Origin of the sequence: Coprococcus sp. OM06-34AC, assembly GCF_003462545.1 — a bacterium.
GTDB classification, from domain to species: domain Bacteria; phylum Bacillota; class Clostridia; order Lachnospirales; family Lachnospiraceae; genus Coprococcus; species Coprococcus aceti.
The window spans coordinates 1-57,671 of sequence record NZ_QTZF01000007.1; the positions used below are offsets into that span (position 1 = coordinate 1).

Annotated in this window: 55 protein-coding genes, 2 tRNA genes and 1 pseudogene (1 of these 58 running past the window's edge); 1 reads left to right on the top strand and 57 read right to left on the bottom strand. The window is 39.5% G+C overall.

From position 1 onward, the window contains the following. Positions 1-392: 392 nt before the first annotated feature. The 36 genes and pseudogenes from DXB91_RS11490 to DXB91_RS11660 all read right to left on the bottom strand — a co-directional run bounded on the left by DXB91_RS11490 (position 393) and on the right by DXB91_RS11660 (position 31,114). The gene (locus tag DXB91_RS11490) at positions 393-1,343 is read right to left on the bottom strand and encodes a DUF3137 domain-containing protein (RefSeq protein WP_055146829.1); all 951 of its coding nucleotides are present in this window, start codon (positions 1,341-1,343) and stop codon (positions 393-395) included. 58 nt (positions 1,344-1,401) lie between these two features. After that, positions 1,402-2,523, bottom strand: a complete 1,122-nt coding sequence (locus DXB91_RS11495) for a hypothetical protein (RefSeq protein WP_118018070.1) — start codon at positions 2,521-2,523, stop codon at positions 1,402-1,404. Between the two features lie 108 nt (positions 2,524-2,631). Beyond that, positions 2,632-2,766: pseudogene (locus DXB91_RS14770) on the bottom strand (AAA family ATPase); the annotation flags it as partial. A gap of 23 nt (positions 2,767-2,789) precedes the next feature. Next, positions 2,790-3,317, bottom strand: a complete 528-nt coding sequence (locus DXB91_RS11505) for a CinA family protein (RefSeq protein WP_243003563.1) — start codon at positions 3,315-3,317, stop codon at positions 2,790-2,792. A gap of 86 nt (positions 3,318-3,403) precedes the next feature. Then, on the bottom strand, positions 3,404-3,526 hold the full coding sequence (locus DXB91_RS14575) for a hypothetical protein (RefSeq protein WP_278321131.1): 123 nt from the start codon (positions 3,524-3,526) through the stop codon (positions 3,404-3,406). A gap of 39 nt (positions 3,527-3,565) precedes the next feature. Next, entirely contained in the window at positions 3,566-5,200 is a 1,635-nt protein-coding gene (locus tag DXB91_RS11510; RefSeq protein WP_118018072.1) for a hypothetical protein, read from the bottom strand. 326 nt (positions 5,201-5,526) lie between these two features. Further along, positions 5,527-6,888 (bottom strand): class I adenylate-forming enzyme family protein, encoded by a 1,362-nt coding sequence (locus tag DXB91_RS11515; protein ID WP_118018074.1) that lies wholly within the window; start codon positions 6,886-6,888, stop codon positions 5,527-5,529. Further along, the gene (locus DXB91_RS11520) at positions 6,885-7,355 is read right to left on the bottom strand and encodes a hypothetical protein (protein WP_118018076.1); all 471 of its coding nucleotides are present in this window, start codon (positions 7,353-7,355) and stop codon (positions 6,885-6,887) included. The genes DXB91_RS11515 and DXB91_RS11520 overlap by 4 nt, the downstream gene beginning before the upstream one ends. A gap of 15 nt (positions 7,356-7,370) precedes the next feature. After that, complete coding sequence (locus tag DXB91_RS11525; RefSeq protein WP_118018078.1) at positions 7,371-8,330, bottom strand: peptidase U32 family protein; 960 nt, start codon at positions 8,328-8,330, stop codon at positions 7,371-7,373. Continuing rightward, positions 8,305-9,144 (bottom strand): hypothetical protein, encoded by an 840-nt coding sequence (locus DXB91_RS11530; protein WP_118018080.1) that lies wholly within the window; start codon positions 9,142-9,144, stop codon positions 8,305-8,307. The genes DXB91_RS11525 and DXB91_RS11530 overlap by 26 nt, the downstream gene beginning before the upstream one ends. Beyond that, positions 9,144-9,671 carry a GNAT family N-acetyltransferase gene (locus DXB91_RS11535; RefSeq protein WP_118018082.1) on the bottom strand — a complete coding sequence of 176 codons (528 nt, stop codon included), beginning with the start codon at positions 9,669-9,671 and terminating at the stop codon, positions 9,144-9,146. The genes DXB91_RS11530 and DXB91_RS11535 overlap by 1 nt, the downstream gene beginning before the upstream one ends. 3 nt (positions 9,672-9,674) lie before the next feature. Beyond that, positions 9,675-10,715 carry a radical SAM protein gene (locus DXB91_RS11540; protein WP_118018084.1) on the bottom strand — a complete coding sequence of 347 codons (1,041 nt, stop codon included), beginning with the start codon at positions 10,713-10,715 and terminating at the stop codon, positions 9,675-9,677. 16 nt (positions 10,716-10,731) lie between these two features. Beyond that, positions 10,732-10,950 carry an acyl carrier protein gene (locus DXB91_RS11545; protein ID WP_118018087.1) on the bottom strand — a complete coding sequence of 73 codons (219 nt, stop codon included), beginning with the start codon at positions 10,948-10,950 and terminating at the stop codon, positions 10,732-10,734. A 66-nt stretch (positions 10,951-11,016) separates the two neighbouring features. Next, entirely contained in the window at positions 11,017-11,223 is a 207-nt protein-coding gene (locus tag DXB91_RS11550; RefSeq protein WP_118018089.1) for a hypothetical protein, read from the bottom strand. A 197-nt stretch (positions 11,224-11,420) separates the two neighbouring features. Further along, positions 11,421-12,728, bottom strand: coding sequence for a hypothetical protein (locus tag DXB91_RS11555; protein WP_118018091.1), 1,308 nt, complete (start codon positions 12,726-12,728; stop codon positions 11,421-11,423). Positions 12,729-12,734: 6 nt separating this feature from the next. After that, a complete protein-coding gene (locus tag DXB91_RS11560; protein ID WP_118018093.1) occupies positions 12,735-13,283 on the bottom strand; it encodes a SecY-interacting protein Syd in 549 nt (182 codons plus the stop codon). 15 nt (positions 13,284-13,298) lie between these two features. After that, on the bottom strand, positions 13,299-14,585 hold the full coding sequence (locus tag DXB91_RS11565) for a hypothetical protein (protein WP_118018096.1): 1,287 nt from the start codon (positions 14,583-14,585) through the stop codon (positions 13,299-13,301). 21 nt (positions 14,586-14,606) lie between these two features. Continuing rightward, positions 14,607-15,917, bottom strand: a complete 1,311-nt coding sequence (locus DXB91_RS11570) for a type IV secretory system conjugative DNA transfer family protein (protein ID WP_158564607.1) — start codon at positions 15,915-15,917, stop codon at positions 14,607-14,609. Further along, a complete protein-coding gene (locus tag DXB91_RS11575) occupies positions 15,904-16,269 on the bottom strand; it encodes a hypothetical protein (protein WP_118018100.1) in 366 nt (121 codons plus the stop codon). Before DXB91_RS11575 ends, DXB91_RS11570 begins: the two co-directional genes overlap by 14 nt. Then, positions 16,269-17,228, bottom strand: coding sequence for a transglutaminase domain-containing protein (locus DXB91_RS11580; protein WP_118018102.1), 960 nt, complete (start codon positions 17,226-17,228; stop codon positions 16,269-16,271). The genes DXB91_RS11575 and DXB91_RS11580 overlap by 1 nt, the downstream gene beginning before the upstream one ends. Beyond that, positions 17,221-17,628, bottom strand: a complete 408-nt coding sequence (locus tag DXB91_RS11585; protein ID WP_118018104.1) for a hypothetical protein — start codon at positions 17,626-17,628, stop codon at positions 17,221-17,223. Before DXB91_RS11585 ends, DXB91_RS11580 begins: the two co-directional genes overlap by 8 nt. Positions 17,629-17,640: 12 nt before the next feature. Next, entirely contained in the window at positions 17,641-19,287 is a 1,647-nt protein-coding gene (locus DXB91_RS11590) for a hypothetical protein (RefSeq protein WP_118018106.1), read from the bottom strand. Between the two features lie 103 nt (positions 19,288-19,390). Beyond that, the gene (locus tag DXB91_RS11595; RefSeq protein ID WP_118018108.1) at positions 19,391-20,536 is read right to left on the bottom strand and encodes a hypothetical protein; all 1,146 of its coding nucleotides are present in this window, start codon (positions 20,534-20,536) and stop codon (positions 19,391-19,393) included. A gap of 10 nt (positions 20,537-20,546) precedes the next feature. Continuing rightward, entirely contained in the window at positions 20,547-21,074 is a 528-nt protein-coding gene (locus DXB91_RS11600) for a hypothetical protein (RefSeq protein WP_118018110.1), read from the bottom strand. Continuing rightward, the gene (locus tag DXB91_RS11605) at positions 21,061-21,942 is read right to left on the bottom strand and encodes a protein phosphatase 2C domain-containing protein (RefSeq protein ID WP_158564608.1); all 882 of its coding nucleotides are present in this window, start codon (positions 21,940-21,942) and stop codon (positions 21,061-21,063) included. The genes DXB91_RS11600 and DXB91_RS11605 overlap by 14 nt, the downstream gene beginning before the upstream one ends. 16 nt (positions 21,943-21,958) lie before the next feature. Next, positions 21,959-22,639, bottom strand: a complete 681-nt coding sequence (locus DXB91_RS11610; RefSeq protein WP_118018114.1) for a vWA domain-containing protein — start codon at positions 22,637-22,639, stop codon at positions 21,959-21,961. A 210-nt stretch (positions 22,640-22,849) separates the two neighbouring features. Continuing rightward, complete coding sequence (locus DXB91_RS11615; RefSeq protein ID WP_118018116.1) at positions 22,850-24,307, bottom strand: tetratricopeptide repeat protein; 1,458 nt, start codon at positions 24,305-24,307, stop codon at positions 22,850-22,852. A 225-nt stretch (positions 24,308-24,532) separates the two neighbouring features. Continuing rightward, positions 24,533-24,853: a DUF4177 domain-containing protein gene (locus DXB91_RS11620; protein WP_118018118.1), complete on the bottom strand. Its 321-nt coding sequence runs from the start codon at positions 24,851-24,853 to the stop codon at positions 24,533-24,535. Between the two features lie 98 nt (positions 24,854-24,951). After that, positions 24,952-25,545, bottom strand: coding sequence for a membrane protein insertion efficiency factor YidD (gene yidD, locus DXB91_RS14675; protein ID WP_330416384.1), 594 nt, complete (start codon positions 25,543-25,545; stop codon positions 24,952-24,954). Positions 25,546-25,819: 274 nt separating this feature from the next. Beyond that, complete coding sequence (locus DXB91_RS11630; RefSeq protein WP_118018120.1) at positions 25,820-26,602, bottom strand: hypothetical protein; 783 nt, start codon at positions 26,600-26,602, stop codon at positions 25,820-25,822. A 72-nt stretch (positions 26,603-26,674) separates the two neighbouring features. Next, a complete protein-coding gene (locus DXB91_RS11635) occupies positions 26,675-27,499 on the bottom strand; it encodes a sel1 repeat family protein (RefSeq protein WP_118018122.1) in 825 nt (274 codons plus the stop codon). A 288-nt stretch (positions 27,500-27,787) separates the two neighbouring features. Further along, a complete protein-coding gene (locus DXB91_RS11640; RefSeq protein WP_118018124.1) occupies positions 27,788-28,018 on the bottom strand; it encodes a hypothetical protein in 231 nt (76 codons plus the stop codon). Positions 28,019-28,360: 342 nt separating this feature from the next. Further along, positions 28,361-29,395 carry a hypothetical protein gene (locus DXB91_RS11645; RefSeq protein ID WP_118018126.1) on the bottom strand — a complete coding sequence of 345 codons (1,035 nt, stop codon included), beginning with the start codon at positions 29,393-29,395 and terminating at the stop codon, positions 28,361-28,363. Positions 29,396-29,561: 166 nt separating this feature from the next. Further along, positions 29,562-29,750, bottom strand: coding sequence for a hypothetical protein (locus DXB91_RS11650; protein WP_015533868.1), 189 nt, complete (start codon positions 29,748-29,750; stop codon positions 29,562-29,564). A gap of 102 nt (positions 29,751-29,852) precedes the next feature. After that, positions 29,853-30,317, bottom strand: a complete 465-nt coding sequence (locus DXB91_RS11655) for a hypothetical protein (protein WP_118018128.1) — start codon at positions 30,315-30,317, stop codon at positions 29,853-29,855. Beyond that, positions 30,314-31,114, bottom strand: a complete 801-nt coding sequence (locus tag DXB91_RS11660) for a LytR/AlgR family response regulator transcription factor (protein WP_118018130.1) — start codon at positions 31,112-31,114, stop codon at positions 30,314-30,316. Before DXB91_RS11660 ends, DXB91_RS11655 begins: the two co-directional genes overlap by 4 nt. 357 nt (positions 31,115-31,471) lie before the next feature. On the opposite strand from DXB91_RS11660, the gene DXB91_RS11665 reads away from it, so the two are divergent. Beyond that, complete coding sequence (locus tag DXB91_RS11665; RefSeq protein WP_118018132.1) at positions 31,472-33,472, top strand: hypothetical protein; 2,001 nt, start codon at positions 31,472-31,474, stop codon at positions 33,470-33,472. A 44-nt stretch (positions 33,473-33,516) separates the two neighbouring features. On the opposite strand, the gene DXB91_RS11670 is transcribed toward DXB91_RS11665, so the two are convergent. From DXB91_RS11670 to DXB91_RS11765, 21 genes are all read right to left on the bottom strand, one after another. Further along, complete coding sequence (locus DXB91_RS11670; RefSeq protein WP_158564609.1) at positions 33,517-34,863, bottom strand: MFS transporter; 1,347 nt, start codon at positions 34,861-34,863, stop codon at positions 33,517-33,519. Between the two features lie 4 nt (positions 34,864-34,867). Beyond that, positions 34,868-35,065 carry a hypothetical protein gene (locus DXB91_RS14040; RefSeq protein WP_147343991.1) on the bottom strand — a complete coding sequence of 66 codons (198 nt, stop codon included), beginning with the start codon at positions 35,063-35,065 and terminating at the stop codon, positions 34,868-34,870. A 14-nt stretch (positions 35,066-35,079) separates the two neighbouring features. Beyond that, positions 35,080-36,300 (bottom strand): tyrosine--tRNA ligase, encoded by a 1,221-nt coding sequence (gene tyrS / locus DXB91_RS11675; RefSeq protein WP_118018136.1) that lies wholly within the window; start codon positions 36,298-36,300, stop codon positions 35,080-35,082. 146 nt (positions 36,301-36,446) lie between these two features. Next, on the bottom strand, positions 36,447-38,222 hold the full coding sequence (locus DXB91_RS11680) for an O-antigen ligase family protein (protein WP_118018138.1): 1,776 nt from the start codon (positions 38,220-38,222) through the stop codon (positions 36,447-36,449). Between the two features lie 15 nt (positions 38,223-38,237). Beyond that, positions 38,238-39,770: a cardiolipin synthase gene (gene cls, locus DXB91_RS11685; RefSeq protein WP_015533874.1), complete on the bottom strand. Its 1,533-nt coding sequence runs from the start codon at positions 39,768-39,770 to the stop codon at positions 38,238-38,240. Between the two features lie 13 nt (positions 39,771-39,783). Beyond that, positions 39,784-42,324: a heavy metal translocating P-type ATPase gene (locus tag DXB91_RS11690; RefSeq protein WP_118018140.1), complete on the bottom strand. Its 2,541-nt coding sequence runs from the start codon at positions 42,322-42,324 to the stop codon at positions 39,784-39,786. Positions 42,325-42,389: 65 nt separating this feature from the next. Continuing rightward, positions 42,390-42,725 (bottom strand): metal-sensing transcriptional repressor, encoded by a 336-nt coding sequence (locus DXB91_RS11695; RefSeq protein ID WP_022216248.1) that lies wholly within the window; start codon positions 42,723-42,725, stop codon positions 42,390-42,392. 233 nt (positions 42,726-42,958) lie between these two features. Beyond that, the gene (locus tag DXB91_RS11700) at positions 42,959-44,533 is read right to left on the bottom strand and encodes a hypothetical protein (protein ID WP_118018142.1); all 1,575 of its coding nucleotides are present in this window, start codon (positions 44,531-44,533) and stop codon (positions 42,959-42,961) included. Between the two features lie 76 nt (positions 44,534-44,609). Then, a complete protein-coding gene (locus tag DXB91_RS11705; RefSeq protein WP_330416385.1) occupies positions 44,610-45,728 on the bottom strand; it encodes an ABC transporter ATP-binding protein in 1,119 nt (372 codons plus the stop codon). After that, on the bottom strand, positions 45,718-46,398 hold the full coding sequence (locus DXB91_RS11710; protein WP_015533878.1) for an ABC transporter ATP-binding protein: 681 nt from the start codon (positions 46,396-46,398) through the stop codon (positions 45,718-45,720). The genes DXB91_RS11705 and DXB91_RS11710 overlap by 11 nt, the downstream gene beginning before the upstream one ends. A 3-nt stretch (positions 46,399-46,401) precedes the next feature. Continuing rightward, the gene (locus DXB91_RS11715; protein ID WP_118018144.1) at positions 46,402-49,233 is read right to left on the bottom strand and encodes an ABC transporter permease; all 2,832 of its coding nucleotides are present in this window, start codon (positions 49,231-49,233) and stop codon (positions 46,402-46,404) included. Positions 49,234-49,248: 15 nt separating this feature from the next. Beyond that, entirely contained in the window at positions 49,249-51,699 is a 2,451-nt protein-coding gene (locus DXB91_RS11720) for a biotin/lipoyl-binding protein (RefSeq protein ID WP_055146890.1), read from the bottom strand. After that, positions 51,699-52,730 carry an efflux RND transporter periplasmic adaptor subunit gene (locus tag DXB91_RS11725; protein ID WP_022216253.1) on the bottom strand — a complete coding sequence of 344 codons (1,032 nt, stop codon included), beginning with the start codon at positions 52,728-52,730 and terminating at the stop codon, positions 51,699-51,701. Before DXB91_RS11725 ends, DXB91_RS11720 begins: the two co-directional genes overlap by 1 nt. 138 nt (positions 52,731-52,868) lie before the next feature. After that, positions 52,869-52,952: transfer RNA gene (locus tag DXB91_RS11730), tRNA-Leu, on the bottom strand. A 71-nt stretch (positions 52,953-53,023) separates the two neighbouring features. Beyond that, a tRNA-Leu gene (locus DXB91_RS11735) sits at positions 53,024-53,107 on the bottom strand. Positions 53,108-53,190: 83 nt separating this feature from the next. After that, positions 53,191-53,496, bottom strand: a complete 306-nt coding sequence (locus DXB91_RS11740) for a hypothetical protein (protein WP_015533881.1) — start codon at positions 53,494-53,496, stop codon at positions 53,191-53,193. Positions 53,497-53,668: 172 nt separating this feature from the next. Continuing rightward, positions 53,669-54,025: a 50S ribosomal protein L20 gene (gene rplT, locus DXB91_RS11745; RefSeq protein ID WP_004849136.1), complete on the bottom strand. Its 357-nt coding sequence runs from the start codon at positions 54,023-54,025 to the stop codon at positions 53,669-53,671. A gap of 22 nt (positions 54,026-54,047) precedes the next feature. Then, positions 54,048-54,245 (bottom strand): 50S ribosomal protein L35, encoded by a 198-nt coding sequence (rpmI, locus tag DXB91_RS11750; RefSeq protein ID WP_004849138.1) that lies wholly within the window; start codon positions 54,243-54,245, stop codon positions 54,048-54,050. Between the two features lie 39 nt (positions 54,246-54,284). Continuing rightward, positions 54,285-54,779: a translation initiation factor IF-3 gene (gene infC, locus DXB91_RS11755; protein WP_015533882.1), complete on the bottom strand. Its 495-nt coding sequence runs from the start codon at positions 54,777-54,779 to the stop codon at positions 54,285-54,287. Between the two features lie 296 nt (positions 54,780-55,075). Then, positions 55,076-57,196, bottom strand: a complete 2,121-nt coding sequence (locus DXB91_RS11760; protein WP_015533883.1) for an RNA degradosome polyphosphate kinase — start codon at positions 57,194-57,196, stop codon at positions 55,076-55,078. Between the two features lie 3 nt (positions 57,197-57,199). Further along, positions 57,200-57,671: the final stretch of a Ppx/GppA phosphatase family protein gene (locus DXB91_RS11765; RefSeq protein WP_118018146.1), read on the bottom strand. Its footprint extends 1,061 nt past the window's final position; 472 of the gene's 1,533 nt are visible here — the last part of the coding sequence; the start codon falls outside the window, past its right edge; it ends in the stop codon at positions 57,200-57,202.

Consider the following 57,671-nt stretch of genomic DNA (forward strand, 5'->3'; position numbering starts at 1 on the left):
TCCGTGTCTGTGATGAGGGATGCAATCTGCCCCGAGGTGGCGGATTCCATGGTGGTGATGGTGAGGTGACGGGAGATAAGAAGTTGTGTGAGATGCCGGTAATTCATTCTGATCTTATTCTCTATATTGCATTCATTCTCCATAAAGCGTCTATTCCCCTTCTTTTCCTTTTCACTTTTAGAATAGTAACTTTCCTCAAATTCGTCAAGCGAGATGATATACTATTCCTGAAGCATATCCAACCCCAATCCGGTATTGCATTTTGTTTTCCCAATATGGACATATGTATTAAAAAATTGCTTCTCCTTCAACTCTCTCGGACTGTTTTCAAATATAAGTGTAACAGATTCTTTTACTAGTTTTCTATAATACATTAAATTCCGAATCATCCCTTAGCAACAATCAATCATTATATCAAGGATTGCTAAAATATCTGATAATTCTTTTCTAAACTTTTTCCTGTATAATTCGATATCGCTATTATCTTTAATTTCTCCAATTAATTCAAATGAATTTTTCTCGTTGTAGCAGGCAATCACGCCCATATTTCCAGAAAGTTGAACTCTTGTACGTTTTCCCATTTTCTTCAAGCCTGAAATAAACTGAGGGGTCAAAATAGAATACGCAAGGTCATCCCCCGATGCATTAACCTCAAACCGGTCATCAAATACGCGATCTCCCGTTTTCAAGTAGCTTGATATATTGTTTTTTTCATCTATGTATACGGCCTTTCTATTTTGCCTCATTTTCCCAGAATTACTCTTGCCCATTATCTGTACAAATCCATTCACGCTTTTACTCAACGCCATTGTCATAAACTGTCCTGAAAACTCTGTAATAGTAGTTTTCAGGTTGTTTTCATTTGCAGTATAATCCTGACTTTCTGTTTTCAATTCAAGATCACTGTATGTAAATTCTACATTTCTGTATATTCCATGAATATAATCTGAACCTGTTGCTCTATTATAAGTTGGAAGAATACTGCATTTTTTTAAAAAAGATTCATCCACATAACCACTTGGCGAATAATCAATAACCTGAATTCTCTCCTCGAGAACCCCGAGCACAATATTCTGTCCTATAAACACCCTGAGGTCTTTCATTTTTTTATTACACAGTATAGCAAGTAAGAAGCCAATAAATATGCATACTACAGGCACCACTCTAAAAACAGTATCAATAATTGGACCATATATATCAAATATTACCCCCACAAACGGAAGGAGTATTCCCACTAACGACAAATACATGGGGATTTGTATTATTTTGATATTTCTTTGTTTTGCTTTTATTATACTCTGCATTTCTTCATCATTTTTATAATTAACTATCTGCTTATTCATATATACTCCTTGTTCCGTAATAATCAATGATGCAACTGGTAAACTTTTTCATTGACATTTACACATTGAAGCAGGATTTTTCATTGTGGCTGCCATCTTCTATGAAAAACATTCTAAATCCCAATATCATAACCGGAACCACCTCGTTCATATGCAGCAAAAGTGTCACTGCCGGCTTGATAAATCCCAGTTCCGCCAATATAGCATATATGATCAGAAATGCTTCTATCATATATATTCCAAGCACAAACGTTCCACGTCTGGCAGATACCTTCATAAGCCTTGCTGCAGACAGAATGACAGCGATTGACAAAATCACAAGCAATATGAACCACAATATACACAAACCTATTCCAGCCTGATGTTCAATTATCGTAATATTATATCTTGCTCCAAAAATCCTGTCTGGCATACTTCCAGCCTGATCCAGTTCATCCATAATCGAAGAACCTGAAATCTTATTCTTACTGGTAAATACATCATCACATCCGGCAAATATAAGTATAGCTCCACAAAGCAGTGATAACAGACAAGTCACAATATTCAACCTGTGCTGAACAGCCATGTATACAATAAACATAATCGTTTCTGCGCATACGATAGCAAATGTGAGATCATCTTTGGCCGTCACAAGTTTTACACTCACAACATTTGCAAGTTCGATAAGAAACCAGAACAAAACTCCACTCCAACTTTTCTTTACAAGGTCAACGCCCTTTACCATAACCACAAAAGCTAGTATCGTTATCACCACAGCATATATTTCGTCACTTCCCGAACCGAATAATCCCCAATGTCCTCCATCATCGAGTCCACTGTCGGTATGTATTGAAAACGTCACACTTGCCCAGCAGATAACGGCATACAGAAGCGTAAGCACAAACAATGCCGCCGCATCTCTAAATTTCTTTTTATCTGTAAAAAGCGATCCACAATAACGCACTGCGCCATATGTCTTATCACATATCTTCTCAAGTGGCAAAACAAAAAGTATCGCCCCTACAAGAATACATATAAGAATGTTCCTTATCTGGCTGACTGCACCTCCGCCGCCTATGTATCCAGCCAAAAATATATTCTCCGTTCTCGTCATTATTCCCCACATGGCCGCATAACATAAAGCTGATATCACAAATGCCGGTATTGCCGTTTTTAGAATCTTCTGATCGTATTTTTTCATCTTTCTCCGCCTCCATATATCAGTTTTTCTACTTGTAAATCATCCTTTTTTTTAAGGTTTAAAAAGGCTTAATAAGGTTAAATAAGGTCACCGTATACACTGCGACATTATAAGTTCCTGCCTTATCTCCTCATTTGGCACAAATGCAGAATTACTCTTTCTCTGATAAGCCAGATATCCAGGATGGATCAGGCAAGTGAGAACATCATCCTTATTCGCAAAACTTACTATGTCATTCTGAAATAATACCTTCAAATAATTCAGTATTATACCAATCTTTTCACAAGCTCCTCATAAATCTCCTCCGCCACAGCCAGCTTGTACGCAAGCCTTGTCGGCTGAGGTGGAAGCTCCACATAATATGCTTCCACATCGCCATCTATGTCTATGGCAAAGTATACCTGCCCCGGAACTGAAGCGTTCGGATTCGCCGGATCAACATTGCCCATTGTTCCAGTCACGCCGATCCCTATATTCGCATTATATGCCTTCCTACACGCCTTCGCCATGGCACCTGCAGTTTCCTTTGAGTAGACTGTGTACTTGTCTATGATCTCCGCCGGAACTCCCTGCATGATCTTTGCCTCATTGCAGTAGGTGACAAATGCCCCCTTAAGCACAGCAGATGAACCTTCCGTGTCTGTGATGAGGGATGCAATCTGCCCCGAGGTGGCGGATTCCATGGTAGTTATGGTAAGTCCTTTGAAAATAAGTAACCTGGTAAGTTTTCTATAGTTCTCTCTTATATTGTTTTCTCTATACTGTTTGTAATCATTCACTTTATTATCAATCATAGATTAACGCCACCTTATTAGTTGAATATTTACAGTCTATCTAACATATCAGTGACAGTAATCTCCGCCACAAGTCTTTAGGCCTTTTATCCCGCCAAAATAAGCACTTTCTTGCCCTCAAATGCAAATCCGTAATGTACAATATGGTCTTTGTCTATCCCCTCATCCACAAGCTCTGTATCATATTCTTTCTCATTTATCTGAGTCAAAGCTGCAAGTGCTGTATCCTGAAGTGTATGTTCGTCTTCCTAGTTTTCATCCTCATCACTATCATCATCTGTATGGTCCAAATCATCAAGATCATCAAGATCCATACATTCATCATTATATTTCGCTTCCATAATCTTAAAGATCTGCTCACGTTCCTCGTTTCTGATCTTCATAAGTCTACTATATAGCTCACTATAGTTTACCGGTTCTCCATTTTTCTTTTTCTCATCCATAAGCTTATCAGCTTTTTCTACAAAATCAAGAAAGTCGTGAAGTTCCTCTTCACCCTCATCTTTATCGTCAGGAATCACCAGTGCTTTGTGTGCCATGTCTACTTTTATATCTGTCAGCCTTGTCATTTTCACTAGAGCATTAAGCTGTTCCTGAAGGCTGAGTATCTGAATCTCCAATACTTTTCTATCATACCCGCTATCGATTATCTCCTGATCAGTATTTATGAACCTGCACTTCAGATCCGGCTGTGGCTTAATGGGAATGATCAATAGTCTGACAGCTATAAACACTGCTATCATACTACCCATGTCAAATAATGAATTACTGCTGAAACTGTTGTCCACAATTCCTGCCTTTGCACATATTCCAAATATCAGAAGTCCCAAAACACTTACATCTATCCATATCAGCATCCACATTCTTTTATGTGAATAACGTTCAACTATCTTCGAAGCACATGCCAGCAGAACGATAATAAATGCCAGCAATGCAATCATCCATATAACAACTGGCGAATTCAACGGTTCGCCCACAAACGAATAATCACCTGATACATTTCTGCGCAATCCGTTCTCGAATCTAACCAATACAGGAAGTACAACATAGCCATAAGCTATCCCCAGCATCACACTAATGATTATATAAATCAGCCATTCTACTATCGAATCGCTATTATATAATGCATATATCATAAGCACTTCCACAGCTGCACTGAACAGCACCATTAGAACCCATATGGCATATCCAGTCATCTGCCAGGCAGAAGATAATGAAGTTTCAAATAACATATCTGCCTTTGCACAAATCCGGTTTGCATATATGTATGTAATAACGACAAGATAAATTACCGATAAGATAAACCATACAATACCACTCTCAAAGAATTGCCTGCATATATAACATACTGCAAAACTCAACGCAATCACGCAAAATATGTACAAGCCTGCCCGACTAATCTTCGTATAAGGGATATAACAAAAAATGGCAATCAGCGAGGCAACCACAAGTATGGTAACTAAAAACACTCTTGATTGCCTAAGATTCGGATTTCTCTCTTTACAAATATAAAGATAAAATTTATACATGAGTTCCCACGGGATCAAAATAAATACCATGCCGGTGACTAGCATCTGCCATTGATCCCTAATCCACCACAGCAGGAACTGCACATGTCCGGTTGCTTCAGTGTTAAAACTGAATACTCTCTTGAATATAATAAAGTCTTTTACCACAAATGCAACCAAAAGCAGTACTATGATAACTGCTGCTTTTATCTTGTAACTTCTGGATGTTATTGGCTGCTTCTTTTCTTTGTCATCTGTCTCTTCAAAAAGCCTAGTTGAGGCTTCGTCGTCCGGATCAACTTTTGTTTCATCTTTTGTCATTGAACTTGGAGTCCTGTTTAAAGTTTCGTTGTTTTTTTCTTTGGTGTTGTCCATTCTCCCTCTCCTCGTTATTGAAATATTAGGCGTTTGCAAAACGCCACAAGCCGCATAAATACAACATTTTTTGTTACTAAAATCAAAAATCTCCTCACAGTTTGTGATACGATGAGGTATCTGCCAATTCCATCATGAAGAGAACTACAAAACACTACACGATTTAGATTAACTCACGATAAGTGGTAGTCTTCTAACTAAAAAATGGGCGGTCGTTGACTTAGGAAAATGACCGTTCTAAAACAGAATGGTAACCACTAGACGCCGTAAACCGCAAAACTACCGAAGCCCTACGGCTTCTTTCCCACCTATGAACATAATATTCATTACAATTTTTTCCTACGTATTATTTTTCCAAGTTCATTCTTCTCCAACTCTTTCTCCATGCAAATTTCTTTTACATAACTTACTATGCCTTCTGATACAAGCAATTCACTTAATTTATTTATATCAAATGCCTGATCATTCACTAACTTTATTAAAATTCTAACTTTACTTCCTATAAAAACCGATTCAACAAGAGATTCCTTCACACCTTCTATATTGTTAATTTTATCTTCCAATAATTCTGGGACAACCTTGTTCCCATCCTCAAATACAATCAAATTACTTTTTCTTCCCGTTAGGAACAAAAAACCGTCTTCATCAATATATCCCATGTCCCCTGTATACAGTTTTCCATCTATCAAGACACGCTTTGTAGCCTCTTCATCATTATAGTATCCAATCATTATAGTAGATCCAGAAACCACAACCTCTCCATCTACTATTTCAACATTACAACAAGGGAGAACCAATCCAACACTACCATTTTTATAATATTCATCTCTACTCATCGTTACACAAGGAGAACATTCTGTTAAACCGTATGCAGAATAGGCTCTACATCCATAGTTAACTAACACTTCATTATAACTTTCATCTAACCTGGCTCCTGCACACATTATTTTCTTTAATCTGCCGCCCGTTGCTTTTTCAAAATTATTAGTACGTTTTAGCATAATACACATTGTTTTTACCAATACAGGAGGTAAGTTTAAATTAGTTGGTTTATATAATGTTAAATCTTCAAAAAAATGCAACTTGTCTCGTACAACACAAATAGTTCCACCTGAATATAAAGGTCCCATCAGGTCAGCAACTATTCCAAACAAATGACTATACGGTAAAAAGTTGACATATACCGCACCTCTTTCATATTTGTACAGCTCCATTCCTGCTATAGTGTCATGCACCAAATTCTTTTGCGAAAGCATTACCCCTTTTTTATATGAAGTTGTTCCTGAGCTACAGGCAATAGTGCACACATCTAGCTCAGATGTTTTAGGTATAGGTACTTTCCCACTTTTTAACATATCTCCAATACAATTATCGTCAATGCATAAAAAGTCTATATCCTCTAGATTCATTAGATCTCTCCCTGACAAAACCGCTATATTTCCTGAAAGTACAACAGCAAAATATGCTATAGCAAACAACCTAGAGTTTTTTAAACATAGTAGGATATATTTCCTATTGTATTTTAGGAGATACGACGCAACCGCCTTAACATCATCACAAAAAGAAATATAACTCCATTCACACTCTCTTTCTTTGAACGCAACTATATCCCCATATTTTTCAATTTGATTTATAAACTGTAAAAAATCATCTATATGTTTCACATCGTATAACGGATAATTTCTCATTCTTCTCTCTCCCTTGATAATATATAATTAGTAACATAATCCCCCGAATAATATATGTATTCAGGCAATATCACTTCAACTGCAAAACCGGCATTTTCAAATATCATAACATCTTCATTTTGTATACATTCATAGATTATTTTTTTTAATGGATATTCCACAAACATATATTTCACAAAACAATTAATTGCTTCTATCTTTTTTGTTTCGTCTAACTGATGAACAAAAGAAACATTCATTCTAGTATTTAAATCATTCACTCTGAAATCATAGCTGTAAACAATACCTATGGCGTTTTCTTCTTCATCAAATAATATAAAGAAATCATGAAAAAAGCCTTTTAGCCTATGTTGAAAACTTTCTTCCATTATTTCTGTATAGTTATATCTAGGCATATTCGTACTCTCTTTCAGGAGTTCTAGAGCTAGAACATAATCAACTTCTTGTATTTTTCTAATAAATATCATAAACTTTTTCCTTATCTAAAATCTAATCTCTGGATAATAACACGACAGACCCATGTTGCATTTCTCCAGCGAATCAAATGGATAAATCATTCTTTCTAAATATTCCGTTTCGTTTTTTGCATTCTCAGCTATCTTGATATTTTTTTTCGTTGTTATAATATCTTGACAAACAGACAACGGATTGTCTGCTCTTCCTACTATTTTCAACGAATAAATTCCCATTTTTTGCATTCGATATAATGCACACATTGCACAAGCTTCATTATGAAATAATCGATCATATATTTTATTATTTACTGCAATATCATGTTTGCTTTTAAAATCACTTTTATTAGTGATTATGTTTCTACTATGGTTTCTTATCATACCACAAGTTGCTCCACACTCAGGTCTATGCATACCCAAACAATATCCATCTGAAAAAACGCAACCATTTCTCATAAAAAAGACTTCTATTTTCGAATTGTAAATATTTTGTGATATAGACTCTATTTCAGCCAAGGATATATCTCTTGGTAAAATAATACGCTGCACCCCGTTAGCCACATAATAATTTCCAATATCAGAATTATAGATAGAACACATAGTGCTAGCAACAGGATTTACGCCCAAATTCAACATTTTCTTTGCAAGAGTCAGGTCAGATACAATTACACCATCTACATTTGTCTCCAAAAATCCAGGAACATATTCCCTCAATATATAGTCAATCTGCTCCTCGCTATAGGTGTTTGCATTCAAAGTTATAAAAACAGATTTATTATTTATTTTTATTCTTTTAGCTATTCTGAGAATTTCTTCAAAGCTATATCTATTAGCATTCATTCCAAATCCTGACATCCTATTAATATCAGCGTATTTACCAAATTTCTCGCTCCACTGCAAATCATGAAAACCTATATAGAATTCATCTGCCCCAGCATCAATATATTTTTGTAACAATTCCGCATTATTTAACGGCACTAAAATTTTCATTTTGATCTCCTGTGCTATTTACAATTTCAATAAATGGGAAATAAATTTCTCTCTTTTTATTTTCCACCTCACTACGCTCTGTCATATATGAATAGACCGTACGACCTAGCCTGTATAAATCAATATGTCTTCCATTATACTCCTCAGAATAGTGCTCATAGATACATGAACATTCTTGTCTACATTTATCGTTAGGTCTAAACTTAAACTCTATCCCTTTATTGATAGATGCATACTTGCAAATATTTCCTGTAGTCATAAAACAAAATGGAGTATGAACTGCAACCCTAAAACAATCATCAACCCCCAACGACATATTCGTTTCGTCTAATTCAACATAATTAATTTTTGAAACATCAATTACTTCTTTAAGAGCAGACAATATATTAACATTTCCTTTTTGTGAATAATATTCATTAACCCTTACATCTCTTGGGTCCTTAAAGAATAATCGTCCCAAATTTACTTTCTTGTCAAATTTACTCTGTATATAAGTTAACATTCCAAAATCATTTACTGTTACTTCATCAATAACAGAATTAGAATTCTGAAGTATTTTTATTATTTTCTCCTTTGCCAAATTTAGGTCTTTTTCAGAAAATATAGGTAACACTAATGTTAATTTCAAATTCCAATTCTTTGCAAATTTTATAAGATTGTCGATTTGAAAAGCCAAAAAAAACTGGCTACAAAAATATGATCCAACATATATCCTACTTTTTTCCTCAAGCAATCCATACAATTTATTCATAACACCACAATGATCACACAACTTACTCCAATTAATTTCGCACAAATTCAAACATCTATGCATTATATTCGTCCTCCAAGTTCTTTTTCAAAGGTTTTTCTATCCATTGATAAAATATGCAAATCATAAAATTTTCCATTATGATATCTATAATTTTTTATACAGCCTTCTTCTGTAAATCCCGCTTTCAAATTACTACCAAGACTTTCTTTATTATAATCATATATATCCAAATATATCTTTCTAAGAGGATAATCATCAAATAACTTCTTCATAAATAAAATAGCGGCAATTGCACCAATTCCAAATTCGCGATATTTTTCTTCTATACACACAACAAGCTTACATCTTCCATCCTTCAGCGAAAAATCATAATTATGTACATATCCTATTCTCTGATCCATATATTCCACAATGTAAAAGTCATTAAACTCTAGATTAAGTTGATTTAATAACCAATTTTTAAACGAATGTATTGTGTTGCATGTTATTTTAGTAGAAAACAAATATTGATCTGAAGACATAATATTCTTATATAAGAAATCCATGTCCCGTTCCACGCTTAACGTTCGCAATTTAATAGTTTTCATACTCTATATTCCTTCCATTTGTTTTGCAACAAAATTCTGTGCCGTAAGTATTTCCTTAATTTTAAAAGCTAAACATCCCCCACTGCATTGTAGCGTTTTTCTTGAATAACAATCCTTACACTTAGGTGAATACACCGTATTATATGCATAGGCATCTATCATCCCTATGTAATATTTTTCCAGATCCTTAATTCCATAAAAATCTGAAATACTTACTTTGGTGCATTTAGATAACCCAAAGCATCTTACTGCTGTTAAATCTTGTCTTATATCTATTACTGGTGAACAAAATACTTTCTTATTGCTTATATTACTTTTGCCAATATTTTCTTTTATAAAGCTATTTGATAAAAATTTATCAAATTTACATATTTCTTCATTTTCTAGAAGGCAAGATGGAATTTTATTACAATCAAAATTTGGTATTATCTCACACTGCATTAACTCATTAAAAAATTCCAGCATTCTTGGTTTCATCTTCAAGAAATACTTATGAGCATCCACATTTCTACCAGCATCCATATTTGGCACTGTTATTGAAACTCTCACATGATGGAAATTATATTTTCTCAATAACTCTAACATGTATGCATATTCAAAATTTGCACCATACATATTAATTCCTAACGTAACATAATTCTTAAATTCTTTATCTATTAACAATCTATCAAGATTTTCACACAACTTTTTATAATTATGATCGCCTATATCAGACGGTGAATTACAATTTATTAAAAGCCTTATTTTATTGTGGGTAATTATATCCCAATATTTATCTATCGCAATTCCATTTGTATACACAACAATTGTTTTAACCCTATCATCATTAATTAGTTTTCTCACAAAATATTCAAATCTAGAGTGTATTGTTGGCTCCCCACCTATCAATCCTATCGAAGATCGGCTTCCATCTCCTACAATAAAATCTACTGCTTTATCAAAATTCTCTTCCGTTATTTCATTTCTATCTTTGTTTACAAACTCATTAGCAAAACAATATGGGCAACTCAAATTACAAACATCAGTCATCATTATATTCGCCATTTTTTATTTCTCCTTATCATCTGATTGCATTTATTAATCCCTTAATCGTCATATCTTTTGATAATTCAATTAGATCAACACTTTTATCATACTCATCTTCAATTATTCCAATAATAACCATCATATCAAAGGAGCAAAGACCTATTTCATCATACAACTTACTTTCTAATCCAAATTCTACATCATCCGTTTCAAGGACTTCTTTAAGAATCCCTGTCAACACTTTCATATCCATAATTTTTCTCCAAAAAAAATACCCATGATGTTTTATTCACCATGGGCTCCATCCTACCATTATCTGTCACTTTCCAGAATAACTACTTGTATACGTTTCCGTAGATGATCCATCATGATAATAAGTAGATACATACTGTTTTCCACCATCCGGAGTATATCTTGTTCCTTCGAATCCGCCTGATCCATCAGAGAATGTAGTATTCTTTCCTGAAACATATCCTCCGTGACCGTCATCACCATCAACATAAGATGAATTTCCACTATATCCCATATCACAACCTCCTCTCTTCAACTTTTATATTTTTAACCACTACAACCAAACGATAACACCATTGACTTTTCATGTCAATAGATATAAAATTAATTATTTATACTTCTATAGCTTGTATTATTACCTGTAATTCGAAAATTAATTGTCCAATATGTTATTTGTATATTCACTCTTTATGCCATGCTACTACGGCTATATTATAGTGTTTGCTCTACATTTTCTGAAACATCAGAACTTTCTGTTATTCCCTGTGCAGGTTCAAAATCTTCTCCAATATTCCCAATTGTATTTTCCTCACCTTCACCTGATTCATTCTCATAACTGCCATCCACAAATGCATTTTCCTCTTGTGTTGCACCTATTCCTTCTGCAACCTCAAAATCTTCTTCCGTACCACCAAACGCATTTTCCTCATCTATATCTGCGTAATCTGCTTCATAATCTTCATCAGCAAACGCATTTTCCTCTTCTGTTACATCTATTCCTTCCGCAGCCTCAAAATCCTCCTCCGTATCTCTAAACGCATTATCTTCATCTAAATTTACAGAATCCACTTCATAATCTTCATCAGCAAACACATTATCTTCATCTATGTTTGTAGAATCTTGTTCAATTTCATAATTGTCATCTACAAACGCATTCTCTTCATCCTCAAATGCATTCTCCTGATCTTCAATCCTTGAGTCTTTAGCTAATTCAATATCTTCACCACTACTTTCTTGTATGTTTTCGCCATAAGTGTTTACATTTTCATCACCATATATGCCCGCTCTAAGTTCACTCAACTCATTTTCTCTATAGCTACTTATAATGCTTTCCATTTCTGGTCCATCAGACATGCCATCATTTCTCATTTCATCTCTCAATATATCCATGTGCTTATCTATAGCTTCAGTGCCACTATGTAACAATTCTTCGTTCGATGGTGCACGATAATAATCATTTGTTAATGTTAATGTTTTTCCCATATTAAACTTCTCCCCTCCAAAAAAATCATTATGAATTACATCCGCTGTCAAATTCTTCAATTGAATACTTTTATCCAATTTTTCACAAGCAACAGAAAAATCATTTGCATTTTCAGTTATTCCCAGTTGATTTTCATAAATATGTATCTCCCCAGAACCCTTGTGTATACTTGCTGGAATTGCAACGGCTTGTCCATTTTTTCCTATATGATGATGAATTAGAACCTCATTTTTATAATCTCGATATTGTGGAAAATATTTAACAATCGATGCATCCACAATTGGCGATTCTCCTTTTGATAGCCTGTTCATATTCTTCTTACTAAAAAATTCAGGATGGCGACTAAATAACTCCTTAAAATAATAACCACTATTTCTTTCCCAACCTTGCGAATTAGAAGTCGATATTCCCTTCCCCTTATATCTCATATCAATCACTAATGCTTTATCATGATTTAACGAGTATTGTCTTCCATCGGAAGTTAGCCTAGGCTTATCTAATTCAGACTTACTTATTCCTCTATATGAATATATCATGTTAATTTACTCACATGCCTCCATATTCCAAACCAAAGACACCAGATCATCCAATTCATAATCAGTTTTCACTTCAATATCATGAAGAAAAATTCTATTGTTATCATTGTCAAAAAAAATTAACATATCATCATTACTATTCTTATTTGCAGTTCCCAGGAGAAAATATCTTTTCTCCGGGAAATAATAGCAAGCCTCTACATACTGCTGCTTTATAAAACTGATTAAATTATCACTAAATCCATTCGGAATAAAGTATAAAATAGTATCATCTATTCTCCCAGTCAAATGGGCATAATAGTATGTGGAATAATACTCATATAAGTCATCAGAAATTTTGAATCCCAACTGTTCACTCACTATTCCCTTAGAAAATCCACTCACAGGATACATTTTCCACTCTACTTCTCCATCAGAATTTTCTTTTGAGATTATGACTTCTTTTTTTAACTTGCTATCAAAAGTTACTGTTGGTCGAGTACCATATTCTTTTTTATACAAAACATTCAACTTTTTGTAATAGTTATCAAAAGACTGTCTCATACGTTTAATCATCGTAAATTCACTCTCTTATATTATTTGCGTGAATGCCAACTCACCACTGTTATTATCATAAATATAGAACTCATCATTTTTTAACCTGGAGATTTCTTCAGGTTTAATAATATTTTCTCTTTTTAGCGTAACATTTTTTGCATTTGTCGTTCCATATGAAAATCTTCCTACAATATTCATATTGTCCGTGTATGTATCACTTATTTCCTTCTTATCATATGATCCCACAATATCCGAATACTTTTGACATGAATATGCTGATATGTGTCTTGAAAGCATCATTTTAGACATTCTGCCTAAAACGGAGTAAAACAAATTATCTTCTCCAGAAAAATCCGCATATACATCTGTTCCAGACATACAAACAACCGATTGCATTCCTGATGTTTTCAAGTAATCTTCAACAAGCTTATTACCCTCAGGTTTAATACCATCCAGGCATAGATAAACTCGTTCTCCTTTATTCTTCAACATTTCTATCTCAGACATTATTATATTTAACAACAATTTATTAGCGTTACTACGCAAGTCAATTACAACTGCGCCTCTCTTTTTTGCAATCTCAGCAATACTTACTGCGTTATATAAATTATTTTTCTTGGCAAGAATAAATTCCGCCTCATTCTTCAATTCCGAGAAAAAATTTTCTATATTTCCACGTTCCAATTCTCCCTGTACTATTTGTGTTAATATACTTCTTGAAACGCTCTCTGTTATCAATCCTTTTGTCTCTGCTTCATTAACCTTATCTATTAACATAAGGTGTGGGCATGTTATATACATCCAAATATATGGCTGTATATTTTTTGATCTAATAAAACTTGAAATTCCATCTATATAATATTTTCCAGTCCCTTTTATATCATACTGGTCATTTTTTGAATTCATTATAATATGGCAAATTTCATTGTCATTAAGTCCTATAAATGGATCATAAAAAGGAAATTGTCCATTCAAAAAAGTCACATTTGAAGTTCCAAAACAATTCACCAAATAATTTTCCAAATTATAATTTCCCTCATGGAGAACAACCGGTATGTATCCTTGACCATATGCGCATTCAATTCCTTTTGCCAACGCACGTAACCTAATAAATTCATCTCCACCGGACAAGATCATATTTCCTATAGCCTCATTGTTATCAAAAAAATCTTCAATCTGACTTGGCTGATAGTATGTTATCCCTTGAGACTGTACATTTTCAGTCTGGATTCTTTTCAGTTGTTTTTTTTGTTTATGACGTTTTATCAGCGCCCAAGTTAATCCTAACGGCGAATCGAATGCATCATTAATATCTCCCATACACTCACCTCATTATATTTTTTATTTATATTCATCAAACATGAATATAAATGGTTCTTTAAATGGCATACCTATAACTGCCTCACCTAGTCTAAGCTCTCTTAAATCCCAATCTTCCACGACATGTGCCCTTTTTTCTTCTTCGGTAATAATATTGGTTAATGTTTTTCTTTGCTCGATAATTACATTTTCACCATATAAATCAGAAGTAAACTTCCTAGTCTCCGCATCATTTGCTCTAAACGAAAACACAGACGAAAATCCAGCTAATATGTTTTTTCCTCTTTCCTCACCATATGCTTCTGTCATTTGGTTTACTGACTGTATTCCAGCCATTATTTTTAAACCTAGGCTTCGTCCAAAATTTACACCATCGTCAATATGCTGCAGATATGGCAACAGTTTAAATTCATCAAATATCATATATACATTACCATTCTGATTGCCTCGTCCCAACACCTCTTTCAAAGCTAAATCTATCAATAAACTATAAATAGGTGCCAATGTATCTCCTAACGATAAATCATATTCAATAAATAATACTTTTCCACCTTTTTTCCTGACAAAATCCCTTATTGAAAAGGATCCCTTATCAGCAAAAACTCCTGTTAATATTTTTCTTATGCTCCCCAGTAGTTCAGAGTAAACTCCTAATGCCTGTCCACTTGCATCTTTATCTATATAACTATTAACAGAAGACCATTTAGGGTGTTTAGAGATAAAACTTCTTACCATAGTAATCGTTGAAGCATCAAATGTCTTTTTAAGTACAGAATTGTAATAATTCTTTCTCTTATACTGAGGATTATTCCTTCCACGTTCCATCATGCAAAGTAAAATTACCGCAAATAAATCTCTAGCTGCATTAGGGAAAAATGGATTTTTACTTTTTTCGATTGCCTCTTTAAATATAGACCATGATATTTCATAAATATTATTTTCTATTTCCTGACTATCCCAGCCATCCGCTAAAATTTCTCTGAAAATATTCCATTTTTGAGATTTTGACCTATACTGAACAGAATTGCCCAATATTAAATCTTCCTGAGCACCAAATTTATTATAATAATCCCCCTTTGTATCAAATATTATCATTACATCATTTTGAGTCATCTTTCTTTTGAGTTGATCTAATATAAGATAAAATGCATTGGTTTTACCACTACCCGTACCACCCGATAACAATATATGCTTACTCATAATATCATTATCTATATTTAAATATTTTCTCGAATTATTACAATAACCTGGTAATGATATATAATTTAAACCACCACATACATTGTTTTCACCCAAAATCGAGCCAAACACCGGCTTTCTATTGACATTCATCCTGACTTTCTCTCTCCTCATTTACAAGCTTTTCAAAATAAATAGTATTTAAAACAGAAATTATTTTTTTTAAATTTTCTATTTCATCAATTTCTAACTTTTTTTCATTTTGGCTTATTTCTCTTTTATTTTTTCTTATTTTGTTATATGAAATGTCATTATCCTCCAAATATGCCATAACATTTGTTAACAAATACAACTCTCTTTCATTAGAGATGATTCTATCCTTTCTATGCTTAGCTAAATATTCATTAATGTCATCATACTGAAACACGGTTAATCTATTTGAATATCTTTTTATAAATCTCTCCAACAAATACCATTCGTCATTATTAAATTCATATATTATCATTATCTTATCCTAACATATATTATGTTTTGCGTTGGATTTACATTAACATATACTTCTCCATCCATTCTTTTTACATTTATAGCCGCCAATGTACACTCCAGCACAATTTTCTGAATTAAATTTGTATCCAAATTCTGTGGCAATTTAAGGACAAAATCATAACAGTTTTCTTTTATTCTTTCATATATCTTTTGACCTAACTCAGCTCTTGACGACACAACATATTTGTCCTGATTATATATATATAATTTATTATTATTTGCATTAGGAATTATACTTCTGTTCCAATAGTGATCCACCGAGATCAAAGTATCATCAATAAAAAAATAATCGTATCTTATATAATCGTGCATTGACAAGGTGGCATCATATGTAACATCAACATGATAAAAATCATTATCAATCTTAACTAAATTCCATGCATGCTCTTCTGAATCGGAAAGTGTATGTACAAACCCTTTTCCATATATTAAGTAATTTTCAATTCCCAGCTCATCCAAAATTAATTTGTAAAGTTTTGAAAAACCATCACAAACACATTTTCTCTTCAATAGAGGACCAATAATTGTATGCACCTCATAATTGTTCTGCTTTTCATATTTAATGTTACGAATCAAAATATCGTGTAAATGTTTTGCTATACCATTTACACCTTTATCCTCTTTTAATCTTGATAAAATAATGCCTACTTCCTGTTGACATCTTTCTCGTAATTCCTCAGTCTGTTTTCTTGTGTATTTATATTTAGGAAATATATTGATTTTTTGCCCAGTTTCCTCCCACCTCCATTCATCAACGAAAAACAACCATGGAGTATCATCTATTAAACTACTCAATATACCATCAACATTAATATTTCCTATATAATGTCTATTTACTGTTATTTTTTCCTTATATCTACTTAATTCTTTTAGAATTCTTTCTTTTATCGAACTTATAATTAATTGTCTGTCATTCATATATAACAGCTTCGCTACCCCTTATATAACCTTGTTCAACTCTCCATTTTGATGGTTTCTTCTTATCAAAATTGATATCTAAGTACCCTGTGGTTTCAACTTTCTTTCCACCTGATTCCAAAATCACATTAAAGTCGATTAATGCAGTTCTTGAAAACCAATCCCATGTAACAAACTTATCTGTTATGGTAACACTCTCCACATTATCCTTTGTACAGATCAAATATTCATTTGTATCTTCCGAAATCTGGCTATACTCGCCAACAATTAAGTTTTTCACCAATTCTTCATCAACAGAATTTTCTATCGAACTAATTTTTATTCTATGATTCATAAATAAACATATCACTAATAAAACAACTATTATAACTGAGATATTCTTTTTAATACTCCCATTCATTTTTCCACTCTCCTAGTCGCATACCATTCCTAAATAATAATCAGCCTCACCTGAGTTACTATAAACTGCAATCGAATACGTTTCCCCCGCTGTTAATATTATCGTATGAGTATTATCATAAGTATCATCATCATTTGACTTGAAAGATGTCGATTGACCATCTTCATTTGATATCCTTACTCTAACTCCATCACTATTACTTGTTACAACTTCAAATTTTACTTTATACTCTCTGTTTCCATATGATGGATGATAATCACCTTTCAATGTAACAGTATACTCGTCCTTGTCAGCGGTGTTATCTAAGGATCCTGTAAAACTGATCTTAGTGTATGGACTCCACGCTTGAACTGTATCTGATATTCCATACCCTGGTTCTGGTTGTGTATTTTTTCTCCATCTCGCACTGTCTGCAAAATAAAACAATAACACTGAAGCCACACATATAATGAGCACAACTATCTCTGCTCTCAATGTATTTTTTTTATTCTTCGATTGCTGGCCACCACTGATACTTGCCGTGCGATTTGTCAATGCTGCGGCTTGTCCCGGTGCAGGTGCAATTCCTGGTATACTTTGTTGCTGAGACACAGCCGCTTGTATATTATTATTAAACTTTTTATCAATCTCACACCACGGACATGTATGTAATCCTTTCATATATTGATGAGTTGGATTAACCTTACACTGTTGCAAATTATTTATAAAATGTTCCAATGCACTATGCCATTCTCTCGCAGTTGGACGCTGCTTAGGGTCAATTCTCCCATCTATAAAAGCCCGATCAAATAACTTTACTATTTCAGTTGGAAGAGTATTCTTATCCGCTACAGCTTTTGACATATGCACATACCCAGGTTTGAAACAATACATATCCTTTTCAACTGCTATACTTCCCACTCCTGGTGCTCTGGTTGAAATAGACTCATTACTATTTGCCACTATGCCTCCAAATGGTGTAAATCCGTTCATTATCAGTCTAAAAATATGTATTGCCAATGCAAAATTATCTGTTTCCTTCGTAAATGTTTCTAATGGAGCATCTTCATATGTATATGATTTTCCTGTCTGTGGATTAATCCCTTTACATTTCAACAATAATTCTGGTGCTACATACCCATCTAAACACACCTTACACCTATATGTTCTTCCAGCTTTCCTATCCTTGATATGATATGAATCAGTATCCCAAAATGCAACGTGCCCTGTATTCATATCAACTCCTATATTACACGGATTAAAATCTCCAAAAACAAACCCTGCAGTATGTACCGCATCTATAACTGCACAAATATTTTGTGCAATAATAAGTTTTTGCTCAAACGTCAATCCTTTGTATTCTTTAGGTGGATATTTGTAAACGGGTTGCAGTTCTCCCGAAACATCTATTTTAGGCATAATAAAACCAACAAAGTCTTTTACATTTGAGTATATAATATCCAGCGGCCAAGCTATCTGAAATAATACCGATTGATCCGGTGGATTTGCCACCATTACCTTCAACTTTTCTTCCAGTTCTTTGGAACGTAATCCCTGATGGTAAACTTTTGCACATTTATCTGAGACCTTAACAATCTCATATATTTCACCTTCTCCACCACTACTGAATGGAGTAGAACCAAGCTCATATGTTTTTCCAGACAAACCAGTATATCTCATGACTATCCCCTCATCCTACAAAGTTTCTCATATTGCACTTATTATTGTTGTATCGCATCATCAAGTTTCATTATTTTTCCTCAAAGAAGTCCACTTTCTATTCTTACATCCAATCATCTGTATTTATATCTACATTTTTAATAGATACTGGGGTACTCTCCTGTACCCTTTGTTGCTGGGATGTAGTAATCCACATATTATTGAACTTTTTGTCAATTTCACACCATGGACATATATGTAATCCTTTCATATATTGATGAGTCGGATTAACCTTACACTGTTGCAATTTATTTATAAAATGTTCCAATGCATTATGCCATTCTCTCGCAGTTGGACGCTGCTTAGGATCAATTCTTCCATTTATAAAAGCCCGATCAAACAACCCTACTATTTCAGTTGGAAGAGTATTCTTATCCGCTACAGCTTTTGACATATGCACATACCCAGGTTTGAAACAATACATATCCTTTTCAACTGCTATACTTCCCACTCCTGGTGCTCTGGTTGAAATAGACTCATTACTATTTATATCTATTCCAAAAAATGGTGTAAACCCGTTCATTATAAGTTTAAAAATATGTATTGCTAATGCAAAATTATCTGTTTCCTTCGTAAATGTTTCTAATGGAGCATCTTCATATGTATATGATTTTCCTGTCTGTGGATTAGTCCCTTTACATTTCAATAATAATTCTGGTGCTACATATCCATCAAAGCAAACCTTACACCTATATGTTCTTCCAGTTTTCCTATCCTTGATATGATATGAACCAGTATCCCCAAATGCAACATGCCCTGTATTCATATCTACTCCTATATTGCACGGACTAAAATCTCCAAGGACAACCCCCGCTGTATGTAGCACCTCTATGTCTGCACAAATATTTTGCGCAATAATAAGTTTTTGCTTAAACGTCAATCCTTTGTATTCTTTAGGTGGATATTTGTAAACGGGTTGCAGTTCTCCCGAAACATCTATTTTAGGCATAATAAAACCAACAAAGTCTTTTACATTTGAGTATATAATATCCAGTGGCCAAGCTATCTGAAATAATACCGATTGATCCGGCGGATTCGCCACCATTACCTTCAGCTTTTCTTCCAGTTCTTTGGAACATAATCCATGATAGTAAACTTTTGCACATTTTTCTGAGGCATTAAAAATCTCATATATTTCACCTTCTCCACCTCTGCTGAATGGAAAAGAACAAATATCATACATTTTTCCTGACAAACCAATATATCTCATGACTATTTCCTCATCCTACAAACCACTTAATAATTCCAGAAGCTACATAAACAATCAAACACCCAATCAACGAGAACAAAAGTCCTGCAAAATTTCCGCAAATTCCAATAATCACTGCAACTATATATTTTAATATATAGCCATCTCTTTTCTCTAACTCATTTACAAAATAATACACCCCTGCACTTACGCTCATAACCAGCATAACTATCAAATAAACCCAATCCATACCTGTCCTTACTCTAAAATCCAGTTTATATAGAATACTATAATTGAGAATACCCAATATCACTATCCACGCAGCACACATTAATCCTCGTACATATTTTGCTGTTGATACATTACCAAATAATTTCTTTTGTTTTTGTAATGTCTTGTTTAATTTAACATGCTTTGTTTTATTATTTGTACCACGATTATTAAACGTCTTTTGTTGAAGCGGTTTATTATTTATAATTGCTTTGTTAGAGCTAACAATGCCGCTATTCGTTTTATTAAATGTTTTTTGTTGAAGCGGTTTATTGTTATTTGTTTCCATTATTTGCACCCTTCAAATCATATGCGTTTTCATTAAATCTGTTTTTATATCTTTGTATAAGTCTTTCCCAATTTGGCTCCTTATAATAATCTTCAGCCTGCATATGAATATCCAATTCTGTATTGATTGCTACTACTACTGTTTTATCATCATCTACAACATTCTCTGGGAGTTTTTCTATATAAACTTTTCTTCTATCCTTAATTTCATCTTCATTTATCTCTTGTTGAATAAAAATATAGGGATCTAAGAAGAACTTTGCCAGCGATGTATAAATATTTACTGTTTCCTCTTTAAGATATACAGGAAAGAACAGTTCATACATACCATCCGTTGCTAACAGTACACTTACTACATTGTTATCGAATTTACCAAAGTTCCAATATTTTTCGCCAAAACATAATGGGAAAACTCTTCCTTCATCATCACGCTGTTGCCTTGTTACATTATAGAACTTTCCATCCTGACCCAAAGCTATTATTCCACTATCCCCTGAATGTCCAAAAAACAAATTATTTGCTTTCAATACAGCAAGAGATAGCGTAGTATCATACTGATTAACATCCCTTTGATCTTGAATTGCCCTCATTTGAATTGCCTCAAGGGATTTCGTGAAAGCATTTTTTATTGTCTTAATAATATCAACATCATTTTTATTCTCGTTTATTTCCTCACTACATACTTCAACAGCAACATCTACTGCAATGTGCGAGGCAATATCCGAATATAATTCACTGCCTAAGCCATCCGCAACAGCAGCAATGCATAAGTTATCATTTATCACTCGTATAGCATGTGCATCCTGACATACAATATTGTGCTTTGCATGTGCAATTCCCCTTTGAGTAAATCCATATGTATAAATCACCCTTTTATTCTCCTTACTACATCCAATCATCTGTATTCTTATCAACATTTTCAGGAAGTACAATTCCCTTTGGTTTCTCTCCTGGTGAGCTTTGAGAAACTGAACGCATACTCTTCGTCATCCAATCAAAAAACTCCGTAAAGTCCTTGCCTTTTAATACAAGTGATCTTTTACCTCCGCACAGCTTATTCAGCATAGATCTGTCCGCGCCTTCAACAGCCAAGCTCCAAAGATGTAGCTTTCCTTTTTCATCTAAATCTGCAATCTCAGCAGCAATTTCATCTATAGCGCTGTTAGGATATCCATCGGTAATCATAACTATCCAAGGTTTATATGGAGTTGTTCCAGTAAATTCATAATAAAAATGACTTCTTTCTCTAACCATATCAATCGCCAGCCTCAAGCCTCCTTCCATATCTGTACCCCCACCAGCTGTCAAATTAACAAATTCCATTTGTTCAACAGGCTTCCATGGCTGTACAAGTTTGACAGTAGAATTAAATTCTACAATTGCCACATCAAGTATATTTTTTGTACGCTCATCTTTACAAACATCCTCTTTAAATCTATTAATTCCCTCATTTAAAGAATTAATTGCATCACCACTCATGGATCCTGAAGTGTCTAATAAAAATAAACAGGCCATATGCGGCTCATTTGCACTGATAATTGTTGGTGTTTCATCATTAAATCCCATAATACTACTGCCTCCTCAACATTAACTTATATTATTCTGCCATATTTATATTTATCGCCTATCAAAATATCTTTTTACAAACCATCCTGTCATATACAAATCGTTCTAATTAAAAATCCAGAACGAGCATACTAATATCAACTAATGGTTCTGTTAAAAATATCTAAGTTTTATAACTGCCATTATCATTATTACTTTTAAATAATTAAACTATTTCCACTCCATGTCATTGTACATAGTAGACTCAAAACCTTTTGTTCTTAGTCTATATACCATTTTATCCAAAGGTTTTCTCCATATATTTCTAAAAAAGGAATACCTCCCCAAAATGCGTACTACGGAAGGACTAATTGTGTAATATAATTTTATAAATAATCTTCCATACCAAGTTTTCGCTAAACAGTAATCCCTAAATCTTCTAAGAGTCCAAACCTCAGGGCAGTCATAACTTCCATATACACATGTAGCAACATAACATCCACCTTGTTTTTGGGTTTTAGGCTCATTTTCTGAAGAACTCGTATCTCTACTACTTGAAGAACTTTCTGCAATTAGCTTATTTATACCTGTCCAATAATTTCCATTTCCAATCTCAATTATATTATTAACAACCGAAATCGCATCTTCATCATTATTTTGTGCTGCTTTCAACCACCATTGTCCCGCTTGCATATAGTCCTTTGATACTCCATAACCGTTATAATAATGTGTGCCCACAATTCTATATGCAGGAATAAAGCCATATTCTGCCAATGCATAAAAAGCTTTAAAAGCACTTACATAATTACATTTGTCACCCAATTCCCCAGCAAGCAATGCTAACGCTGGTAATACATCATGATCATCACCATCTCCACCATTGTTTAGAGATGTCAAGAGCCACCTTAACGCCTCCTCATCGTCCACATATTCGTTATTTTTTATAAAGCCTATTTCACCATTTAAATACAAGTGTGCCATCATTGTTTGAGATTTAACATTTCCCGCACATGCCGCAAAAATCATAAGTCGCTCAAGATAACCAACATATTGATTAGGTCTCTCTAGCGAATCTAACGTATCTAAAATATCAATTTTACACATTAATTCATACAGATGGTCACCAACCTGTGTATATGCTATTTCTCCTATATCATATAGACCTAGTACATTAGCAATCTGATCCGGGAAATCATATTTGTTTCCCAAACTATTGACTATTATTTCTGCTGCTTTCGCCGGATTTCTCTCAACACCATAACCAAACTGATAACACAATGCCACTTCGCATGCCCAGTCTTCTGGAAATCTTTCTTTTGAAAAAGCTTCTATCATACCTTGTACACTTTTCCGGGATAGAGCATTGTAAATTTCATTTGTTTTTTTACAACTATTCATGTATTCGCACTTACCAGACTCTGATAAGTTTTCCCATAAAGCTAGTATTTTTTCTGCATCCAAGCAATTACCTGTACCTAAAGCTTCATAAAACAATCTTTCAAGTGCCTTACTTACTCCCATAGACGCAGCTTTATTAAGCCATTCTTTGTACTGAACTAAATCAACGCTTGTTCCCCAACCATATAAAAAGCAGTCCGCAACATACATCATGGCATATCTATATCCTTTAGAAGCTTTGTCACAATACCTTTTAAATATTAACTGCAAATCTCTGGTTTGATCTATCATAATTGCCACTCCTTTTACTCATAGTTATATTTTTTGTAAATAATAAGTTTTATATATAATTTCCAAGACAACCCTCGACCACACATTATCATTAAATATATATATAAATCAGTTGCTATAATGGGGTTCAATTTTATATTTCTCAATTATTACACACAAAACATTAAACATTATTTGCACATAACACATTACCTTTTATGATTATCTTATAATTAAGCATATAAATTACATATTATTTCTATTCATAAAATCATGCGAATTCATTCCATATCCTGCTTGCGGCTGTCCTCCTGCATTATCGTTTCTTTCAAAGACCAACATATTAAATGTTTTCTCATTATATCTAGATCCTATTCCTATTGATGCCAAACATCCCGCCATACATCCCTTATCTTCAACAACAGGAACTTCCTGAATTTGAACAAGTCTCCATCCACCAACAGCCTCTCGGTTCAATATAGCAGCATACTCCTTCATCGCTTCATCATAACTATCATTTTTTGTAATTTTCATTCCTAATGGACCTAACACTGTTTTGTACTGCATATCTTCATCCCTCCATTTTTATATTAACATCGACAACACTAATTTTAACTAAAAACTATTGCTGTGTGTGTTATTCATTTATTTGCATATTGTATGCATTATGGATAATCTTCACCTCCATTTGGTGGGTGGCACCGTAATAATCTTCTAATGCCCTTTACCACGCCTTTTACAATTCCGTATTTATCAATTGCCACCAACATATACTGTGAACATGTTGGTTCAAATCTGCAGGATAATCTGACCTTTGCAGGCGCATATCTCTGATAAACTTTCACAATCCATATTACAATTGATTTTGCAAATATTGAAACTAGACTAATATAAATCACTACCAGCGCAAGTATAATCTGATACCGTTTAAACGGAACATAAAATGTTAACCGCTTTGAAAATATTATCCACACAACCATAACGGCTATCATAAGCACTGCTAACCATATTCCTTTTTTTAAATTTACTTCTGGTCTATAAATTTGTTCTCTCATACTTTGCTCCGCAGAACGCATCTCCCGAAGCGCAATGTCTATAGCCTGCGATATACTCTCTTCTTTGTTTTCTCCAATAGTATTCTCATAATCACCATTCATTCTTGAGTTATTTAAAGCTTCTGTCATCTGAATGTATGGACTTCTGTTCTGTATATCAAAATGCATATTTTGTTTTAAATTAGTAAAATCATAATCTTTCATATAACGGGTCTCTTTAGATAACAATATATCACGCATAACTGTTGTATTGTTATTATATGGTTTATTGTGTAGATTTCTATGTCTATATGTACTTATATAACGTTATATCCATCTATTCCTCTGTCAGTTTCGAACATATAATGTTAGTTTACTGGATTTTTTGCAATCCCACATTTCTTTTGTACTCATATAAATCGTTTACAAGGTATTCGTTTGTTTTCCTTTCCACGTTTGCATTCCATGATTTCATACTATATTTTTGTTGAACGGAATGCTATTCTACATATTTCATTTTTCCAAAAATATTCTTTCTATAGTGCCCCAATTCCTCTGCCAGTCCCTGTTTTAACTGTTCATTCCTAATCTCGTTGTAAACCATCATAAGGAAATTGTATGCCCTATCAATGCAATTCTGTGTTTCCATCATTCTTATTATAGTTGCCTGTTTTTTTACTATTTCCAAATAAACAAGCTCTTGATATGCGTTCTTCTCTGTCCTTGCTAGTTCCACATCATCTTCTACAAATGATATAAATTTACAATAATCATCGAAATTTGAATCTGTTACTTTACAACAAAGAGCGTATAATAATCTAGATTTCTTGTCATTTAAATTAAGTACACGCATAGCATCATCTTCCGCTCCCTGCAAATACAAATAAAATCCATACCAATATGACGCATCTACAAAATTATTATATGCCATTCTACTGTCTATCCCTTCAATAGCTTGATGTGTTTTTAGATACGCATCAACCAAATAAGAATACTTATAATAATCCAGTACATTCTCCTTACATTTATCCAAGCCTTCTCCTTCTATCCCCAATGTCAGCAAAATACTATTAAACCCACTCAAATAAAACAATGCCTTCACCACTCTCGGCGATAATTTGGATACATCTGATAAATCCATTGATTCACATGCTTTATTAAACCACTTGGCAGCCAGTCCCGGTACCGATTTTTCTCCTTGTCCTGCATAATACTCACCAAGCAATAACATATATTCAATGTCTCCAGCATTTGCTCTTGCTTCAGCTTCCTCGATTGTCATAAATTATACCCCCGTGTCTACTAATTATTAAATATTGAAGTTCAATTTTGCGTACTTGTGTTACATTCAATCTCATTCTTTATACTTCACACTGCCAAACAAACCTTTTTTGTAATGACTCAATGATTCATCTATAATATCCTTCGTTGACTGTAGCTGCATATGTGTACTTGCAAACCATAATATTTCATATGCACGTTCATCTGAAGGTATCATTCCCTGATATCCCACGCCCAATCTTACAACTTCTGCAAGTCCCTGCAAGTTTGCCATATATACCCCCTCTTCGTATCTATCCTTTGGTTTATCAGCGTATATCTCATCGCTCGCAAACGGAAGAACCATATTATAGAAATCAAATATCCCCTGTAGATTCACAGTTATATCCGTCTCGCCAAAAATACACTGTGCAAATAGCAACTTTATCCTCTCATCTTCAGATCCTGTATCGATCAACAATTTCTTAGTTGCAACATAGTCTCCAATTATGAATGTATACATTGCATACCAATATGAAGCATCAACATAACTCTTGTATATCCTTTCCTCCATACCGGCCGTCAACTCTGGTCTGTGTTTATTGATATATCCTAATTTCGCTGCATATTTATAATACTCAACTATAGAATCTACACATGCCTTCAAATCCCCTGTCACCTGTTTCTCTGCTACCAGATACATGCCCATAAGAGAACAAGACTGAGCATATGCATGTGCTATTCTTGGATGGGATTCATACTGAATTGGATCAGGTGCAGTTTCGCAAGCCTTTTTGTACCAGTTCAAGGCATCTCTCAAATCTCCAGTATCCCCTGTTCCCACATAATAATCTCCCAGCGCAATCATGGTATCCACGTTCCCATTTTCAGCTAATTTTATCGCTTCGTCTAATGTCATTACCCTCTCCTCTCTTTCTACAATAATAAAAATTATACCATATTCGCTTGCTTCGCTACTATTTCATAGATTGTTAGGCTGTTTTCTATGTCTATATGCATTATAACTGTACATTTCTTTCCTCTATTCCTCTGTCAAATCCTTAACAAGCGAAGTTATTTTACTTAGCACTTCTGCTTTCTCTTTGTCTTTCAATCTGCCAACGCTGTATCGTCTGATATACAAAGTTTCCTGTGTGGCTGTGGAAATTATTATTGCCATAGCCCAGTCAAGCATATTCTCTGTAATTTAATCATCAACCATAACTGAATATCTATAGATCAAATTCCCACTTATCATGTCATATTGAAAAGCACAAAATCGCCTGTTAAAGTTTCTCTTCACGATCTCTTCACACACAATATAACTGTACTTTGATTCTAATATCACTGGTATTACAACCTCTGCCTTGAGTTCCCTTGGAATACTCTCGATGTTTATTCGCACCCTGTAGATTCCGTTCTCCAGATTGAATACCATCTCAAACAGGGTCTCCTCCTCGCGTAAAGAGGTTTTATCTGATTTCCATTGATTCTCAGCTATCCAGTCCCTCACTGTTGATACTGCTTAATCCATAAATACTTTGTTTTCCTCCGAACTTGCAATCTGATCAAATTTTCCCATAAAAATATCCTCACTTTCTATTTTTTATTTTCTAGTTAGATATTTATGTCACCTTATAATTTAATTCATAATTTTCCTTATTTGGGGTAGTTTTATGTGTAACTAAAATTTTCCACAAACATACAATTCGAAAGCTGATTTTCAACATTGCCTAAATGATGTGCAATCGAGTGATTTTTGATTAAGCATACGCAATCCTTACCCCAAATACTTCCATCCGAATACGCTTTTTTGGAATAGTGCAAGTTCAGCTCCCAATTCATCAGCAAAATCCTTTGAAACCATTTCTAATTTAATCGCAAGGCTCTGCTGATCAAGTTCATTTTGAAGTAAATCATGTGCACGTTTTAAATCCTTACAATTATACAAAAGATATGAATATGCACACCATACTCCCTTATTATATAAATGCCACTCTATAAGCTGCCATGAACACGGTCGTTTTATCTTTGAACCATCATTTAAAACTTTAAGTTCTGTATAAGAACTGCTTCTTTCTCCGTCAAATTTACTTTTAATTGTACTCATATCCTGTCCCGTAACTTTAGCATACTCAACCCACTCCTGGCCAAGTTCAAAATGAATTACACCCCTTAAAAGTCTGAATTTTAGGTCGTCTTTACAACCTTTATAACCAGATGATGTTTTTAATGCTCCTTCCAAGAGTCTCTGTTTTCTATACACTTCTTTTATTGCATCTGATATTTCATCAAAATTAATCAAATAATAAGTAAAAAATGCATAGTAAAACATAGAATCATAGTATATATCTGGCAATTTAGCCGAATCATACTCATCACCAGCATATTTATTTCTATCCTTATACAGACTTAAAGTCTTTTCATACAAATCTCTCCATTTGTCATACCAGCCTTCGCCATCATTTAAATTCTCACTATTACTTATAGCTTCATCATATTCCTCAAATTTTCCCCTAACATCAGCTACTGCCAGTCTATAGTCCAAAGCATCTGCAGCATGCTTGTAAAACTGCACCCTTTCCTTTGAACGATCTATTACATTTTTTAAAACTACAACATCAGCTTCTGTGTCAACATATTTTTTTGACAATTTGTAGACTGATTTTGCGTCTTCCAGCTCCTCACTCCACTTATCTCTGATTACATGTGGATCTTCATATGTAGGGAAATGCTGGTACATTTCAAAATTTTTTAGCACCTTATCCTTTAAAGCGAAATAATTATTATCTGCGTTTTTCTTCGAAAAAAACATATTTCTACCATTCCTTCCTTGTTTAATCATATATTTTAAGTAAAAACATACATTTTTATTGAACAAAAGAATTGCGAAACATCCCAAACCCTGAATGCAATCAGCCAAAAGTCTAATTACATCCAGAGTCAGGACCTTTTTTCTCTTTTGTGCTAACTACTTCTAACTACTTTCTTGTAAAGTAACCGTTGCAGCCCGAAGAGCTTTCTGATGGATAGTAATAAGCTCTGTTTCTTGTGCACCATATCTTACCACTGCTGTCTCTCTCATTTGGATCAGCCCAGCCGCAGTCGCCACAACAATACGCACAACATGTTCCCTCCGGGATTTTCACACACTTTTTCTCTTTCGTCATTGTCTTTTCCTCCATTCATTTTATTTACATTTTTGAACACACACTATATGACATTCAAAATAATGTACCTTTTTATCTGCTTTCCTATTATTTTATTTGTTATTAGAAATCCTTTTTCACCTCATATGTAAGTTCATTTACCGCTCCCCCAGAACTCACCTCATACCAGATAATAGTCCCATCATCGGGAAATACGAGTGGAAAATGTACATATTTCAAGCCATTCTCCTTCATTATGCGATTTGCATACACAACATCTGCAGCGGACAATTTCCTCATATCCAACGGATGGCTGTGTATCACGCCAGCAAATGTTATACCTTCTTCATACCAACTCTGCAAAACACTATTAAGTTTTGAAATATCTGGTATATATACTGATTCCTTTTTTTCATAGCTGCTGTGTTGTCCATCAAAGAAAAATTTCTCTATGATATTTCCTCTTACGCCAAGTATTCCTCCCATTTCTGGTGAAACACTTCCAATTGTCTTCATGATGTCATGGTATACACAACCTGAAATACACACCCCAGGGCTGTCCTTGCTTGAGATATCTTTTCTTCTCATACCTGTATCACCACATCCCCATACCTTCTCCCGACCTTCACCGTCTCACCATCCATCATCGTGATCACCTGATGGTTGTAGCTTCTCACATAGTCTCTGTTCACCACAGCTGCAGCCGAGCATCTCACAAAATTATCGGGAAGCTCCTCCACGATCTCGCTGAGTGGCCTGTACTCATAGAACACACCGTCTGATTTATCCGTTTTCCTTGTCGTATAATACTTCGTCACGCGTTTCTCTATTCGTATGTACATTATGTCGCGGCAGTCGAGGATGTTGACATTTCTGTCGTACCGGATCTTCACGAAACGCTTGCGCTCGTCGCTGTGCAGTTCATCCATGAGCTTGTCCACAAGTGTCACAAGTCTCGCATCGTGCCTGCCTTTCAGCATGCAGTTCACATGCCGGGCATCATAAATATCCAATTCGTCTGGAATTTTATTTGTGTAAAAGATTATGTTACATGATGGGACACTGTCATTGATTTTGCGGGCGAGCTTCACACCGTTTTTGCCGCCAGGAAATGACAGTTCTGATATAAAGATATCACAGTCGAACTTCTGATCATCGAGATCTAACATTACCAAATCAAGGTTATATGAAATAATCGTCACATCATCATAACCAATACACTTGTTTTGCAGATAATCACGTACTTTTGAGACATGGTCTGCCTTGTTTTTCAGATTTCTTTCTGTATTTCTGGAATTTTCCTTAAGATTTCTAAGCTGCGAATTTAATAGAAACACTGTCCTTGCTGTCTCGGCAGGGTTTACGTCACACACACCTATCTTCATATTTGAATCTCTCTCCCCTCGATTTATGCGGATCTCCACCTCATTACCCTCTGACTGTAGCGAAATATGGGAGGTTATTCAATTATTACCATACTTTAAAAAGTCTAAAGTAATATATAATTCAGCCATTGAAAAAAGCACTCCTGTCATCGCGTTGTCTATATTACATTTTTCAATGTCCAGTGTTCATCGTGTTGGTCTTTTTCATTTCATTCCATCACCGAATGTATTTTTTGTCCAATTTCTACACAAAAATCCAACTTATTTTGTTGAATAGCGACGATTTATAGTATATATTCATATGTAGCCGGTTACAAAGCTTATATTTTCAAATAATACGAGGGGGAGGATACACATATGAACTACCGCACCAGACCAGCTGAGCATATCTGCTCACTTGAAGATCTGTTTATAAACTATCTCGGGCTTGATATACCCATAGTTCCGCAGACTTCTTCTTATTCCAATAAGCACACTTTCAGCCAGTTATTTTTTACACAGAATACGAATCAATGCGATGACATTGACAAAATTCTGTCTTTTTCTGTGTTCAAGGACTCCTCACTTGAAAAATTGAAAGCGGCAGCGTTATCGCCAAGGCAGCCTATGTATTACCTCATCCATCCAAATGAGAGTTACCCGACAGGCCTTAAGCTGGGAGTGTTCTTTTCCAACCTGGCAAACAAGAACTACAGCGGAAATGAGCAGCCTCCTGCGATCAGAGAAATACTGAAGTCAATAGATTATGACAAGCTGTGTTCTCACTTAGCTGTCCTTATAGAAAATAAATGTAATGAGAAGCAGGAATTTATCACGGAACTCCAATCATATCTGAGTAACGTGATGGCCTGTGACATTGAACTAACCAGTTACTGCTCTCTGTTCAGATGCGCATCACCTTCAGAATATCTTACGACCTTCCTTTTATATGCATTGTTTGACGATGTCAACTTTCCGGCATATGCCTCCGAGGTCGCTCTGTCCAGAAAAAATACGCAGTCAGGTAAGACGGCTCCTGCAATTGACCTGAACAACCCACATTTTCAGAAGCTGATGAATGATGCCAGGCGTACTGACAGACTTCAGGCATTTGCAACATATACACTCATAGTGCTTTACTCTGTACAGATGCTGGGGGCTGTATTTTCGACAGTGCTGATGGACAGCTACGACGAAACCAGTTTCAAATGGAACATGTTTATCATATCCATGCTGTGTGCTTCCATCATACTCACATCTCTCAGGTTCATTCCATTCTCACTGCACAGAAAATACTCTGAGCTCAGCCTCATACTAGAGCATTCTGTCCTAGACGAGAAGAACAACACCTACAGCATCACCTGGAATCATTTTCAGAACTGTTCAAAGTCCTTCAATGCCATACAGAGAAACAGACGAATCATAATAACTCTGTTCTGTATACTGGGAGGCTGCTATGTCGTACTGTCATTTGTGGTGAACTCATTTCCACTGCTGGTGGCTCTCGTCAGTCTTTCATTTGGTGCAGTGCTAATGATTGACAGCATGCTATACGACCACATAGCTTATAAAAAATATGATATGTATTTTATGGATGAAGCTACTAAACGCATTCCTTCATCCGCGTACGGGGCAGCCCGCATGTGCGCATGGGATTACGACCCCAAAATGGATTCCTTCAGACATACCATGTATAACAGACTAACCAATTACAGTGAAGACTGCATAAGATATATTTATGATCAGGTGTCTGATACGGCGAGATACAGTTGGGCTACCATGACAGCTTTCATCATAACGCTGTCGTCCATCGGCGTTGTAGCCGAGATTCTCCAGCTTGTCAGACCTGATTTGGAATATTTTCGCATGCCGACTGCGACAATGCTCTATTCCGTCTCGATGATACTCATTCTCATAAGCGGAATACTCAACATTCTTATATTGCTGAGAGCAAGAGCCCACTTTCAGAAAATGGCAGAATTTTCATTCTATGCAGGCAATCCTGATGCGGAAAACTCTGACTCCACCCAATTGTTCAGACATCATCTATACGCTGGCAGCATATCTGAGCTTGCAATTGCCCGCGGAATATACAATTACAATTTCAGCATGTATGAACAAGGCATCTGCACATCGGATATACAGCCGCCTGATGACAGATATCATCCGACATTCATAGTAAATCAGAAGCAGCACCTGATCACGGATGTTGCGCTGTGCATATTTGTCGCCTACTTCAGTCTGGCTGTATGGCACACAAACAGCCTACGTAACCTTATATATCTCCCGGCACTGGTTGTCATCTATATACTGTGGGCATTTACAATATATCCTTTTCTGAAATACAAAAAGATAAAAACCAGTATCCGCAAGCTGTAAAAAAGAGGGCATATCACATCTGATATGTCCTCTTTTGTTCGTAACTATTCTGTTTTACGTGCAGTGAACTGCCTGATAAGCACTGCAGCTAACACAAGCGGTATGCCGATAAAAAGCAGCTTTGTAATTCTCATTCCAAGCACACCAACGACCAGACTTATTGCAAATATGCCGAGCTGGTCTCCTATGCCATACGCAAGTGTAGATGCAGCCGATGCCCTTCCTCTGACCTCTGGCTTCACGCTTTCCATCACCATGAGATTGATGAGTTCTTCTGCCGAGAAATAAAATCCATGCATACATCCCCACAGCACGCCGAGCAGCAATGCCGAGTGAGTGTGTCCGGCTCCAAATGTGAATGCCATACCGAACACGAAGCTGCAGGCAATCCCAAGCCTCACGATCTTTGTGCGTTGCACCCTGTCGGCAAGAACTCCTGTGACAACATTTATAATAAGTGATATGACCGGCTGGACAAGCAGCACTGTATTTACGGCATGTTCTCCCATGCCTGAAAATGCACACATCGGCTCATTGTAGTATGTTATGCCCGCGGTCGCCAGTCCCACCGCACTTATTCCTATGAGCAGCCCCTTAGTATCCGGCTGTCTCCACAGAGTTCCTAGTGTTCTGATAAAATGTATATGCTTATCATTCTCTTTGTCTGAGCTGCCATGTTTTTCTGCTTCCAACGCCCGGTTCTCATCACCGAAAGTTTCTTTTACAGCGGACACTTTGCAGATTGCTTCCCCATCTTCCATTGCATTCTGTATATCATCCGCACCGTTCTCTGGGAATCTGTACGCCGTAACCAGTGTAAGACACAGCATCCCGCCAACTATTCCCACCAAAAACAGTATTTGCCAGTTTCCTCCATCGCTGCTCACACACCGCGAGCGGAGCAGAGGTATGCACATAGCCGCTGCCATGGACACGCCTCCGCATATACCCCTGACTGTTGCCCGATGTCTCCTGTCGATGGCATCAACTATATATATCATATGTATGTCGAGCGAGTATCCAAGTATCAGCACACCATTTCCAAGCAGATATATCGGTAGCTTTTCTGCAAATATACATATGACACTTCCTGCCATAAGGAGCGATACATTTATAATCAGCATCCTCTTCCTGCCTATTATATCAGTATACGACCTGACAAACGGAGTGAGCATCCCGATAAAATAAAATGGCAGCATCATTCTGCTCATGTACGCTATGGCGGAGTCTCCGTCCATTCCTTTTGGAATTATTAAGAATGTTCTTGCCGACAGCGACTGTGTTCTTCCAAATATCTCTGTGCAGTAGGAATCTATGAACTGGATCAGGATTATAAGCACGGAGACTGTGATAACCGAAACTGCCAACCCTTTCTTTTTATATCTCTCCATGCCGCTATTCATCCGATGCTATATTGAATACAAACATATATGTATTTCCAACAAATATTTCTTTATATTTTAATGCCGACCTATGTATTCTCCGTATTATCTGTGACTTTCCCAATATTTTCCTCCTTATAGTACATAAAAAGGGAAGCTCATCGCTTCCCTTTTTGAATAACCACTGTCCATTCGCCTTGATATCACTCAAAGCGTCAACGTCTCTTACTTACTAACCTTCCTGAAGTTCTTCTTACCACGTCTCACAACAACGCCCTCTCCGTCGAACTTCTCCTCTGGAATTGTAATCTGGACATCTGCGATCTTCTCGCCGTCCACAGCAACACCGCCCTGCTCTACGGCACGTCTGCCCTCGTTACGTGATGTAACAAGACCTGACTTAACGAGAACTGACACGATATCGATGACGCCGTCCTTGAAGTCATCTGCTGTGAGTGTTACTGATGGCATGTCTGCTGCAACACCCTTGGAGAACAGTGCTCTTGCGCTCTCCTGTGCCTTAGCAGCCTCCTCCTCGCCGTGTACAAGCTTTGTGAGCTCGTATGCAAGGATCTCCTTTGCCTGGTTGAGCTGGCTGCCCTCCCAGCTATCCATCTTATCTATCTCCTCAAGTGGAAGGAATGTGAGCATACGGATGCACTTCAGAACATCTGCATCTGCCACATTTCTCCAGTACTGGTAGAACTCAAATGGTGATGTCTTGTTAGGATCAAGCCATACAGCACCCTTCTGGGTCTTACCCATCTTCTTGCCCTCTGAGTTGAGGAGAAGTGTGATGGTCATGGCGTATGCATCCTTGCCAAGCTTTCTTCTGATAAGCTCTGTACCACCAAGCATGTTGCTCCACTGGTCATCTCCGCCGAACTGCATGTTGCAGCCGTACTTCTGGTACAGTGCGTAGAAATCGTAACTCTGCATGATCATGTAGTTGAACTCAAGGAAGCTGAGTCCCTTCTCCATACGCTGCTTGTAGCACTCTGCACGAAGCATGTTGTTGACTGAGAAGCATGCTCCAACATCACGGAGAACATCTACATAGTTCAGGTCGAGAAGCCAGTCTGCGTTGTTGACAAGAAGCGCCTTGTCCTCTGAGAAGTCTATGAACTTGCTCATCTGCTTCTTGAAGCAGTCAACGTTGTGCTGGATAGTCTCCTTTGTCATCATCTGTCTCATATCTGTACGGCCTGATGGATCACCGATCATGGCTGTACCTCCACCTATCAGCGCGATAGGCTTGTTGCCTGCCATCTGAAGTCTCTTCATCAGACAGAGCGCCATGAAGTGGCCTACATGCAGGCTGTCAGCAGTCGGATCAAAGCCAATATAGAATACTGCCTTACCATTATTTACTAAATCTCTAATTTCATCTTCATCTGTTGTCTGCGCTATAAGCCCTCTGGCTACAAGCTCGTCATAAATCTGCATGTCCCTCTAGACCTCCTGTATTTATTTATTCAATGTGCGGTTCACTAGCACCACACAGGCAAATATTATAACATTTTGCTATGCACTGTGGCAAGTATATACACACAATTCCCTGTATTATTTTCTTATAAATCATATTTCACACATCATTTTCTGCCGCCGATTTCTGATCGACACCTGTATCTGCGGCACAGTCCTCCTGCCATGGCTATAAGCAGAAATATATATGGTGTTGTGAGCGACTGGTTAAGATTGACAAATGCCTGAACGGCATACCCGGTTATCCCGAACAGCACAGCTATCATACCGCCCTCATCCGCAACGTACCCAAGCAGGCACTCCAAGCCAGTCCTTGAATCTCTTGCAGCCCTTGAATCTCTCGAGGTCTTCTTCTCCTTCGATCTTTTTCCTGCAGATTGTCCGCTTGCGTTTTCATTCTCATTCATCGCAGCTTCTGATACCGCAGTTCTCACAAGAGCACCACCTGTGGTAACCAGCAGCCCCACATAACTCACCGCCCCGAATATTCCGGTAGTTATCAGATACTGCAGATACTCATTGTGAGCATTATCATATATAACACCCACCGCATTCATCATATCGTCGTAGTATCTGTCAGTCATGATCGACTTCACCGATTCATTTCCATAACCGAACAGCTTCTGTGGAACACTGAAATCCCTGTACGCCTCCATGAGTCTCCTCCACACAAAACCCCTGTAATTTCCCCAGGAATCTTCAAATGAAAATATACCCATGTGGTTGTGCGCCACATATATAACAACAGCCACGATGCCTGCAATTGATACGCCGACCGATACAGCAAGAGCTGCCTTTCCGCGGAACTTCACAGTCCACTTTGAAGCCAGCCTTATGGCCGCCCATACAACGAGAACGACCACGGACACTATCCACACCATCCGGCTGTCACTCACAAAGCAGCTCAGTCCGTCAAGCTCCGAATATCCACTGTCCGTCTGTCCCAGCATAATACTGATCGCCAGGACTCCGCACGCCATGACCAGGCATACATCCGCAAATTCTCTTATCCTTCCACGGTATGACGCCCATATCCACGCAGCTATCATGGCACCGCCCACACCTGCGTATGCAAGGTTTGCATTGGATATGATCACCGCACCTGTTCCTGTGAGCACAGCGATGACTGCTGTTATCCGTATCACTATGCTCTCTTTTCCCTCCGAGCTGATATACGCCCCGGCTGCCATCGGAACCAGCACGCACAGGAAGCTTGCAAATATGTCGATATTGCCAAATGTGGATATGTATACATTTCTTATGCTCTGCATCAGCCCTTCCCTGAGTCCAAGGAAATCATATCCCATGAACTGGCATATGCCGACAATTCCCACAAATGAGCCCGCAAGCATGAATATGACCACCACATACCGCCTTATCCTGCAATATCTCGCCATACACACATACAGGAAAAAGGCCAGCAGCACGAACTGAAGTCCGCACCTTCTGCCCTCCTCGCCTGTATATGCTGCTGCCCTATTCCCTGACATAAAGAATGCCAGAACATTTGCCAGAACAAATCCTGCCATGAATATATCCATGGCCATGATATTATGCATATCCATAAAATGTCTCAGGCGTCCGATAAACCTGCTGCCATGTGCCGCCCCTGCTGAAGCATCCTCATTCCCGCCTGAGCTCTGCGACCCATGCCCTGTGCTGACATTTCGTCCAAGCACATCCACCAACACCGCAAGCACCATAAGCACCGCATATATGCACAGTGCAATATAAAACGCCCTGTACTTGGTTACTGTTATATCAAAATATCTGTCATGAATTATCAGGGGATATGCAGCCCCCATATATATAAGAAATAATGTGGTTATTCCGTTCTGAAGTTCCCGCCTGCCGTCTCCTGCAATGTTGTCTTTTCTGCCCATACGGCTATACTCCTTTTATAAAAGCGGTGACAATAATCTGAGTATCGCACCAAGTATATTCACCCTGCTTATGTTATTTCTGCACCACGGAATATCTATCTCCTCCGACTCGGCAAATGTATCCATCATATCCTTCTTCACATCTTCTATGGCCTTGCAGTCATACAGGAGAGTTCCACACTCAAAGTGGTGATAGAAGCTCCTGTTATCCAGATTGATGGATCCCACAGATGCAAGCTTGCCATCCATGAGCAAAGTCTTTGAATGTATAAATCCAGGCGTGTACTGATATATCTTCACACCCGCCAGAAGCAGCTCCTTGTAGCTAAACTGGGTCATCTTGTATATATATTTCTTGTCCGGGATGGCCGGCGTAACAATACGCACATCCACGCCCCTCTTGGCTGCCAGCTTCAGTGCCATCATGAGCTCGTTACACACGATAAGATATGGGGTAAATATATAAATGTACTCCTGTGCATCATTTATCATCTGCATGTACAGATTCTCACCCACATTCTCTCCGCTCAGAGGACTGGACTTGTACGGCTGAACATATCCGTCACTTACGCCACTATAGTCGATCTCCGCCGGTCTATAGTTGTTGTAGCTTCCCTCTGAATATCTGAAGCTGTTCCACATCTGAAGGAACATAACAGTGAAGCTCCAGGCGCCCTCGCCCTCAAGTCTCACTCCACTGTCCTTCCATTTGCCGTACTTCTCTATCTTGTTGATATACTCGTCAGCCATGTTGTAACCGCCGGTGTGAGCTATCTTGCCATCAATAACAGTGATCTTCCTGTGATCCCTGTTATTGAAGATAGTGGCAAAGAATGGAACCACCTGATTGAACGCCATACATTTGATACCGTAGGATTCAAGTTCCTTCCAGTAATACTTCGGCACATTGAACACAGATCCGATGTCATCATACATGAACCTGACATCAAGTCCCTCCGCAGCCTTGCGCTTCAATATCTCAAGTATGGTATCCCACATATAACCCTTGTCCACGATGAAATATTCCATGAATATATACTTCTCCGCACTCTCCAGGTCTCTGATGAGATCATCCATCACATCATCGCCTATGGCATAATACTTTACACTGGTATGCTTGTACAGAGGCGCCTCAGCCACATTCTCCATATAATTACATATCCTGTATGTAGGCTCCGACTTTAAATTCTCCGCTGGGACCCAGTTGTCCCCCTTGACGTTCTCATATACCTCCTGCTGGAGAACCCGCAGAAAATTCTTTCTGAGTTTTTTAGGTATCAGCACATGTCCATAGAGCACATACATGAGACCTCCCAGCACCGGGAATATGAGTATCGGCACCATCCATGCCATCTTTACCATAGGGTTAGTATCCTTTGTTATAAGATACATTACAACTATTACGCTGAGCAGCTTGAGAGCACCCGATATATAGATATATCTGTCCTGAAGAAAAACAACCCCCAGTATCATGATCGCCAACTGGACGACCACAAGAAAGCACGTTATTACCATTCTGCTTAGCAATCTGTTCAGTATCTTCTTCATATATTTCCTGCCTTTACTGAATTGATGTCACCTTATAATCCTGATCCTCTACTGTCTTCTTGAGCACGCTGTCATCAACGTCTGCCTTGAGAGTGACAACCGCTGTTCCTGTCTCATGGCTGACTACAGCCTCCTGCACCTGGTCAAGGGCCTCAAGACTCTTCTTGACTCTGGCTTCACAATGTCCACACATCATACCTTCGATCTTCATTGTCTTTGTCATAACTTTGTCCTCCTTGATTCTATATCTTTTATTTTTATCATAAATGTCTGTCAAATTCAACCTCAGCGCATTTGTAACAACACAAAAACTTGACAGGCTCATGGCAAACGCTCCGAACATAGGATTGAGCGTCCAGCCAAATATCGGGATCCACACGCCGGCGGCAAGTGGTATTCCAATTATATTATATATAAATGCCCAGAAAAGATTCTCTTTTATGTTCTTAACTGTTGCCCTGCTGAGTCTTATGGCCGCCGGAACATCTGTGAGCTCACTCTTCATGAGAACAACATCCGCAGCATCTATGGCTATATCCGTGCCTGCACCTATGGCTATTCCTATATTTGCCCTTGTGAGTGCAGGGGCATCATTTATTCCATCACCAACCATGATCACATGCCCCTTCTGCATGAGATCGCGCACAACGCTCTCCTTGCCGTCCGGACGCACGCCCGCTATTACTCTGTCCACGCCGACCTGCTCTCCTATGGCTTTTGCGGTTCTCTCATTATCACCGGTTAACATAACTACTGAAAGTCCCATTGACTGAAGCTGGCTTATGGCCTCAGCGCTGTCCTCCTTCACAGTATCCGCCACGGCTATTATTCCAAGGACTCTGTAATCTCCGTCAGCCTCCTCGGCAAAGAACATAGGTGTCTTTCCCTGCTGTGATACCTTCTCCGCACTGTCCTTCATCGTCTCAGGTACATCTGCATATCCCTTTATATAATCCATATTTCCGCCGATGATCTTTCTGCCGTTCAAACTTCCCATCAGACCGTTGCCCGCAACAGCCTTGAAATCGGATACCTCATAATTTTTATCCTTCTGTGCATCACCTGTCTGGTAATTCTCACTGTAGTATCCAACCACAGCTCTTGCCAGAGGATGCTCTGACAGCTTCTCCAGAGCCGCAGCCTTCTGCATCAGCTCGTCACCACTGACATTCTCGGCTGCCAGTATATCCGTCACTACAGGCTCTCCCTTTGTGATCGTTCCGGTCTTGTCCATGACCACTATGCTGCTCTTTCCTGTCTCCTCAAGAGCAGTCGCAGTCTTGAACAGTATTCCGTGCTTGGCACCTATTCCATTTCCCACCATGATCGCAACAGGTGTGGCAAGTCCAAGTGCACATGGGCAGCTTATAACAAGTACCGATATTCCTCTCGCCAGCACATAACCGGCATCCTTACCCACTATTATCCACACTATCATCGTGATAAATGCTATCAGTATGACAACAGGTACAAACACTCCCGAAACCTTATCAGCAAGCTTTGCTATTGGAGCTTTGGTAGCCGCCGCATCACTTACCATATCTATTATCTTGGACAGTGCGGTATCCGCACCTACCTGTGTAGCACGACATTTCAGATAACCCGACTGGTTGATCGTCGCCGCAGACACACGGCTTCCTGCAGTTTTATCCACAGGTATACTCTCACCCGAGAGAGCTGACTCGTCCACAGCGGAATCCCCCTCAAGGACTACTCCGTCCACAGGAACGCTCTCACCCGGTCTAACGGCAAATATATCTCCAACCGCAACTTCGTCTATATCCACGGTGACCTCCTCACCATCTCTGATGAGAACGGCTGTCTTCGGGGCAAGATCCATCAGACCTTTGAGTGCGTCCGTGGTTCTTCCCTTTGAATATGCTTCAAGCGTCTTGCCGACTGTTATAAGCGCCAGTATCATGGCCGCAGATTCAAAATAAAAATCATGCATGAGCGTCATGACACGCTCACCGTCACCTGCTGTCTGCGCCGCTGTCATGGCATAGAGCACGTACACGCTGTATATGAATGAGGCACCTGAGCCCATGGCCACCAGCGTATCCATATTAGGCGAGCCGTGTATAGCTCCCTTAAATCCACTCACAAAGAATCTCTGATTTATCACCATCACAATTATGGTTAGCAGCATCTGCGTGAGTCCCATCGCCACATGATTGCCGTCAAAGAAGCTTGGCAGCGGCCAGTTCCACATCATATGTCCCATTGATATATACATGAGGGGAATAAGAATTATAACTGATTCCACCAGTCTCTTCTTCATTTTTCCAAATTCTTTGTCCGCCTCACTCTCACCGGAACCGCTGCTCTGTGAAGTATTTCCGCCAGCAGATCTTCCACCCGCCAGACTCGCACCGTATCCTGCCTTCTCAACTGCAGCCACTATAGTTCCGCTGTCGGCTGTTCCATCCACCATCATGGAGTTGGTCAGGAGATTCACCTGACACGAGGTAACTCCCTCAACATTGGATACGGCCTTCTCGACTCTTGCACTGCATGCACTGCATGTCATTCCTGTCACATTGTACTTGTCCATATATTTCACCTTTCTTTATCAAGCATCAGTCAGTTCGTAACTGCACTTGCCAATAACTGACATATCTATTTCATAAGTCTGGTAACCGTATTTACCAGATCCTCTATAGTATCATCCTTGCCATTTCTTATATCATCTGCAACACAGGTCCTGATATGTTCGGCAAGGAGCTGTCTGTTGAAGCTGTTGAGTGCCGCATTGATCGCCGACACTTGGAGCACAATGTCTGTGCAATAGGCATCATTTTCCAGCATACTCTTCACGCCTCTTATCTGCCCCTCTATCCTGTTCAGTCTGTTGAGAAGCTTCTTATACTCCTCGTCTGTCCTTGTCCTCACCCTGGCTTCCACATCGCTTATCTCTCCGCCATGATGACAGCAGCATTTCTTCTGTTCTTCCATATATCTTTCCTCCATCCTTATTGAACTCCAGCCATGCAAAATTTGCCTTCGGCAAATGACTGGAGCTACATGTCAAGTTTTCATAGAAAACTTGACAATTCTCTTTTCATCCACGGATTATATACCCCATAGGGGTATATGTCAACAATAAAAAATCCTCATAGACCAATATTTATACCACTTTATCAGTCTATGAGGATTTTTCTCCTTTAACCTATATGTCTGAGTTTTATTTACTCTGTTGTATCCTGATCGCCCATGTCAATATCAGCATCTCCGATATCAATCGCATCTGCGCTTGACTCATCACTGCTGTCTGCATCGTCAGTATCATTTATATCAGTCTCATCAATGAGGCTGTCGTCACTTATATCAAAATCTGAATCACTGTCAATAACAGAATCAACTACAGATGAATCATATGTCTGCTGGTTCAGGACATCCTTAAGATCTATCATATCTCCCGTAGTTGCATCTAACATGATGAGCTGTATTGGATAATCCTTATCAAGGCTTCCGTCCCCCATCTTGTCACACTGTGCAAATACCCATACAGGGCTGTATGTATACTTATCTCCATCCTTGAGCTTGTAGTATGTAAGTCTTACATCGTTGAACTCGATGGTGCTGTACTGTGTCTTGTTGTCTGTGTAATACTTATTTACAGCCTCTGGAAGCTTCTTGAGTGCATCTTCCCAGCTTATCAGATCAACATTGTCCTTCTTGTCTCCTGTTGCCCTGAAGGAATCTAGGCAATATGCTGAGATAAGTCCATTGTCATCAATGCCGAGCTGGAATGTCTCATCCATGGTGTCATAATATACTGAGTCATCCCCTGTCGAAAGGGAATCAAGGCCGTATACATTAGGTGTATATGGAGCCACACCGTCCACAGAACGCTTATATGTTACCATGTAACCATTCTTCTCTGCGGCAACTGTGCTGTTTGATGCATCGCTGTAATCCCACAGCAGATCAAAATTACTTGTTTCTATGACATCTGAGATTCCACATGATGCAAGGAAATCTGTTCCCTTCTGCTCAGCATCTGCCGCACTGATAGAAGCTGTGTTTGCGGAAGCCTCCTCGTCAGAATATTCACTGCTGTAGCAGTATACACTTGTTGCGCCATCCTTAGGTCTGTACTGTATAAGCTGATCCGATGGATAGTAATCCAGTGAGAATCCACCGCCTGTGGACATGTCATCGCCACTTCCATAGAATGTTACAATGAACTCGTTGTCCCCTACAGATCCGACGAATGTGTCTCCACTGTAATCTCCGGCACCCTCTCTCGTATCAGACGCTGTCTTGAGCTGATCCTTGAGGGTCTTCATGTAATCCTCATAATAGCTCTTGTCATCATCCGATGTTGCCTGATCCATCATAGCCTGAAGTGAATCTATCTCTCTCTGTACATCCTCCTTGTATGGCTTATCCCAGTTATATACATATACACCGGCGCTCACGTCAAATATATTCTCGCACACACGCTTCTTATAGTCATTGTCTACATTGTTACGCTCATAGTAAAGCACTGACATCTTATCTGTGTCAGGCACCTCTATCTCTGTGGCATTTATGGATACATCTGTGAGACCTGTATCTGCATTGATACCCTCAAGCTTGCCATTGTATGACTCCGGTACGTCGAGTCTTGATGCCAGCTTACCGCCGCCACCGCCGTTCTCGTCGTCTCCCATGTTGTAATCCACCTTCTTCTTGCCACATCCTGTGAGCGCAGTTCCTGCCACAAGTGATGTCACCAAAAGCAGCGCCGCCGCTTTTTTGTAACCCGCTTTTCTCATATAAAATACCAACCTTTCCTTACTTAATTGAAGTAATTATAATATATTTTTCCCGCTGACACAACACCATCTGCTATCACTCTTTTGTGATGATGACCTTGCCGTCAACAACCTGAACCTTGACCTTATTGCTGTCGATTCCGGCAGCAGCCAGCATATCAGGGCTTATCTGTACACGATTTGCCTTATCGAGTATCGAGAACTCCTCATGTGAATCATCAGATGAGAAGCCATCTGTCGTCAGCTCGTTCATTCTGTCCTTGTAAGATTCCTTCATGATCTTCTCTGTGCTAATCTTGCCGTCCGCAATCATAACCACACGTCCCACCTTATTTGCAAGACTTATATCATGTGTAACTATGATTATCGTTATCCCGAGCTCTTCGTTCAGCTTTCTGAACAGATCCTGTATCATGTTGGATGTCTTGCTGTCCACGGCTCCCGTCGGCTCATCCGCAAGAAGTATCTTCGGATTATTTGCCAGGGCTATGGCTATGGCAACTCTCTGCTGCTCACCACCTGACATCTGAGATGGATATGAATTTATCTTGTCCTCAAGTCCCACTCTGCAGAGCAGATCATGGGCTCTTGCATACTTGTCTTCCTTGTTGCTCTTGTCGAAGTACATAGGTACCTGAACATTCTCTATGGCTGTCATATATGGCAAAAGGTTTCTGGAGTTTTTCTGCCACACAAATCCTACAGTGTGCTTTCTGTACTCCACAAGCTCCTTATCCGTCATCGCAAACAGATCCTTGCCGTCGACATACAGCTTTCCGGCCGTAGGTCTCTCAAGTCCTCCGATCATATTGAGGAGTGTGGACTTTCCTGATCCCGACTTTCCGATGACCGCCATGAGCTCGCCGTATTTGATGTTGAGCTCCAGCCCCTGAAGAGCCATGACCTCCACATCGTCAGTCTTGTATATCTTGACAAGGCTGTCACACTCTATGATATTCTCCTCCGAGCCAAGGCGCTCCCCGCCGGATTCTTTATCTGTGCCAGCCTCAGGATCTGCTTCCACGGCTTTCCCGCTGTCAGTGCCCTCGTCTTCCTGAAGATCCATGCCGTACACGAACTCCTGCGCCTCCTGGCCATCCGTGTTCTCCATGTCCTGTGTCTCCACATCCGGTGCTATAGTTTCAGGCTCCACAGCATCGTTCTTCTTTTTTCTGAATAAATGCTTATCGCTCAACTATCTCACCATCCTCTATCTCATATACTACATCACCGAGCTCCATAAGCTTCGGATCATGTGTCGTCATGACTATCGTTATTCCTTCCTTGTACACCAGCTCCTGGAACAGCTTCATCACCGCAAGTCCCGAAGCCGTATCAAGGGCTCCTGTAGGCTCATCAGCAAATATTACCTTTGGCTTATGAGCCACCGCTCTGGCTATGGCAACTCTCTGCTGCTCACCACCTGACATCTGATTCGGAAAATGCGTCATTCTGGATGACAGACCCACCAGATCGAGCACTTCTTTTATACGGGCATCCCTGTTGCCCTCATATTCCGCAAGTCTGAGTCCGAAATCGACGTTCTCATATGCACTCATAATCGGGATCAGGGCAACCGACTGGAATACAAATCCTATATTGTATCTTCTCAGCTTCTCCTTTTCCTTCTCGTTCATCTCGCTGTACACGTGGCCGCCGACTATCACTTCGCCCTCAGTAGGCTCATCCAGCGCGCTCAGGATATTGAGCAGTGTCGTCTTACCCGATCCTGAACGACCTTTGAGTATAGTGAGCTTTCCAGCCGGGACTGTTATATCTATTCCCTTGAGTGCATAGAAATCTTCTCCGCTTCCAAGTCTGAAACAGCGTTTGATTCCATGTGCCTCTATCATAATTTCATCCATAGATTAATCCTCCCCCAGCTTTAATGCCTGTGTTATATTCATCTTCTTCAATATAGTTCTTATGACTACGAAACATACAACAAACATAAATACAACAACCGCTGTGAGCTTTATGATGTCGTAGGGATCCACAGCTATCGATATCGCTATGTTGTGTGATTCCGGCAGATAAACCACGGCAACCAGCTTGACGAAAAGCGCCGTAGCCGCAGCACCAACTCCGTATCCCGCCAGACTGGCAAGTACCGAGCTGAATATCTGCTCATTTATGAGCATCTTGTTGATTTCACGCATGCTCATACCCATAGCTCTGTAGATACCAAACAGAAGTTCTCTCTGTTTGATGGATGTTATCCAGTATATCAGGAATCCCACCGTACAAAGTATGATCGCTATGATAAATGACAGTGAGAACAGACCATTTGTTATGAGCACCAGAGGTGACTCCTGCATCTCTGACACATCCTTATCCACACTCTCATACTGCACTATATTGACATCCTCATCACTGAGTGCCTGAAGTACATCCTTGTAGTCCACACCATCCTTGAGATGCATCCATACCTGGTATGGTGTCTGACTGAATGCACCAACAACATATGCATAGTTGGCAACTACGAGGTATCTCTCCACCTCCTGCATCTCTCCCTCGGAATCCTTCTCATACACATACTGTTGGAATCCTGGGAATGCATCCACTATGGCACATACCGTTCCGCTAGGAGATGCGATCTCCTCCTTCTCCTTGCTTGCAATAGGACTGTATCTCGCATAGTTTATGGAATCTCCAACCTTTATATTGTACTTCTTTGCAAGGTTTGATGAAATGATGACTCCATTCGACACTGTTGCAAGATCATTCAGGTAATTGTACCAGTGCTCCTTGTTGAGTCCGCTCTGCAGTCTGGCCGTCTCACCGAACTCCTTGGTGTTGATACCCATGAGTACGCTGCCCGCCAACTCCTCGCCGCCCGCTTTTATGACGGTATTGTCGTCGTATATGACTCTTGTCACCTTGTCACACAGGCTGTCCTCGAGCTTTGTAAATCTCTCAAAATCCTGCTCTGTGTAATACCAGTGGGTCTTCTTGTCTTTGTCTATGTATGTTCCTCTGGTCCACTGCTCCTGTACCACAAGATCCGTTCCCAGATTGTAATCTATTCGCTGTGTCTTGTTCTTATTTATGGTTCTTGCCATGTTCGAGTTGAACATACCCATGGCTATTGTCATTACAAGGAACACCGATATGAATCCCTGCTTCTTGACCGTACGTGTGATCTGCAGGAATGATGCATACACAGCCGGTGACCATCTCTTTCTTCCGATCCTGTATATCAGTCTTATCAGATATTTGATGAGTCTAAGCACCAGAAGTCCCACTGCAAATATAAAGAGTGAGGAGTTCAGGAAGATGACCGGATCAGGTCTTGAACCCGCAAGTATGTCGAGTGCTATCGTCGATTTCTGCTTGTTGTAATTGTACAGGAGGTATATTGAAAGTGTCACAAGGATGACGTCCACAAAGAACTTCTCCCAGAATGGCTTGTAATTTACCTTTCCTGTTCTGCTCTTCTGCTCTACTATGGAGTTCTTGGCGTATTTGAACACCGGAAGTGTCACAAATAATATAGCTATAACAGCGGCAGCCAGACTGTATACTATCATCCACGGATCTACTCCATAGAAATGTGTATCCTTAAATCCAAACTGCAGGAACGAATCCGTGCTTGCCGCAAGCTTACACAGAAGATATCCTATAGGGATACCTATCACTATGGCTATCGCCGACAGTATTGCCGACTGTCCAAGGTATATTCCGAGAACCTGCTTCGTGCTGGTACCACGGCTCTTGAGCATGGCGATCTCTCCATCCTCCATCTCAAGTATCTGACTTGATACCATGTAAATGAATGCCAGAAGCAGAACCAGTATTGGGAGCTCCAGAACCCATATGATTATACCGATGGTTCTTGCATCGCCTTTATAATCTATGAGCACACTGCTGAAATTCTGCTCAAAATATTTATCTGACTTCTCAAATGACTGGAGATAATACAACGTGTCCATGGCATTCTTGTGTGTTATCTGTGAGTAGTCAAGCATGACGTGATCCACGTAGTATATTGTGAGGAAGCCGTACTTGCCTATCATGTCGTTGAAGTCATCCTTCTTCACATATACCTCGCTGTCGAGATCTGCAAGCTGGTCATACCAGAAGCTGTCTGAGTAATCCTTCTCCTCAAATACACCTACGATCTGATACTTCATAGGATTGCCCTGTGAGTCAACGGCATCGCTGAGTCCGGTATCTATGCTGAATACCTCTCCAACGACAAGGCCGTATTTGTCAAGGTTTCTCTGTGAGATGATACAAGGATACACACCATCCTCTGTCTTGGCATCCTCGAGTGACGTTCCATATGTTATGTTCACATGATCCTCTATCTGTGGCATATATGTCATGTTGAAGCTGGTCCTGTGATTCAGGTTGCTCTGGGTGTAACCCGCCTGAAGTGACAGGCTGGTCTGCTTCTGCAGAGCATCTATCTCCATGTAGTAGTTCCACATGTCCTCATATTTGCCGATCCTGCCAAGCACTGCATCGGCATCGGCATAATCGTCTACCGCGCATGAGCCTGATCTGCCGATAGTTGCCGGATACTTGTTCTGCTCTACCATCGCCGCGTCAAACTTGGACGACATGAGCATATCCAGCGCTCCGTTTTTGAACATTGGGTTGCACGATGCAACAGCCACCAGCAATATGATTCCAAGCAGGAGACATGCATTTAACCACTTCTTGTTCAATAATTTATGTGATAAAAATTTAAACATTATATCTCCTCTCTGCTACTCTGCTGCCGCCGCATCTCCGCCAGATGAATCCGATCCGCCATCCGACTGGCTGTCTGCGCCTGACTTTGAATTATCGGAACCATCTGATGAACTCGATGAGCCACCGGTGGATGTTGCTCCTGATTCCTTAGCTATGACATCGCCCTCTGAAAGACCTGACAGTATAACCGTCTTGGTCTTGTCTGCCTCGCCGAGAGTGACATACTGCTTTATGATCTCATCATCCTTGATGAGCCATACATAGTCATACTCATTTGAATTGTTCTTGCTCGTCTCATGATAGATCATGTTGTTAGGTATCATGACCACGTTCTCATAGGACTTTGTCGGGTAGCTGACCTGATATGACTTCGGCTTCTTGTAAAAGCTTGCATCATCAACCTTTATATAATACTTCAGTTCATCACTGCCTGAACACTTGGTTACGTGAACCCCACCCTCTGAATCAGTACTGATATATGACTTGGAGCTGTCTCCGGTGCTTCCGACACACACTCCGCTTATCTTCTTACCGCTGTTGTTCTTATTTGATATTGAAACCTTCTGGTTTACAGCAAGTTTTCCCTCTGATATGGATATCGCCAGGATCACATTGTCGTTGCTTCCGACTGTGAGTACATTTGCACCTTCCTTGACAGCCACATCAGTCTTCGCGCCAACCGAGAGGACTGTTCCCGCCTGGTCAGCGTAGACAGTTATCTTTCCGCTTCCATCATTGTTCTTGTTGAGCTTTTCTCTCTGTGCGTTTAAGCTCTTGATGGTTGCATTGTGTGTATATATCCTAAGATCCTTGTTGTATGTAACAACATTTCTCTGGCACACGAGCTGCTCCGCCATGTAGAGAGTGTTCTCTGCATCCGTCGGCGTTGCCACCTTACCCTTCTGGTATCTCGTGATCTCATTTGTAAGCTCATTTATCTGATCATCAAAATCCTTGAGATCCGAACTGTAAGTCTGGTTCTCCTCGCTGATCTGGTTATCTATATCCTTGACCGCCGCTGTTCCGCCGCCACTGTCAATGACAAACAGCACATCCCCCTTCTTAACCTTCTGGCCCTTCTTGACGTTGAGTGACGTGAAACGTCCATCGCATGGTGCAGTGTAGCTGACACTGTTGAGGTCCTCCACCGAGAACGAATCGCTCTTCACCGTTGCTGTCTTCGTATATGAATCGAGTGCCACCGTGTATTCTGTGTAATCACTAGGCATGACCGCATCTGAAGCGTAGTAGACAAGATCGCCTTCCTTGAGTCCGCTGACTACCTCTGTGTAGTTATTGTCGCTGGCACCAGTCTCTATATCCCTGCGCTCCTTCTCACTGGAATCTGTCTTGACATATACAAATTTCTGGTTGTTCTCCTCGTATATGGAATCATTTCCCACTGTGAGTACGTCCTTTGCATCGGATGTACTGAAATACAGTGACACCGTGTTGCCCACGCTGAGGATCTTATCTGCATCCTTCACACCCTTGAGCTTAAATCTTGTGTATGGAAGACTTGACATGCTCTGTGCCACAGCTATCTCCTGATTGGTGTAGTTGTATGGCACTATGTCATACTGCTTTCCATTTATCACAGTGTACATGTTCTTATACATGCTGTATGTATTCTTCTTGAAGCTCTCACCAGTTATCTCTATATATGGATCACTGTAATCTGAAACCACGACCACGTTCTCACCGCCGCCGACAGTATTCTCACTGCCGCTTATCTTCTTGGCGTATGTTACCGTGCCCGGACGGTCTGCCTTGAGCGTTCCGCTCTGCTTGACCTTGTCCTCATCCTCGTCCTGCTGTGTGAGCTTTTTCTGCTCATACTCATATAAAAGATTATCGTACCTGTTGTTCTCCTCATTTATGGCTTTTTCTGTTCTGGCCTCTGCAGCGCCCTTTGAATCACCGATCTCTTCGCACGCCTTTATCTTCCAGTCCAGCTCAGCCTGATTCTGCTCATATATCTTCTGCTTGATCTCATGTGAATACTTCTTCACATCCTGGGAATCAGCTCCCGAGCTGTCGTCCCCATCCATCGATGTTGAAGAATCATCCACTATTGAGCCTGAATCTGTACCACTGCCATCGTCTCCCGATGCTGTGGATGCATTGCTGTCGGTCTCTGCAAGAACCGTGTCCTTCTTGACCTCATCGCCCACATTCACATACACCTTTGACAGAGTCACAGATGTGTCATAGTAATAACAATAGTCAGTTGGGACTATCGTTCCGGTCTTGATGACCTTTTTGCCTATATCTCCATATGTGACCGGTCTGTATGCCTCGTTTGTACTTACAGGTTCAACGAGCTCAGGAACCTTCTCGCTGTTCTCCTTGCCACAGCCCGCCATTCCTCCTGCCATGACAAATGACATTACCAGGCATGCTATTCTGGCGGTCATATTCTTTTTTGTCCGTGTGCTGCCTTTATGCATAATATTCTGTCTCATCAATTTATCACCACCTGCTCTCCGGCCTTCAGTCCTGATTTGATAACTGTATAATCATCCACCGTATCTCCAACAGTAACTTCTACCGCATTCCTGTATCCGTCCTCATTTACAGTGTACACATACTTCTTCTCACCCGAGCCGTCAAACACAGCCTTTTTATTCACATATACAACGTTCTTTACAACCGGCTTATCTATGACCATCTTGAGGGTATCCGCTTCGGTCACTCCGGTCATATCACTGACAGGCTGAAATGTAAGTTTCTGCATCTCCTCTCCGGTGGCAGAGCTTGTATACTTCTCACACTTCGTGAGCTTCAGTGTAAATGTTGCCTCCTGAAAATCAGCATCGTAGGTCTGCCCCTCCTTGAATTCGTATGAATCCGCAGTCTCTGATACATAATCAGACGAACCCGAATCCACCGTTATGAGCGTATCACCCGCTGTGACATATCCATACTGCAGATCTGAGTTGACATAAGTCACTGTTCCGTTCTTGTCTGCAATGACCTGATACTCCTTCATTCTCTCGTTCTGCTCTTTGATGTATGTATCCGCCAGATCCATATCCTCCTTCGCCGCGGATATGTCACTGGAGTAATCCTGGCTGCTGTCTATGCTCGCCAGCCTGTTGTAATGGTCTATAAGAAGCTGATCCCGCTCCTTCTGATCCGTATACTGATCTATGGTCTTCTGGATATCCTTGGCCTCAAACTGGATCATCACATCGCCTTTGGCCACCTTATCGCCCTCTTTTACCTTGACCTCCTGAACCTTGTAGTCAGACTGCTGTATCGAGTAATCATTGCTGCTGTAACCATCAGGCTTGAGCTCCAATGTCAATGAGGACTGGATATCTCCGCTCTTAACCTGATCCGTATTGAATTCCACCTTGCTATACGGCTCTATATTTATTCTGGAACTTCCTGTCTGTCCACCGGTACTGCCTCCGCAACCAACCAGCGACACGGACATCAGACCGGCAATCGCTGCCGCCAGAACCTTCTTATTGAATATCGCTTTTGACACGCTCTATTCCTCCTGTTTTTATGAATATATTTGATTCTACCCCCTGTCAGCCCATATATCAAGGAAATCTCCCGGGAGTTAATATTAGTTAAAAAAAAGAGAAAGCTTATGTTTTAAGCTTTCTCTAGAAATAAAAAATGCGGGAGATGGGACTTGAACCCACACGCCGTTTCCAGCACTAGATCCTTAGTCTAGCCTGTCTGCCAATTCCAGCACTCCCGCATATTCTATATGTAATTGATAACCGCCCATTCTCTCACATCCGAAATTCCATAGGACTTTCAAAATAAAAATGCGGGAGATGGGACTTGAACCCACACGCCGTTTCCAGCACTAGATCCTTAGTCTAGCCTGTCTGCCAATTCCAGCACTCCCGCATATTTATGTGATGTCGACTTCTGTGCTCGTCACCAACGAATAAGATAATACCATCTATCGAATACAAAGTCAACAACTTTTTTCAGATTTTTATCATATTAGTGAGCTTTCTGTCCACATCCTTCATAAGGTACTCCTTGAACGCTGTGTAATACTCATGTGTGAACTGTGTATACAGGAACTTATTCCAAAGATTACTGCAGTATGTACTGTCAAAATCATAATATGAATCAGTATATACCAGACCATTGCTGAACCTGGTCACATCCAGATACGGTTCCTTTCCTGCATAGTTAAGTCTCATAACGAGGTTCTTCTGCTCACTACAGCAAGCAAAAGTCTCAAGAAACATCTTCATCTGATCCTTTGTTATTCTCTCTACGAACATATGTGCCTCCTACTCTGTGTCTTTACTCTCATTGGTCATCCCCCTAACCTCTATAATTATAGCATACGCCTCCGAATTATAAAACCTTTTCGCGCAACAAAAGAACCGGATGTGTAAGTTTATACCACATCCGGTTCTTTTTACTTATATATAGAAGATTCTATATTCTATATTATGATAACTGTGCCTTTGCAACCTCAACAAGCTTTGCAAATCCCTCAGCATCGCTGATAGCCATCTCTGAGAGCATCTTTCTGTTGATGTCAACACCTGCCAGCTTAAGACCATGCATAAGCTTGCTGTATGAGATGTCGTTCATTCTTGCTGCTGCGTTGATACGAGCGATCCAGAGCTGTCTGAACTGTCTCTTTCTCTGCTTTCTGCCAGCGTATGAAGATGTAAGTGCTCTCATAACTGACTGCTTTGCTACTCTATACTGCTTGCTTCTTGCTCCTCTGTAGCCCTTTGCAAGCTTTAATACCTTATTGTGCTTCTGCTTTGCGTTCATTCCGCCTTTAACTCTTGCCATTGGTTTTCTTCCTCCTGATCTATTAGATATAAGGTAATATCTTCTTCATTACCTTCTCGTTTGTTGCGTCTGTCATTGTAGCCTTTCTAAGATTTCTCTTTCTCTTAGTGGTCTTCTTTGTTAAGATATGACTCTTATAAGCTTTAGATCTCTTTAAACCGCCGTTAGCTGTTTTCTTGAAACGCTTAGCTGCTGCTCTTTTTGTCTTTAATTTAGCCATTTTACTTACTTCCTCCTTGAATTATATGTCTATAATAATTTAACGCTTTTGTGTTAAAAACATTATCATGCTTCTTCCTTCAAACTTAGCAGGCTTATCGATAACTGCTATCTCTGCAAGCTTCTCAGCAAAGTTGTCAAGAATAACCTTTGACTGCTCTACATGCGCAAGCTCTCTTCCCCTGAATCGCAGTGTAACCTTAACCTTATCGCCATGCTCAAGGAACTTTCTTGCCTGATTGATCTTGGTATTAAGGTCATTCGCATCGATGTTCGGTGAAAGTCTGACTTCCTTGACTTCCATGGTCTTCTGCTTCTTCTTGGCCTCTTTCTCTTTTCTGGCCTGCTCATAACGATACTTACCATAGTCAACTATCTTGCACACCGGTGGCTGTGCCTTAGGTGCTATCTTCACAAGATCAAGTCCTGCATCCTGAGCCATCTTGTATGCATCCCTGGATGACATTATTCCAACAAGCTGACCATCTTCTCCGATGAGTCGTACCTCTCTGTCTCTAATCTGTTCGTTGATCATTAAATCGCTAATGACTCTCTACCTCCACACTTTTAAAATTCAATTCTCTGACATAAGAAAAGTGGATAGAACCATCTATCCACTTTCTTAATACAAAGCATATTCAAACTCAGGGAAACCCTGTAAATCTTCTAAGCTAAATATTAACCCGAGTCATGTCAGACCATGCTGAGGTGAGAGTGGATACTCTGCTTCTATGTTCACTGTTTCACACAGCAATGGTAGAATACCACATCGCCAGCCGTGTGTCAACTGTTATTTTTCTTTTGTCGATATGCCTCTGTGCTGCCTTTATATCACTCATTATCGCCGTGGGATTCAACCGGGATGAACACCCTGTCATTGTCCTCTTCCTTCACCGGCTTCTGACTCTCCTGCGCAAGCTTCACAAAATACATCTGTGAATCAAGCTTTGCCTTGCCCCTGAGATCCTGCTTCGCATATGAGCCGTCAGGCTGCATGATGTGAGCCTTGAGTGTATCCTCAAGCTGTATCTTAAGGATATTCTTTATCTTCTTCTTAAGCTCCGGATCCTCTACAGGGAACGTTATCTCAACTCGCTTGTCCAGATTTCTAGGCATCCAGTCCGCACTTCCCATGTATATATCCTCAAATCCATCATTGTAGAAATAGAATATTCTCGAGTGCTCAAGATAATTTCCAACTATGGATCTTACTGATATATTATCTGAAAGTCCCGGAACTCCTGCCTTGATACAACATATTCCCCTGACGATGAGTTCGATCTTTACGCCTGCCTTTGAGGCATCGTAGAGCGCATTCATGATCACCGGATCACAGAGACTGTTCATCTTGGCAACTATCCTTGCCTTTTTGCCCTGTCTCGCATTCTCTGCCTCACGGCCTATCAGCATGAGGAATTTGTCCTTCAGCCAGATCGGGGCAACTGCAAGCTTGTTCCACTTCTTCGGCTCTGAATATCCTGACAGCATGTTGAACACCGCCGTCGCGTCCTCTCCTATGGCATCGCTGCAGGTGAGAAGTCCCATGTCAGTGTAAAGCTTTGCGGTCTGATCATTGTAATTTCCTGTTCCCAGATGCACATATCTTCTGATTCCGTCCTCCTCGCGTCTGACAACCAGTGCGATCTTGGAATGTGTCTTAAGACCCACAAGGCCATAGATAACATGACAGCCCGCCTGCTCCAGCTTCTTGGCCCACGCTATATTGTTCTCCTCGTCAAATCTTGCCTTGAGCTCGACGAGAACAGTTACCTGCTTGCCATTTTCGGCAGCCTGTGCAAGTGCCGCGATGATAGGTGAATTGCCGCTGACACGGTAAAGTGTCTGCTTGATCGCCAGGACATCAGGATCATTTGCCGCCTGTTTTATGAACTCTATGACCGGAGTGAACTCATAATATGGATGGAACAGAAGGATGTCTCCCTTCTTTATCCTGTCAAATATATGGCTGTAATCGCCCATTCCAGGTACAGGCTGCGGTTTGTACTTAGGATACTTCAGATGGTCAAAACCATCTATGCCGTTCACCTTCATGAGAAATGTGAGATCCAGAGGTCCGTTGATCTTGTATACGACCTCGTCATCGACTCCGAGATGCTTCTTGAGCTCCTTAAGGAGCTTCTTGTCCATTGCCTCGTCCACCTCAAGTCTTATGACCTCTCCCCACTGTCTCTGCTTGAGCTGCTTCTCGATCTCCTTCAGCAGATCTGCGGTCTCCTCCTCATCTATGGAGAAGTCTGCATTTCTCATGATACGGTATGGATATGCACACACTATGTCGTAGTTCAGGAACAGCTTGTCAAGGTTCTTCTCAATAACCTCCTCCAGAAGAATTATCTCGGTAACGCCCTTCTCCTCAGAAGGAAGTCTCACGATCCTTGGAAGTACAGATGGAACCTGGACGGTCGCTATATCCGTCACGTCCTTTTTCTTATCGTATATGAGTGCACCTATATTCAGTGATTTATTGCGCACCAGCGGGAATGGTCTGGACGAGTCCACCGCCATAGGTGTGAGTACCGGGTATACATCCTTCTCAAAGTATTTGTCCACGTACTTTGCCTGCTTTGGAGTGAGATCCTCATGGTGTCTCACAAGCTTCAATCCGTTCTGGGCAAGCTGAGGGATGAGGGATCTGTTCAGTGTCTGATACTGGTTCTTCATGAACTCTTTGGTGCTGGCATGGAGTGCGTCAAGCTGCTCCCGCGCCGTCATTCCGGCTATATCCTTCTTGGTGTATCCGGCATGCACCATATCCGTGAGTGATGCTATTCTTACCATGAAGAACTCATCCAGATTGGATGCCGTTATACTCAGGAACTTTATTCTCTCAAACAGAGGAATGGTCCTGTCCTTCGCCTCGGACAGACATCTCTTGTCAAATTCAAGCCAACTGAGCTCTCTGTTATAAAATATCGGATTCTTATCTGCCATCCTTTACAACCCCCTTTTCTGTTTTAACACAGGCTTCACTCCAAAGACCTTTCTGAACAGTTCAGTCTTGGTCTTGAACACCCCTGCCTCAAGCGTAATATCATTCAGTGTATCTACCGTCATCGTGAGCACGTAGTCCTTGAAGCTGAACTTCATATCACTTATCTTCTGCCTGTGGCTCTTGTCAAGGACATCCGCAAGTCTCAGTATGGATGCCAGCTTGGCGACCTTCATGTAATCCGCAGTCATCAGCGATACCTGTGCCTTTGTCTGTGAAGGGAGATAATACTCGTTGAACTTCACAATATTTGCAATCTCCTCCCTCTCCTTGTGGGACAGTCCAAGTATCTCCGTGGACATGATTATGTGATAGGACATCATGGTGCCCACGTTCATATTTACAAATTTGCCACAACTGTGGAGCATGGCTGCGATCTGGAGCTGCAGTCTCTCTCTCCTTCCGAGTCCGTGGACG

Bases quoted from the DNA above. Each gene is read 5' to 3' on its own strand.
- DXB91_RS11490 (WP_055146829.1), bottom strand. From the start codon at position 1,343: ATGAATAAGCAGATAGTTAATTATAAAAATGATGAAGAAATGCAGAGT.
- DXB91_RS11495 (WP_118018070.1), bottom strand. From the start codon at position 2,523: ATGAAAAAATACGATCAGAAGATTCTAAAAACGGCAATACCGGCATTT.
- DXB91_RS11505 (WP_243003563.1), bottom strand. From the start codon at position 3,317: ATGATTGATAATAAAGTGAATGATTACAAACAGTATAGAGAAAACAAT.
- DXB91_RS11510 (WP_118018072.1), bottom strand. From the start codon at position 5,200: ATGGACAACACCAAAGAAAAAAACAACGAAACTTTAAACAGGACTCCA.
- DXB91_RS11515 (WP_118018074.1), bottom strand. From the start codon at position 6,888: ATGAGAAATTATCCGTTATACGATGTGAAACATATAGATGATTTTTTA.
- DXB91_RS11520 (WP_118018076.1), bottom strand. From the start codon at position 7,355: ATGATATTTATTAGAAAAATACAAGAAGTTGATTATGTTCTAGCTCTA.
- DXB91_RS11525 (WP_118018078.1), bottom strand. From the start codon at position 8,330: ATGAAAATTTTAGTGCCGTTAAATAATGCGGAATTGTTACAAAAATAT.
- DXB91_RS11530 (WP_118018080.1), bottom strand. From the start codon at position 9,144: ATGCATAGATGTTTGAATTTGTGCGAAATTAATTGGAGTAAGTTGTGT.
- DXB91_RS11535 (WP_118018082.1), bottom strand. From the start codon at position 9,671: ATGAAAACTATTAAATTGCGAACGTTAAGCGTGGAACGGGACATGGAT.
- DXB91_RS11540 (WP_118018084.1), bottom strand. From the start codon at position 10,715: ATGGCGAATATAATGATGACTGATGTTTGTAATTTGAGTTGCCCATAT.
- DXB91_RS11545 (WP_118018087.1), bottom strand. From the start codon at position 10,950: ATGGATATGAAAGTGTTGACAGGGATTCTTAAAGAAGTCCTTGAAACG.
- DXB91_RS11550 (WP_118018089.1), bottom strand. From the start codon at position 11,223: ATGGGATATAGTGGAAATTCATCTTATGTTGATGGTGATGACGGTCAC.
- DXB91_RS11555 (WP_118018091.1), bottom strand. From the start codon at position 12,728: ATGATATATTCATATAGAGGAATAAGTAAGTCTGAATTAGATAAGCCT.
- DXB91_RS11560 (WP_118018093.1), bottom strand. From the start codon at position 13,283: ATGATTAAACGTATGAGACAGTCTTTTGATAACTATTACAAAAAGTTG.
- DXB91_RS11565 (WP_118018096.1), bottom strand. From the start codon at position 14,585: ATGGGAGATATTAATGATGCATTCGATTCGCCGTTAGGATTAACTTGG.
- DXB91_RS11570 (WP_158564607.1), bottom strand. From the start codon at position 15,917: ATGAATGTCAATAGAAAGCCGGTGTTTGGCTCGATTTTGGGTGAAAAC.
- DXB91_RS11575 (WP_118018100.1), bottom strand. From the start codon at position 16,269: ATGATAATATATGAATTTAATAATGACGAATGGTATTTGTTGGAGAGA.
- DXB91_RS11580 (WP_118018102.1), bottom strand. From the start codon at position 17,228: ATGAATGACAGACAATTAATTATAAGTTCGATAAAAGAAAGAATTCTA.
- DXB91_RS11585 (WP_118018104.1), bottom strand. From the start codon at position 17,628: ATGAATGGGAGTATTAAAAAGAATATCTCAGTTATAATAGTTGTTTTA.
- DXB91_RS11590 (WP_118018106.1), bottom strand. From the start codon at position 19,287: ATGAGATATACTGGTTTGTCTGGAAAAACATATGAGCTTGGTTCTACT.
- DXB91_RS11595 (WP_118018108.1), bottom strand. From the start codon at position 20,536: ATGAGATATATTGGTTTGTCAGGAAAAATGTATGATATTTGTTCTTTT.
- DXB91_RS11600 (WP_118018110.1), bottom strand. From the start codon at position 21,074: ATGGAAACAAATAACAATAAACCGCTTCAACAAAAAACATTTAATAAA.
- DXB91_RS11610 (WP_118018114.1), bottom strand. From the start codon at position 22,639: ATGGGATTTAATGATGAAACACCAACAATTATCAGTGCAAATGAGCCG.
- DXB91_RS11615 (WP_118018116.1), bottom strand. From the start codon at position 24,307: ATGATAGATCAAACCAGAGATTTGCAGTTAATATTTAAAAGGTATTGT.
- DXB91_RS11620 (WP_118018118.1), bottom strand. From the start codon at position 24,853: ATGCAGTACAAAACAGTGTTAGGTCCATTAGGAATGAAAATTACAAAA.
- yidD (WP_330416384.1), bottom strand. From the start codon at position 25,545: ATGAAAGATTATGATTTTACTAATTTAAAACAAAATATGCATTTTGAT.
- DXB91_RS11630 (WP_118018120.1), bottom strand. From the start codon at position 26,602: ATGACAATCGAGGAAGCTGAAGCAAGAGCAAATGCTGGAGACATTGAA.
- DXB91_RS11635 (WP_118018122.1), bottom strand. From the start codon at position 27,499: ATGACATTAGACGAAGCGATAAAATTAGCTGAAAATGGGAACGTGGAT.
- DXB91_RS11640 (WP_118018124.1), bottom strand. From the start codon at position 28,018: ATGGTATTCAATCTGGAGAACGGAATCTACAGGGTGCGAATAAACATC.
- DXB91_RS11645 (WP_118018126.1), bottom strand. From the start codon at position 29,395: ATGTTTTTTTCGAAGAAAAACGCAGATAATAATTATTTCGCTTTAAAG.
- DXB91_RS11650 (WP_015533868.1), bottom strand. From the start codon at position 29,750: ATGACGAAAGAGAAAAAGTGTGTGAAAATCCCGGAGGGAACATGTTGT.
- DXB91_RS11655 (WP_118018128.1), bottom strand. From the start codon at position 30,317: ATGAGAAGAAAAGATATCTCAAGCAAGGACAGCCCTGGGGTGTGTATT.
- DXB91_RS11660 (WP_118018130.1), bottom strand. From the start codon at position 31,114: ATGAAGATAGGTGTGTGTGACGTAAACCCTGCCGAGACAGCAAGGACA.
- DXB91_RS11665 (WP_118018132.1), top strand. From the start codon at position 31,472: ATGAACTACCGCACCAGACCAGCTGAGCATATCTGCTCACTTGAAGAT.
- DXB91_RS11670 (WP_158564609.1), bottom strand. From the start codon at position 34,863: ATGGAGAGATATAAAAAGAAAGGGTTGGCAGTTTCGGTTATCACAGTC.
- tyrS (WP_118018136.1), bottom strand. From the start codon at position 36,300: ATGCAGATTTATGACGAGCTTGTAGCCAGAGGGCTTATAGCGCAGACA.
- DXB91_RS11680 (WP_118018138.1), bottom strand. From the start codon at position 38,222: ATGGGCAGAAAAGACAACATTGCAGGAGACGGCAGGCGGGAACTTCAG.
- cls (WP_015533874.1), bottom strand. From the start codon at position 39,770: ATGAAGAAGATACTGAACAGATTGCTAAGCAGAATGGTAATAACGTGC.
- DXB91_RS11690 (WP_118018140.1), bottom strand. From the start codon at position 42,324: ATGGACAAGTACAATGTGACAGGAATGACATGCAGTGCATGCAGTGCA.
- DXB91_RS11695 (WP_022216248.1), bottom strand. From the start codon at position 42,725: ATGGAAGAACAGAAGAAATGCTGCTGTCATCATGGCGGAGAGATAAGC.
- DXB91_RS11700 (WP_118018142.1), bottom strand. From the start codon at position 44,533: ATGAGAAAAGCGGGTTACAAAAAAGCGGCGGCGCTGCTTTTGGTGACA.
- DXB91_RS11710 (WP_015533878.1), bottom strand. From the start codon at position 46,398: ATGGATGAAATTATGATAGAGGCACATGGAATCAAACGCTGTTTCAGA.
- DXB91_RS11715 (WP_118018144.1), bottom strand. From the start codon at position 49,233: ATGTTTAAATTTTTATCACATAAATTATTGAACAAGAAGTGGTTAAAT.
- DXB91_RS11720 (WP_055146890.1), bottom strand. From the start codon at position 51,699: ATGAGACAGAATATTATGCATAAAGGCAGCACACGGACAAAAAAGAAT.
- DXB91_RS11740 (WP_015533881.1), bottom strand. From the start codon at position 53,496: ATGTTCGTAGAGAGAATAACAAAGGATCAGATGAAGATGTTTCTTGAG.
- rplT (WP_004849136.1), bottom strand. From the start codon at position 54,025: ATGGCAAGAGTTAAAGGCGGAATGAACGCAAAGCAGAAGCACAATAAG.
- rpmI (WP_004849138.1), bottom strand. From the start codon at position 54,245: ATGGCTAAATTAAAGACAAAAAGAGCAGCAGCTAAGCGTTTCAAGAAA.
- infC (WP_015533882.1), bottom strand. From the start codon at position 54,779: ATGATCAACGAACAGATTAGAGACAGAGAGGTACGACTCATCGGAGAA.
- DXB91_RS11760 (WP_015533883.1), bottom strand. From the start codon at position 57,196: ATGGCAGATAAGAATCCGATATTTTATAACAGAGAGCTCAGTTGGCTT.